Genomic DNA, 57671 nt, shown 5'->3' on the forward strand with positions numbered 1-57671 from the left:
GCAGATGCATGTGATACAAGCAACTTTTGTCATCCATTTCACAAGTAGTCCCTCCAGTCTAGTAAGTTGTTATAACTATCTTAACGAAAAGAAAAATATGAAGAAAGGGCATGAAGGCGGTAGTTTGTGACGGTTTTGCAACGATGCGACCTCCACTTGATTGTTCGGCATTTGAGAAATATATAATTCTGAATATTTAGTAAAAAATCAAAAGAATAGGAGCGGTTTGTGATGAAAATTAATGATGAAATGCTTGATCGATTAGGAACATACTTTGTTTATCATGCTGTTTATGATAATTATGGAATTACGTTTGAAAACTTTGTGGAGCGTTGGCTACGAGGCATACTTGACATATAGCGAGCTGAACTTTGAAAAACTCCTGGAAACAGGAGTTTTTATCTATAAAAAAGACATATTTCCTCTTGATTTAGATACTTTACTCATGGTTACTGATGCTATAATTAGCTTAATTGGTTAGATATCTATTACTTTCTATCTAAAGGGGATGATGCATATGAATTTATTGGGGAAAATTCTCGCAACTGTCATTGGGACAGTATTTGTCGTATTCGCAGTTATAACAGTTGTGAATATTTATCAAACAAAAAATTTAACAATAGAAACAGCTCAAAAAATGGCACAAGCAGAAACATCGGATCACGCCAACCAGATTCAAATTCAGCTTGATTATGCTATGGATACAGCACGTACGCTTGCAGCTAATTTAACTACAATGGTGGAAGAACAAAAGGCTGATCGTGCTTTAACAGATGCTATGTTCCAACGTATTTTGAAAAATAATGAGCAATTTATGGGTGTTTGGTCTGTATGGGAACCTAATGCCTTCGACGCGCAAGATGAAAAATACATAAACACAGAAAGACATGATGCATCAGGACGCTATGTTCCATTTTGGACGCGCGATGGTGATCGTATCGTTCCTTCTCCTATTGTTGATTATGATACGTCTGATTTTTATCTATTACCGAAACAAAAAGGACAGGAAATGATTTTGGAACCATTTGTTTATCCTATTGCGGGTAAGGATGTGTTATTAACGTCCATCATTGTGCCTGTTACGATTGACAATGAATTTAAAGGCATCGTGGCCGTGGATATGAGTTTAGAAACATTCGCTCAACTAAGCCAACAAGTAAAATTATTTGAGAGTGGCTTTGGTTCGATTATCTCGAATAATGGCATGTTTGTGACACATCCAAATAATGATTATGTGACAAAGCCATTTGCTGAGCAAGAACAGTATACATATAGAAACGAGATTCAAACAGCCATTCAGCAGGGCAAGGCTTCCGTTATTCAAGATTTTTCAAGCTATTTACAAGAGGATAGCTATATTGTCACTGCTCCCATTCATATTGGAAAAACGGAAACTCCGTGGTCATTGCTTGTCACAGTACCGACTAAAGAAGTGTTAGCACAAACAACAAAACTCACATGGACGATGGTCATCATAGGCGTTGCTGGCCTTATTTATCTTATAATCGTGCTAACATGGCTTATTCGTCGAATTGTTCGACCTATCGTAATGACAGTGGAGCAGGTGCAAGCGATTGCAGATGGAAATTTAGCAGTGGAGCCATTAGCGGAGGATAGCAAGGACGAGCTTGGTCATTTAGCAAAGGCTGTCAATATCATGACAAGTAATACACGAACATTGATTCAGGAAGCAACGCAAATTTCAAATCAGGCAAGTACCTTTAGTGATCGACTCATGTCTTCCACAAATAATATGAGTGTGAGTATCGATCAAGTGCTAACGACAACAGGTGAGTTAGCGACAGGAGCAACCCTACAAGCTGAGCACGCAGCCCTAACGCTAGGTGTAACGCAAGAGGTAGAGCAGAAATTGCAAGCTATTCAAGCGGCAATCAAGGAAATGACTCATCGCTCTCAGGAGACTACGCAGGCATCTAAGCAAGGTTTGGTTCATGCGGAACAATCGATTCAAGGCATGGAGGCGATGTCGGAGCAAGTCACATTAACAGCATCTGTTGTCCAGCAGCTGAGTGACCAATCGACTGAAATTAATCGTATTTTACAAGTCATAAATGCTATTGCAGGTCAAACGGATTTACTTGCACTTAATGCTGCGATAGAGGCTGCTCGTGCAGGAGAGCATGGAAAAGGCTTCTCAGTCGTAGCAGAGGAAGTACGCAAACTTGCAGAGGAGTCCGCCAAATCGACGAGTCAAATAGCAGCTATTATTGATACGGTTGTGAAGGAGACTGTCAAAGCAGGCGATGCCATGCAAAATGTTGTGGCTGCTGTGCAAACCAACACACAGTATCTTGATGCCAATAAACAAGCACTTGATGCCATCTTACAGCATATCGTTGATACTGTAGCGCAAATCGACGAAGTGACAACTGCCTCTCATTTAATTCAAACGGAAACAGTAGAGGTAGTCCGGGCAGTGGAAAATATGACAGCTGTCAGCCAGCAGTCCTCAGCAGGAACAGAGGAGCTATTAGCAACGATGGAGCAGCAAAATACCGCGGTTCATGAGCTGAAAAATATGGCAGAAAGCTTATCTGGTATGACGAACTCCTTACAACAAACACTAGCAAAATTCCATTTTTAGTAGAGAACTAAGGCTGCGTGTCATCTTATGTACAACGGGATGACATGCAGCTATATTGTAAGTTAAATTCTATAAGAATTATTTTTCTGAATATTTAGTTATTTATTGACGTATAAATGCTATTATTTATTTAGTTGCTATAGGCGGGAGCTGGTACATATGAAATTACTACATAAAATATTACTGACAACGTTATCTACAATGATGATTGTGTTCATCATTATTTTAAGTGTCAATATTGTAAAAACTAATTCATTAGCAGTGGAGGATGCACGACAGCTCGCTCAATCGCGGGCGTCCGAAAGTGCATATCAAATGCAAATGGAACTTGATTATGCGATGGATACAGCAAGGACAGTAGCCTCTAATCTTCAAACAATGGTAGCCAATCATAAGGGAGATCGTGATTTAGCAAACGAGATGCTCAAACAATTACTCGAACAAAATGATACCTTCCTAGGGGTTTGGACGATTTGGGAGCCAAATGCCTTTGATGGACAAGATGCTCATTTTGCCAATTCGAAAGGGCATGATGCATCAGGTCGTTTCCTTCCCTATTGGGCACGCAGCAACAATGGTGTGACGCTTGCTCCTCTAGAAGACTATGAAACTAGTGATTATTATGTATTACCTAAAACGTTGAAACAAGAGGTTATTTTAGAGCCGCTAATTTACCCAATTGATGGTCAAGATGTATTGATGACTTCCACAGCTATACCTATTCAAATAGATGGAAAAGTCGTTGGTCTTGTTGGAATTGATATAAGCTTAGAAACATTGGTAGCCATTAATAATGAAAATGTACTCTATGATACAGGGTATAGTGCCATAGTATCTCATAAGGGGACATTTGTTGCCCATCCATCTCCTGATTATGTCAATAGACCAGTGACTGAAATGGAAAAATATAAAAGTGCGGATAAAGTTTTGTCTGCTGTTGAACAGGGCAAATCCTATCTAGTAGAGGATTATTCATCCTATTTACAAGAAGCTTCCTTTATTGCTGTCTCACCTATCCAAATTGGTCAAACGTCGACACCGTGGGCATTGCAGGTAATTATTCCATCTGATGAGGTAATGGCAGCCGCAAGTGAGGCAATGTGGTTATCAATATTACTAGCTATTATTGGTATTATTGTATTAGTTGGTGCCATTACTTGGATAGCTCAGCGGATCGTCAAACCAGTGGTTCAGACAGTGGAACAGGTCAAAACCATTGCTGGTGGAAATTTAGCAGTGGAGCCGTTACAGGTTCGTTCGAAGGATGAAATTGGCGAGCTTGCACATGCAATGAATCATATGACAGACAATATGCGCGAGCTGTTACAAGCGGCTACACATATTTCCAATCAGGTGAATCTATACAGCGGAGAATTACGTGCTTCTACCAATGATATGAGCATCAGTATCGAACAGGTGTTAACAACAACAAGTGAGTTGGCGACAGGTGCTACCGTACAAGCCGAACAGGCGTCTACCACATTAGGCGTTACACATGAGGTTGAGCAGAAATTGCAAGCAATTCAAATGGCAATTGAAGAAATGCTTCAGGATTCTCAGCTTACAACAGCGTCTTCTAAACAAGGTTTAATTCATGCAGAGCAGTCTATTCAAGGGATGGAAGTGATGTCGGAAAAAGTGTCACTGACAGCTATGGTCGTCCAACAGCTCAGCGACCAATCAACAGAAATTAATCGTATTTTACAAGTCATTAATGCAATTGCAGGTCAAACAAATTTATTAGCATTAAATGCGGCGATAGAAGCTGCTCGTGCAGGTGAGCATGGCAAGGGCTTTTCAATTGTGGCAGAGGAAGTACGGAAGCTTGCTGAAGAATCAGCCAAATCAACAAGCCAAATCGCCTCCATTATTGATATGGTTGTTAGAGAAGCAGCAAAGGCTAGTGATGCTATGCAAAGTGTTGTCTTAGCTGTGGAAAACAATACGCAATATATTGATGCCAATAAGCAGGCACTTGATGCGATTTTACGCCATATTGTCGATACAGTAGCGCAAATCGATAATGTGACAGCTGCCTCCAGTGTCATTCAAAGGGAGACGCAGGAGGTTGTACGTGCAGTGGAAAATATGACGGCTGTTAGCCAACAATCCTCAGCAGGAACAGAGGAACTATTGGCAACGATGGAACAGCAAAATTTAGCGGTTCATGACATCAATAGCAAAGCCCAACAATTAACAGCTATGACGGACTCCTTACAGGCAGCACTAGCTAAATTTCAATATTAAATTAAAAGAGCTGTAGGCAAGGTGAAATTTTCATCCAACTTTGCGTACAGCTCTTATACTTATTTGAAGAAGTGTGTAATAAATTGATTCGCTTCCTGCCAGTTATAAACCCTTACAACATTATTAGGAACGGCAAGACGATTATAAGGTGTATCAAATAACACAACAGGTATTTTTAACTCCTCTGCCAGCATCACCGCATTATCATGCTTATCCTCAAAGAAAGCTTCTACATTATGTTTTTTTGCAGCGGCTAGTTTATCATGGCTGCCGAGAAGCTCGATATGGTCGTAAGGTATAGCTTGCGATTTAAACCAATCGACCGTGATGTCTGCTACATTTTCACCTCGTGCAGAAATATAATACAGCTCAAAATTATTTTTCCAAGCGCTTAGAATATTTTTTGCATCTTTTGCCACCTCAGAGACTTCATACATGTAAGGTTCATTTTCCTTAAACCAAGTATTAAAGGCACTTCGGTCAATAGGGTGTGGGAAGGCAGATAAAAAATCATATTCACAAACATCATCCAGCGTAATATTTACATTGTACTGTTTATTAATATGTGGAATGAGTGTACTTGGACATGTCACAGTCCCATCAATATCAATACCAAAGCGGGGCTTCTTCATGCTAGCACCTCCTTAGGCATTCGCTTTTTGAGCTTCTTCCGCTGCGCGTTTTTCTTCCATTTCTGCTGCTAATTTATCAATTTCTTTCTTCAGTTCTTCCACCATTGTTTCTTCTGGCACTTTACGGACTGTTTTCCCCTTCATGAATAATAAGCCTTCACCACGGGCACCAGCAATACCGATATCTGCCTCACGCGCTTCTCCAGGACCGTTTACCGCACAGCCTAATACTGCTACTTTTAAAGGTACCTTCAATTTAGAAATATATTCTTCTACTTCATTCGCAATGGAAATTAAATCAATCTCAATGCGTCCACATGTTGGACAAGAGATCAATGTTGCCATATTAGAAGCTAGACCAAAGGATTTTAATAGTTCACGTGCTACTTTTATTTCCTCAACAGGGTCTGCTGAAAGTGAAATACGTAATGTGTTACCAATTCCTTTTGATAGGATGGCTCCAAGTCCAGCCGCTGATTTTACAGTACCAGCAAACAGTGTACCTGATTCTGTAATTCCTAAATGTAGCGGATAATTAAAAGCCTTAGACGCCTTTTCATAGGCTTCAATGGCAAGATTAACGTCAGATGCCTTCATCGATACAATAATGTCGTGGAAGTCCAAGTCTTCTAAAATTTTAATATGGTGAAGAGCAGACTCAACCATACCATCAGCCGTTGGATAGCCGTATTTTTCTAAAATATGACGCTCTAATGAACCGGCATTTACACCAATACGAATTGGAATACCCTTTGCTTTAGCCGCATTCACGACAGCCTCCACTTTTTCTTTACGACCAATATTACCTGGGTTAATACGTACTTTATCGATACCATTTTCAATGGCTTTTAATGCTAATCTATAGTCAAAATGAATATCAGCTACTAAAGGAATATGGATACGTTTTTTGATTTCGGCAATTGCATCTGCAGCACGCTCATCTGGAACTGCAACTCGAACTATTTGACAGCCTGCTTCTTCAAGTCGAAGAATCTCTGCCACTGTTGCATCTACATCATGTGTTTTGGTTGTACACATACTTTGAATGAATAATTCATTACTACCACCAATTGTTAAGTTACCGACACGTACAGGACGTGTATTTGTACGGTGACAAATTTCACTCATTAACTTTCTCTCCTTTTCGGGCCACTATTTTCAGCCGTCACTGTCATTTATTTTAGCAGTGTAAGAAAATAAGGACAAGGAAGAAACGCTAACTTTTCATTTTCCGCATTTGTTTTCAAGCTCAAATGAGAGAGGAAGCTTGATATTTTCACCTGGAACTAGTGCTTGTAATTGTAAGTGTGGGTTTAAGTTGTAAAAAAGTTGTAAGCGTTCTGGAAAGGTCATGGGAACTTTAGCAGGGTGTAGAGCAAATAAACTATGGATGGTATCTCCTTCAATCGTTTGTACAGTAATATAATTTGGCTCACGCTGTTGTTCACAAAGTCCATTTTCTGAGGTCTTTGTGGATAAAGCCGCAAGTGGGATGGACCCTTCTGTTAAATCTACTTTGACGACAAAGGCAATTACGATAATGATAGTTGTTAAGATGAATGCTCGCAAAAAATCCCCTCCTTTTCTACACTATATTGAGAAGAGAGGGGATTCATGCACATTATTTTAAATTTGGTTGTTTTGGATATTTTGTAAAGGCCACAATTAATAGAGAAATGGTTAAAAATAAAGATAGTACAGTGATAACAGTACTACTAACGGGCAGATAGTCTGCTAACATCGAAAGTAACGTAGCCCAAGTGATCGCAAAGGTAGTTGTTCTCCAGATATGGCGATACTCACCCCGACGCTTCATCGCTTTCAAGATAAATAAACCTGCTAAAGCATAAAGGGCAATTTGTGCAAAAATAAGCATTGTTGTCACGACGAAAAGCATTAGGAAGGTGAATGGATATAAGAGCCATTTAATGCCCTCTATGTAATCTGTTAAACCAGTTAAACTGTCCATATCGAATGTATCAACGGACATACCTGCTGCAAAACGACCTAAAGAGAATACGGAAACAATGGTAATCAGTAGAAAAGTATATTGAATAACCTTTCCAATAGGTAATAAACGATAGGCTGCTAGTTTTTTAGGATGTATAAGACTATCAATAAAAAGCTGTGAGTGTTTCATGCTATATCTCCTCCAATCGATATTTTAACATGTTCAAAGAGGACAAGATATGAAAGAAGTATAAATGAGGAGGGTCTTGATGTTAAAATGTTAACATTATGTAAAGAAGTTAAAGGATTTCTTTACTTTTTGTTTGGAATCATTTAATGATTAGAACGAGGGTAGTAGAGATGTAGGAATTGGAGCGAAAACAATTGACAATAGATTGGCAAAGCATTCTCTTTCAGTTTTTAGGTGGGCTAGGGGTCTTTTTATTTTCCATTAAATTCATGGGGGATGGGCTACAAAAATCAGCGGATGATCGGTTACGTGAATGGTTAAATCGCTTTACCACAAACCCTATTATGGGTGTCCTAGTTGGTATATTTGTAACGATTTGCATACAATCAAGTTCTGCCACAACAGTCATCACTGTAGGGTTAGTGAGTGCTGGTTTTTTAACATTGCGTCAAGCAATCGGCGTCATTATGGGGGCAAATATTGGTACAACGATTACAGCATTTATTATTGGTATTAATATTGGACTCTATTTTTACCCTTTATTGGCAATTGGGGCTGCCTGTTTATTTTTCTTAAAGAAAGCAACGTATCAACATATTGGTCAGATTCTATTTGGCTTTGGCGGTTTATTTTTAGGGCTAGAGTTGATGAGTGCTAGTATGCAGGCGTTACACCAGCTTGCAGATTTTGCATCGTTAACGCTTCATTTAAGTAACCAACCGATATTAGGCATATTTTTAGGAACCATTTTCACCTTACTGGTGCAAAGCTCTACCGCAACGGTGGGGGTATTGCAAGGTTTATATGCAGAACAATTAATTGGTTTAAATAGTGCTTTACCGATTTTGTTTGGAGAAAATATTGGCACGACCATTACAGCAGTTTTAGCTTCTCTTGGTGCTTCTATTTATGCTAAGCGTGCAGCAGCGGCTCATGTGTTATTTAATGTGATTGGGACGATTATTTTTATGTTATTGTTCACACCGTTTATGCAATATGTACAGTGGATTAGTGGCGTATTTCATTTAGAGCCTCGCATGCAAATTGCCATTGCTCATGGCTCATTCAATGTATTTAATATGATGATCCAACTACCATTTATCGCTGGACTCGCAGCATTAGTTACAAAGCTACTGCCGGGACATGATGGCAATATCAATGTAACAACTAAGCATTTAGATCCATCATTCATTGATTCCTCACCCGCTATTGCGCTGGGTCAAGCTAAAGAAGAGGTATTGCGAATGGGTGAACATGCATTGCGTGGGTTGGAAGAAACGTTTCTATACATGAAATCTGGAGAGGTAGAGCATATTCCAACGGTGCTACAGCTAGAAGTCGGGCTTAATCATCTAGACAATGAAATTACTGATTATTTAGTAATGGTGTCTAAGCAGCCTCTTTCCCGTGCAGACTCAGTAAGACATCATACTTTATTGACAAATGTAAGGGATTTTGAACGAATTGGGGATCACTTTGAAAATATTTTAGAGCTTTTACAGTACAAGGATCACCACGAGGTAAGCTTAAGTAAATCAGCGCGACAGGACTTAATAGGTATGTTTAGTTTAGCCATAGAGGCAGTACGCAAAAGTATAGAAGCATTAGATACCGCTAGCCTGAGCTTAGCTCAAGAAGTAACAGAGCTAGAAAGCCTGATTGATGATATGGAAGATAAACTACGTCAAAAGCATATTGCCCGATTAAACACGAATGAGTGTAGCGGGGCTGCAGGAATTGTTTATATGGATATCGTTAGCAACTTAGAGCGTATAGGAGACCATGCAGTAAATATTGCAGATTCTATTTTAGGCATTCGTCATTAATGAAACTTTTCACTTTGTTATTTCGTATGAAAGGCAATGCACGTTAAAAGGAGAGAATCTTTATGGAAGTTGTTGGCTGGATCTTAGTGATTGCCTGCTTTATTATTTCATTTATTGGTTTAGTGTATCCAATTATTCCCGGAGTACTGTTTTTAGTCGGTGGATTTTTGCTCTATGGCTTATTTTTCTCATTCGCAGAGCTAAGCTGGTGGTTTTGGGTCATTGAAATACTATTTGTCGTGTTGTTATTTGGGGCGGATACTGTGGCAAATGCGTTTGGTATCAAAAAGTTTGGTGGTTCCAATGCTGGCATGTGGGGGAGCACCATCGGGTTATTAATTGGTCCATTTGTGATCCCTGTGGCAGGGATTTTAATTGGACCATTTTTAGGGGCTGTGATTGCGGAACTAATCGTTGAGAAACGTACATTTAGTGAGGCAGTGAAAAGTGGTGTCGGTTCTTTAATTGGCTTTTTAACATCTACTGTTGTCAAGGCTGTTATTCAAATTGTTATGATTATTGTATTTTTTATCGCCATTTAATGCCTCACTTTTAAGGTTTAGTGAGTGTGAGTAAAGGGTAAGATAGTAAACATATCGGTATTTCGGTCAAAAGGCTGAAATCTTCAAATTGAAGTATTTTTCGTTGAATGGTTTGACCAATTTTGATAATCTAAGGATGTACTAATTATTTCTTATTTTAGGGAGGAACTTAACAATGGCTTACGAATTACCACAATTAACTTACGCTTATGACGCATTAGAACCACATATCGATGCAAAAACAATGGAAATTCACCATTCTAAACACCACAATACTTATGTAACAAACTTAAACGCAGCAGTAGAAGGTACTGAATTTGCAGAAAAAGACATTAACGACTTAATCGCAAACCTAGATGCTCTTCCAGCTGACAAACAAACTGCTGTACGCAACAACGGTGGCGGACATGCTAACCATACATTATTCTGGGAAGTAATCGCTCCAGGCGGTTCAAATACACCAGTTGGTGAAGTAGCAAAAGCAATCGATGCTAAATTCGGTTCTTTTGATGCTTTCAAAGAAGAATTTGCTAAAGCTGCTACAACTCGCTTTGGTTCAGGTTGGGCTTGGTTAATCGTTGATGGTGACTCAGTTGCTGTTACGTCTACTCCAAACCAAGACTCTCCAGTAATGGAAGGGAAAACTCCAGTTTTAGGCTTAGATGTATGGGAACATGCATACTACCTAAACTACCAAAACCGTCGTCCAGATTACATCGGTGCTTTCTGGAACGTAGTAAACTGGGATGTAGTAGAAGCTAAATTCCAAGCTGCAAAATAATAACGAATAATTGGCTGTGCCTAAAGTGAGCATTCACGGGGCATAGCCTTTTTTTGTTGGATAAAACAGCAAATTAAGAGTTAGAATTTAAAAATATCAGGATAATGAAGCTGAAATAAAAGGATAGCATGGAATAGGGCAACCTTTCTCCATAAAGTACCGTCAAATAAATGATGTTTTACATAAGAAATCGAAAGTGCGTGCTTTTCTGTCATACCTTCGAATGGTATACTAGGTATCGTGTATTGAAATGATCAGAAGATGAGGAGGGGAATACATATGCGCAAAGCACCAGGAAAAAATCGCGCGGCGAGTGTTAAAGCAAAACATCATTCTAACTTAACATTTCGTATGAATATCCTTTTCTTTGCAATATTTATCGTATTTTCAATGTTAATTTTTAGACTTGGCTATATGCAAATCGTCAAAGGGGAAGATTATGTACGTATTTTAGAGCGTACAGAAGAGGTTCCTGTCAACACAAGTGTACCAAGGGGACGCATGTATGATCGTTATGGTCGTATTTTAGTAGATAATCACCCAGAAAATGCCATAACGTATACGAAAATGCAAACGACCACAACAGAGGAGATGCTTGATATCGCGAAAAAGCTGGCACAATTGATTGAACAGCCAACAAAGCGTGTCACATTGCGTGATAAACAGGATTTCTGGATACTACAAAATCATGATGCTGCCTATGAAAAAGTTACAGAGGCAGAAAAAGCAAAGATTAATGCACAAGAAAATATTACAACAAGTCAAATTAATGCAGAGATTGATAAACTGGTACGGGAACGTATCACAAACGAAGAACTTTTACAATTAACAGAGGCAGATTTAGAGGTATTAGCGATTTATCGTGAAATGGTATCTGGCTATAATCTATCTCCTCAAATTATTAAAAGTGAAAATGTATCAGCAGATGAATTTGCTCGTGTATCTGAGCGTTTAACTGAACTACCAGGTGTTAATACAACAACAGACTGGAAACGTGTCAAATTATCATCTTTATCTATTCTTGGACGTACAACGGTCCCAACAAAAGGGATACCGAAAGAGAAGCTCAATTACTATTTAGCACGTGACTACTCACGTAATGACCGTGTGGGAGAAAGTTACATTGAAGCACAATATGAAGAATTACTACAAGGTCAAAAAACAGTTGTGAAAAATATTACCAATAAAAAAGGTCAGGTAGTCGATACAGTTACAACCTATGAAGGGGAGCCAGGTAAAGACTTAATCCTTTCATTGGATAGTGAGCTGCAGGCTGAAACGGATAAGATTGTAGAAGAAGAACTGCTTAACTTAAAAGCACTTCCAGGCTCCTATCTATTAGATCGCGCCTTCCTAATTATGATGGATCCAAATACAGGCGACATTTTATCGATGGTAGGTAAGAAAATAGAAAAAAATCCCGAGACAGGGCAAAATGAAGTCGTTGACTATGCATATGGATCGTTTACCACGGCTTATGAGGCAGGTTCATCTGTTAAAGCAGCAACAGTTCTCACTGGCTACAATCAGGGCGTTATTTCGATGGGTACTTCAATGGGAGACGAGCCGATTAAATTAGCTAGCACGGATCCGAAAACATCTATTTTTAACAGGGCTGGATATATTCCGATGAATGACTTGTTGGCATTAGAACGTTCTTCCAACTCCTATATGTTTAAAATTGCGTTGCTGCTTAATGGAACACCTTATAGTTATGGTATGCCATTACGCTTAAAGGACGATACGTTCTCAAAAATGCGTAATAATTATGCGCAATTTGGTTTAGGTGTGAAAACAGGCATTGATTTACCAAATGAATTTAGCGGAGTGAGTGGTCCATCAGGTCCTACAATGGGTGGTAAAACACTCGACTTGGCTATTGGTCAGTATGATACGTATACACCGCTTCAACTTGCGCAATATATTTCGACAGTTGCCAATGGTGGCTATCGTATTCAGCCACATGTTGTGAAAGAGGTTCGTGACCCATCTCAGGATGGAAAGCAATTAGGACAATTAGTAACCGAAGTAGGTCCAACTATTTTGAATCAAATTGATAATCCTAAAGAAGAGATCGATTATGTAAAGCAAGGGCTACGTCGTGTATATACTGGTTCACATGGTACAGCACGAGCACAATTTGCCGATGCTCCATATACAGCAGCAGGGAAAACAGGGACTGCAGAGGTAGTGTATTATGGTCCATTACGTGAGCATTACGGCACAAATACGATTAATTTAACGCATGTTGGCTTTGCCCCATATGAAAATCCTGAAATTGCCTATGCAGTTGTGATCCCATGGGTTAATACAAATTTAGCTCCACACTACTATCAAAATAATGTCATTGCTAGACGTTCTTTAGATAAGTATTTTGAATTAAAAGCTAAATATCAAGCTGAAAAAGTAACAGATAGTAATGTGAAACAGCCAATTTTACCAGCGATTACGGAAGAAAAAATTGGAGAGAATGAGCAGGAATAAAGGGTATTGGATACGCGCTAATACAAAACGGATTTGGAAAAATTATTTCCCAAATCCGTTTTATTTTTACTTTTTTTAAGACTAGTCATGAGTAATGGAAAGGGGCGTTTGCATAGCAAAACGCCCCTTTCAGATATTTAGTGCCTTTATGCGGATAATTGCTGAATGGCTAATTCAAATTGCTCTCTTGGTTTTACCCCATAAAGCTCTATATTGTTATAGAAATAAGAAGCTAGCATAAAATCAACCGCCTCTTGAAGTGTGTAGTCCCGATGTTCCATTACTAATGATAAATATGTTTTAAAATAATCGACATTTTGTACTTTTGCATGTTTCATGACAAAGGTCAAACGCTCCTTATCATTAAAATAAATATTTCCTAACACAATTGCTTATTATAACACCTTTCCTATAGGAAGCAAGTTTCCCCTATTGTAAATTCATCTTTACAAACGTTTACAAAGCATTACATTCCTTTACATCTCTTTTACGAACCGTTTATACGACTTCAACAATCAGTCATTATAGTAAAGATTGTAAGACAAATAACTATAAAACAGTTCATGACGGAGGCAAATGAGATGAAAAAGTGGAAGTACTTAACGATGACAGCGGTAATGGGTTCTGCATTAATGCTAGGTGCATGTGGTAGCGATTCTGCACAAAACGGAAACAATACAGAAACGAACGCACCAGCAAGCTCAGGACAAGAAGCTGCTGATGAAAAGCTACAAGGGTCTGTAGCTGGAGATGGCTCATCAACAGTAGCACCAATCATTGAGGCAGTTGTTGAAGAGTATGCAGGTACACAACCAGATGTCAAAGTATCAGTGGGGGTTTCTGGTACTGGTGGTGGTTTTGAAAAATTCATCGCAGGTGAAACAGACTTTTCAAATGCATCTCGTAATATAAAAGATGAAGAGAAAGCGAAATTAGAAGAAGCGGGCATTGATTTTACAGAGCTAGCTTTAGCATATGACGGTTTATCAGTAGTCGTGAACCCAGAAAATGATTGGGTGAAGGACTTAACGGTCGAACAACTACAAAAAATTTGGATTGAAGATGGGACTGAGAAAAAATGGTCTGATATTGATCCATCTTGGCCAGATGAAAAAATCGTTTACTATTCACCAGGTACTGATTCAGGCACATACGACTACTTTGATGAAGTGATTTTAGATGGTGCAGATCTAGTAAGCTCAGCAACATTATCAGAGGATGATAATATGCTAGTGCAAGGTGTTTCTGGTGATAAAAATGCGATCGGCTTCTTCGGTTATGCTTACTACCTTGAAAATAAAGATAAATTAAACATTGTCAAAGTAAATGGCGTAGAGCCAACAAATGAAACAATTGAAGGTGGCGAATATACACCACTTTCACGTCCATTATTCACATACGTAAAAAATAGTGCGATGAAGGACAATGAAGCAGCTTACGACTTCATTAAATTTACACTTGAAAACGCAGGCGATATGGCTGAAGCAGTGGGCTATGTTCGTTTACCTGAAGAAAAATATACTGAAGGCTTAAAAACTTTAGAAGGCTTAAAATAAGAAGACATGCATAGAGGGAAAGAGATGTATGCTCTTTCCCTCACTTATTTGAAAGGAGCTCCCAATGGTTTCTCAAAAGGAAGATAAGACATCATCTGTGCAGCAATTAATTGCAAATTCGCGCAACCAAAAAACAAAGAAAATAGTGGAAAAAGCCATGCCAGCTCTATTATTTTCTGCAGCTATTATTTCGATATTAACAACATTTGGCATTGTTTTCACCCTTATTTTTGAAACGTTTGAATTCTTTAAACGCGTGTCGATTACGGATTTCCTTTTCGGTACTAAATGGTTACCGTTTTCAGGTAACGAACCGTTATTTGGGATACTGCCATTAATCGCTGGTACATTAAAAGTGACACTTATTGCAGTTGTAGTAGCTGTACCATTTGGAATTGCTTCAGCTATCTATTTAAGTGAATATGCAAGTGAGAAAACACGACGTACAGTGAAACCTATTTTAGAGGTATTAGCAGGTGTGCCAACAATTGTTTATGGCTTCTTCGCTTTAACATTTGTCACACCAGTTTTACAAGAAATTGTACCTGGACTCAAACTATTTAATGCATTAAGTCCTGGTATTGTTGTAGGGATTATGATTTTACCAATGATTACGTCTCTTTCAGAAGATGCCATGTCATCTGTACCAAATAGTATGCGTGAGGGAGCCTTAGCTCTAGGTGCGACGAAATTTGAAGTAGCAATCAAAGTGGTATTACCCGCTGCGCTTTCAGGGATTATCGCTTCAGTTGTGTTAGCTATTTCCCGGGCAATTGGAGAAACAATGATTGTATCACTTGCAGGTGGTTCAACACCGAAATTTGACCTCAATGTGACAGACTCTATTCAAACAATGACTGCATACATTGTACAGGTTTCAACTGGTGATGCGGGTTACGGTACAACCATTTATTACTCAATTTATTCAGTAGGATTCACACTATTTATCTTTACGCTAGTAATGAATTTACTTGCTCACTATATTTCGAAACGCTTCAGGGAGGTTTACTAGCATGCGCTATATGGATGACACAGTCGTCATGAAACGAATGACAAAGCGTATTACAGCAAATAAAGTTTGGAAAACTCTATTTTTCTTAGCTACAACGTTTGCACTTGTTACTTTAGCTGTTTTACTGTACCGCATTGTGACACAGGGGATTGATTACTTAAACATCGATTTCTTGACGAATTTTGCATCACGATTTGCGGATAAGGCAGGTATCAAAGCTGCTTTAATCGGTTCGCTTTGGTTAATGGCAGTTGTAGCACCAGTATCGATTATTTTAGGAGTTGGTACTGCGATTTATTTAGAGGAGTATGCCAAGAAAAATAAAATCAATGACTTTATTCGCATGAATATATCGAATCTAGCAGGTGTTCCTTCCATTGTTTTTGGATTACTTGGATTAACTATTTTTGTACGTATGATGGATCTAGGAAAAAGTATTTTAGCTGCTGGCTTTACAATGAGTTTGTTAATTTTACCGGTTATCATTGTAGCGGCTCAAGAGGCTATTCGTGCAGTGCCAAACGAACAACGTGAAGCTTCATATGGCATGGGTGCAACGAAATGGCAAACGATTTTGCGTGTTGTATTGCCAGCTGCCATTCCAGGTATTTTAACAGGAAGTATTTTAGCCTTGTCTCGTGCCATTGGAGAAACAGCTCCACTAGTTGTAATTGGAATTCCAGTTATCCTGCAGTTTTTACCGAATGGTTTACTGAGTCAATTTACAGCATTACCAATGCAAATCTATGATTGGGCAAAAAGACCACAAGAAGCCTTTCAGTATGTAGCGGCAGCAGGTATTTTAGTGCTTATGACAGTGCTGTTATTAATGAATTCGATCGCCATCTATATCCGAAATAAATTCCAAAAACGTTATTAATGAGGTGACCTTATGGTATTAGATTTTAAAGAGGAAAAAACAATTGTCAAACGGAATCAGGCAACGACTAAGTCTGTAGCAGATGTGGCGAAAAATATTGTCTATGATACACGCAATTTAAACTTATGGTATGGTGACCATCATGGTTTAAAAGATGTTAATTTAAGCATCTATGAAAATGAAGTAACGGCTATTATTGGACCATCTGGCTGTGGGAAATCTACGTATCTAAAAACATTAAACCGCATGGTTGAACTTGTACCAATCGTACGTACATCAGGAGAGATTTTATATCGTGAGCGAAATATTTTAGATAAAAACTATACGGTAGAAGAATTAAGAACACGTGTAGGGATGGTATTCCAAAAGCCAAACCCGTTTCCAAAATCTATTTATGATAACATTGCCTATGGACCAAGAATTCATGGCATTAAAAATAAAAAAATTCTGGATGAAATTGTGGAGAAGTCATTAAGAGGGGCAGCCATTTGGGACGAGGTAAAAGACCGTTTGAATCAAAATGCCTACGGATTATCAGGTGGTCAGCAACAACGTATTTGTATTGCACGTTGCTTAGCGATTGAGCCTGATGTCATCTTAATGGATGAGCCAACATCTGCCTTAGACCCGATTTCTACATTGAAAGTGGAAGAGTTGGTCCAAGAACTGAAAAAGGACTATTCCATTGTCATCGTGACACATAATATGCAGCAAGCGGCACGTATTTCTGATCGTACAGCATTTTTCCTAAGTGGAGAGGTTGTCGAATACGATAAAACGGATGTTATTTTCCAAACACCAGCAGATCAACGTACAGAAGACTATATTTCGGGACGTTTCGGCTAAGGAGGAGCAATGAATGATCGTACGTGAACGTTTTGAACAAGAGTTAAAAGAGGTACAGGGGCAATTTCTTGCAATTGCCAATAGCAGTATCCTTGCATTAAAAACAGCTTTTGAAGCATTGGTAGAGCAGGATTTAGAAAAGGCTTTAAAAATTTTGGAAGACGATTTAATCATTAATCGCCTTGAAGAAGAAATTAATGACCATGTGATCCTAATGATTGCCAAGCAGCAGCCAGTAGCAACAGATTTACGCCGTCTCATGGTTCTTGTAAAGGCAGCTTCAGATATGGAAAGAGTAGGGGACTATGCGGTTAATATAGCTAAAGAAGCAATTCGAATCGGTAAGGAGCCAATGATTTTCCCAATAACAAATCTCCAAACCATGTGTAATAAAACAGTAGAAATGCTAGAGAGCATCATGAAGGCCTTTACTGAGGAAGATACGGTACGCGCTAAAGAGATTGCAGAGTTAGATGATTACGTGGACGATTTATACGGAGCGACGATCACCCTTTTACTTCGTGCTGGGGTAGAAAATCCCTCCCATATTTCACAGATTACACACCTAACATTTATTTGCCGCTATTTAGAACGTTCTGCTGATCATGCTACAAATATTGCTGAACATCTATTTTACTTAGTAAAGGGCAAACATTATGAATTAAATAATTAAGAGAGAAGAGCTGCGTTTTAGCTCTTTTTTTCATTTGCAGAAAAAAATCTCCTGAAGCAGCAACATTGTCTTTGGCTGTAGCGTCTTTATAGCGAGCGTTTTTGTATTGTCAAAAAAATTTTTTGGTTATACTATAGACATTATCCAAAAAATGTGGTGCTTAGGAGGTGCTGCTATATGAAAGATGCTATTGAATCCCTCATCAAGCAATTTGACAAGCAGTTGACAATAGAACAACTTGACTATTTACGTTTTCTCTATGAAAACCTACATATAGAGGAGTTAAGTGAAGGGGAACAACATTATTTTATCGATTATTTTTTCAAGAGTGAACCATTACGAAATATGGCAGCATTTGCTCTGGAATTGACGGATATTATGCATGAAATCCAAGAGAATATTCCTGCTATTGAGAAGGCAGAACGCTTAGCAAACGGCAAAGAGCAACGCCAGTATTATGAACGAAAATGGTCAGAGCTTAGACGTCAAAAGCTTAAGCAACAGACAACGAAAAGCGGAAATATTTACTATGTACCTTTTCATGATTATCAACAAGACCCTGGCCCGATGATTATTTGTTTAGAACAAACGACAGGAATGGCCGCTTATTCTGAGATTTGTAAAAGTATGATTTTAGCGTTATTTATGAGTGCGCATCGGGAAGGCCGTGATTTATACATTGTACCGTATGATCGGCAAATTCATGTCCACTATCGCTTTGAAAATGGGCATTTAAATTTAGCTGATTTTAAGAGTTTTATCGAATATAAGGCAAAGGGAGAGGCAGCCATTTTACCTGTTTTACAATTTGTGAAAGCATTGCTACAGGAAAATCAATTAGGTACAGAAGCAGATGTCATTATTTTTACAGAAGGAGCACCTATTGATGGGCAGCATCTCGTTGGCAAGCAAGCCAAAACGATGCTAAAGGAAATGAAGCAAAAATATCATGCTGAATTTTCAGTGATTGCCATGCATGAACATAATTTTAATAAACAGCAATTTTGGTTTGCTAGTAAGGCTTTTTTTGCAGATGATGCCATACAATAACAAGAAGGGGCTAACCATTTCTGAAGGTCGGCTCCTTTTTGCTGGCGATACATAGGTAGTTATAAAGGAGATATACATGGATTCATTACATTGGTTATTACCTAAATTTACAGTCCCAACTTGGCTAGATGGCTTAATTGCCGTCATTATTTGTTTAGTCGGTTGGCTTATTCAACGATTCATCATCAAAAAAATTATTCATCGTGTCGTGCTATTTTTAAAAGATCGTCAGCGCAATTTCCAAGCAAATGTACTGGCTCAATTTAGTAAAGCAATTGGCTATGCCTTTATGACGACGGTCATAGTGCTCAGCTTATCTTATTTAATAAAGGTTCCTTTATTTACGCATCCATCAACAAAGAATTTTGTATTGTCTATTATGGTGTTTCTTGCTTTTAAAGGGATTTATGATGTTTTGAATTTCTATACGAAACAACCATTTGAATTAACAAGCGAAGAGGATCAGAATGTTTTATTACCGTTTTTCCTACGAATAGGTAAAGTGCTTATCATGATTTTTGCTATGTTTACGATTGCTTCCTTTTGGGATTTTAATCTGAATGGCTTTTTAACTGGAATTGGCTTAACGGGTGTGGCGATTGCCTTTGGGATTCGCGATACACTAGCGCATGTATTTGGTGGCATGTCCGTAGCTTTAGATAATCCATTCCAAATAGGAGATTGGATAGCGACAGAGGATCAAAAAATTGAAGGAACGATTGAGGATATCAATTTAAGAAGTACGTTAATTCAAACAGGAGACAAAGGACTTGTATATGTGCCGAACTCCTATTTAGTGAACCGTCCACTTTATAATTTATCTAAGCGAGAAAAACGGAAATGTGAGCAGTTTTTATATATCGCTGCTGATAATGATGAGGAAGACATACGTAGCGCTTTAACGGCCATTCATAAGGAAATTTATTTACATGCTAAAACAGAGAAAGACATGATTCATGTATTTATAGATGAGTTTCATTATGATTCGTATCGCGTGCTTGTTCGATTCTTTGTTGCCACAAATGATACTGCTGTTATGCTGGAAGTACGACAGGATATTTTATTTGCCATTCGTCAAATAATGGAGGAGCTATCGATTACATTAGCTAGCCATCCTGAAGATGAAAGTCTACGAAATAAAAAATAAATTGAATTGTAAGATAGTTTGCTTTACAATATTACCAAGAAATCAGCTTTGATGAAGAGTAGTAGCTAGTACAATTTGTTATAGAGAGCTAGTGGTTGGTGAAAACTAGTACAAATGTTTAGTGAATGGACTTCGGAGCTCTAATCCTGAAAACAGTATGGATTAGCGGATGCCTACGTTATAAGGCTTAAAGAGGGTTTTCTTATCAGGAGACCAATGAAGGTGGCACCACGGCTTTTCCGTCCTTTTGTGATGGAAAGGCCTTTTTATATTTTTTTCTTTAGACAGCATATATTTTAGCTGAATGAAGAGAAAGCCTTTAGCAGATTTCTGCTGCTAAAGATAGATGAGGTGTAGATGAGCAGAGCTTAGAGAAGGAGAGAAGAGAGTATGGCAGTTGAGCTTAGAAAGTATGCTATGAAAGTATTACAGGGGGATATGATGACCCCGATCTCTGTGTATCAATCACTGAAAGGGCAGCATAAAATGTTGTTCGAATCCTCAGCGAAACATGAGGAAAGTGGGCGATATTCCTTTATCGCTATCAATCCAGTGGCTGAACTAAAAGGAAACAATGAAGAATTCGTGTTTTCAAAAGGATCAAAAAATGACAAGGCTAGGGGCAATGTGCTTGATCGATTAAAAGAACTAATACCCTTTCATGAAGAAAGCTATCCTTTTGCTTTCTTTGGAGGAGCTATAGGTTTCTTTGGCTATGAAACAGCATTTTACACAGAACAAATAGGTGACTATTTACAGGATGATTTAGCTATGCCTGATGTTCATGTTTTTTTCTATGATACATTTATTGTTTTTGATCATCTAACACAGGAAATTACACTAGCTTCGATTGATCTATTTCAGGATGGACGTTCATTACAGGAGATGGAAGCTGCTATTACAACGATGGAGCAACAGCTTTGTGCAGGCACAACCTTTGAGGCATTAAAGGTGGATGAGTTACAGTTTAAGCCAATGATTTCAAAGGAACGATTTATTGCTTTGGTGGAACGTGCTAAACAGCATATTTTGAGAGGTGATATTTTCCAAATTGTGTTATCGCAACGTTTTTCTGCACCATTTACAGGTTCGCCATTCTCGCTCTATCGTCAATTGCGCACGTCTAACCCGTCACCCTATATGTTTTATATGGATTATGGGGACTATGTTATTTTAGGAACATCTCCTGAAAGTCTTGTAAAGGTAAAAAATCGAAAAGTGACAACCAACCCAATAGCGGGTACAAAGCCGCGTGGCACGACAATAGAACAGGATGAAGCAATCGCAAATGCGCTATTAGAGGATAGCAAGGAAATAGCTGAACACCGTATGTTAGTGGATTTAGGTCGCAATGATCTTGGTCGTATTGCAAAAGTCGGTTCCGTCAAGCTAACCAAATACATGAAAATAGAGCGCTATAAATATGTGATGCATATGGTATCTGAGGTGATTGCTGAATTGCGAGATGACCTTCATGTTCTGGATGTACTTCGTGCTTGTTTACCTGCTGGTACAGTGTCAGGGGCACCAAAAATTCGTGCCATGCAATTGATTAATGAATTAGAACCAGTAAAGCGTGGGGTATATGCGGGAGCGGTAGGCTATATTTCGACAACTGGTGATATGGACTTGGCCCTCGCAATTCGTACGATGCTCATTAAGGACCAAAAGGCACATGTACAGGCAGGAGCAGGTATTGTTTATGATTCGATTCCATTGTCAGAATATGAAGAAACACTGAATAAGGCACGTGCCCTATTGGAGGTAAAAAAATGATTTTAATAATAGATAACTATGATTCTTTTACCTATAATTTATTTCAACAAATCAGTATGCTTGGAAAAAGCGTCAAGGTCATACGAAATGATGCCATTACTATAGAAGAAATTCAAAAACTATCGCCAGAAGCCATCATTTTATCACCAGGGCCAGGAACGCCAAATGAAGCAGGTATAACAATAGAGGTCATCAAGGTGCTCTATCAAAAAATCCCTATTTTAGGTATCTGTCTTGGGCACCAATCTATAGGGCAGGCTTTTGGCGCAAATATTGTGCAGGCCAAAAACATTATGCATGGAAAGCTGTCCCCATTACAATACGAGCAAACAGGTTTATTTGCCCAATTAGATGGAGATATCGAGGTTATGCGATATCATTCACTTATTATTGAAGAACAAACTTTACACAAGGATTTTAAGATACTCGCCACAGCGGGAGATGACGGAGAGATTATGGCCATTCAACATAAAGAATATCCTCTTTATGGGCTGCAGTTTCATCCTGAATCAATCGGCACAAAAGAAGGCAGTATGATGATGCAAGCCTTTCTGGAAAGTATAGCTTAATAAAAAAGCTGTCGCCTCATCTGAATGGGCGACAGCTTTTTAAGTTATTGTTTCTTGCCTGTAATTAAATTAGCTATTTCTTCTAAGGTCATGGAAGAATTGACCTCATAGGAGCCGATTTGTAAGCTTCTAGCATATTTAGGGTTAGCGAGTAGTAACTCCATTTCAACACTATTGGTAATAATGCCACCGTCTTCAAGTTTTTGTGCCACACTATACGGTGTGATGCCACTATAGATTTGCAGAGACATCGTTGTTACATCCGTAGCCGTTTCTTCATCAGCTTGTTCAGATGCATCTGTTGTAGAAGTTTTTTCAGTCGTATGTACTTGCTTTAATTGATCCTTTAACGAGGCAATTTCTTGATTGGCCTTACTTAATTTGTTTTGTAGTTCTTCTACCTGTTGTTGATTGGAAAATTCCTTGGTAGGAAGACCAATAGTTACATCGAAGCGGTTTGCGAGTGCGAGCAATGCCCCAACAAGAAAAACGGCTATACCAAATGCACGAATGGCAGACTTATTCATTAATTAACGCCCCCCGTTTGCAATCACTTGCCGAACTTGCTCTTCTGTTAAATTTGAGCGAATACTAATATCTGCTACAGAAAGTCCCTGTTTATTTAATTCAAGTACCTGACTAATAATAATTTGATGAATCGGTTTTGCTGCTGCTGTGGTTTGTCCAACTTTTGAAGCCTGTGCAGCCTGTTGAACGGCCTGCATGACTTGGTGCACTTTAGGATCTTGACCTTTTGGAGGGATACTTGATTTTGATTTCACTTGGAACTCAGGCTCTAGTAAAAGTTCTTCCTCCACAATCTTAAGGCGACGCTTTAAATTATTCGTTTCTTGGAAGATGGAGATAGATAATTCTTCGACATCTTGTTCGATTTTTTTCGTGCTATTTTTGAAAAAGAACGAAACAATGATCAGAAAAATTCCGATACTCATTAATACGATGGATAAATCCAATAGTTTCACCTCAATGTAGTATGTAATTATAAGATATTTTACCATATGCAAACTTAATATGAAATGAAGGTAGATTTTTTTTCAGTTTATGTTATAATAGGTTAGTCGTATAAATCATGCTCAAATTTAAATTCTTGATATAGAGTGGGAGGGTTAATGATGCGCGTAAATATTACTTTAGCTTGCACAGATTGCGGCGAACGTAACTACATTTCTAAAAAGAACAAGCGTAACAATCCAGAGCGTCTTGAACTTAAAAAATATTGCTCTCGCGAGAAGAAATACACTCTTCACCGTGAAACTAAGTAATCGCTCATTAAGCCAAAACCACAAGTGGTTTTGGCTTTCTACATTTTATCAAATCATTCAATGTAACACTTCCAGGAGGATATGACGTTTTACGATATAGGAGGTAGCCTAGATGGATAAAACAACTTTACGAAACACGGTACGCAAAGACCTTGCAACCTTGACGGATGAAGATTATTATCGTCAATCATTAGCTGTGTTAAAAAAGGTGCTACAGGAACCATATATAATAGAAGCAAATACAATTGGTATGACCATTTCAAATAAGCCAGAAGTCGACACAATTCTTCTAATTGAGGAATTATGGAAACTAGGGAAAAAGGTCGCAGTTCCTAAATGTCACCCGAAAACAAGAGAAATGTCATTTTATGCAATTGATTCATTTGCACAGCTTGAGACTGTATATATGCATTTGCGTGAGCCCATTCCAGCAAAAAGTGAGTTTGTTGACGCAAATGAGATGGATATCATTATTGTACCAGGCGTTGTTTTTGATCCATACGGTTATCGAATCGGCTATGGCGGTGGTTATTATGACCGCTATGTATTAAACTATAACAAGGGTAAGCTGATGTCGTTGCTCTTTGATGAGCAAATCATTGATTGTGTTCCTACTGAAGCACATGATTGCCCAGTAGATATCATTGTGACGCCTACAAAACGTATTGACTGTGTTGCACAACGAGGAGCGAACGAAAATGGATAAAATGCTAGATATTTATGAACTCTTGAAAACATATGGTACCTATATTTATACACGTGATCCTATTGGCGATTTGATGCTGATGGAGGATGAAATACGTGAGCTCTATAAAGCGAATGTACTAGATATAAAAGATTATCAAATGGCCCTCCTGCTTATTCGACAAGAAACAACAAGACTTCGTATGGAAGAGCATAAAAAGTAATGTTTGAAATATAATGTAATTGGGTATTGTAAAATTAATGTAACATGTATGTAATATTCTTAAAAACAGTGGGTTTCCGCTGTTTTTATGTTTTTACGAAACTTTTTACAATGCAAAACGTATATATAGATATCTGGTGCATAGAAAGAGCAAAGAGAAAAAATTTTCCATGAGATATGTGTTGATTATCTGTTAAAAAAGGATTAAGATATATTTTGTTTCCGTAACAAAATGTAAAAAATTATTATTTTTTTGTAAGGAAGTAGGGAGGATGTTAGGAATGAAATCAATAAAGTGGCCTAAACATTCATTTATGATACTAGCAATTATAGCAACTTGGATCAAAACGGTCATTGTTTACCACACAAGCTTTGAAATGAAAATTGAAAATGCAATGCAACAGTTTATTTTATTTATTAATCCATTAAGCTTCTTGCTATTTACGTATGGTTTATCACTATTCTTTAAATCAGCAAAAGCTAGAAATCGTTATTTGATTACGGTCAGCGTTATTTTGTCCATTGTTTTATACGGAAATGTAGCGTTCTATCGATTCTACAATGATTTTATTACGCTACCAGTATTATTCCAAACAAGTAACTTTGGTGACTTAGGAACATCAGTAGCAGCCATTGTTGAGCCTTGGGATGTATTATATTTCGTTGATGTCGTTATCTTAATCTTAGCGAATAAATTTTTACCAAAAATGAAAGATGCATTTAAAGTGAATATTGAATTCCGTCGTGCATTTTTTGTGCTTGCAATAGCAATGACATTCTTAAATTTAGGATTAGCAGAAACGGAGCGTCCACAATTACTAACACGTAGTTTTGACCGCGAATTATTAGTAAAAAACATTGGTACGTACAATTACCACTTGTATGACATTTATATTCAATCTAAATCATCTGCACAACGTGCGTTAGCCGATGGTAGTGAACTAGTAGAAGTGAACAACTATATACGCTCTAATCAGGCTGCTGTAAATCCAGAGATGTTTGGGAAATATAAAGGTCGTAACCTGATTGTGGTGTCGATGGAGTCATTACAAAACTTTGTCATTAATAATGACATGAATGGTCATGAAATTACGCCATTTTTAAACTCTTTAACAAAAGATAAAGATACGTATTATTTCAGTAACTTCTATCACCAAACAGGTTTAGGAAAAACATCTGACTCCGAGTTTATTGTTGAAAACTCATTGTTTGGTTTAGGTCGAGGTGCTGTATTCTTCACGCATGGTGGAAATACGTATAATTCAATGGCTGAACGCCTTGGAGAAAATGGATACTTTACAAATGTCATGCACCCTAATAATAAATCATTCTGGAATCGTGACATGATGTATCAATCGTTAAAAATTAATAAATTCTACGATATAGATTCATATACTGTGGAAGAGGGGCAAGCTGTAAACTGGGGAATGAAAGATGTTCCATTCTTAGAGCAATCAGCTGCTTTAATGAAAGATATGCCTCAGCCATTCTACTCTAGACTTATTACTTTAACGAACCATTATCCATTTACATTGGATCCAGAAGATATTATGATTCCTGAATATGATTCAAATTCAGGTACATTAAATCGTTACTTCCAAACAGTACGTTACATGGATGAGGCATTAAAAGACTTCTTCCAACAGTTAAAAGATCAAGGTGTCTATGATAATTCTATTATTGTGATGTATGGGGATCACTATGGTATTTCTGAGAACCATAATAAAGCAATGGCACAATATTTAGGAAAAGATCAAATTACACCAATGGATAATGCAATGCTTCAAGAAGTACCTTTATTCATTCACATCCCAGGAGCGGGCGATGGAAAAGAAATGACTGAGATTTCAGGACAAATGGATTTACGTCCAACGATCTTACACCTTCTTGGCGTTGAAACGTCAAAAGATATGCAAATGGGTGCGGATTTATTCTCTCCAGAGCATGAGGACTTTGTAGTCTTCCGTGATGGACGCTTTATTACAGATAAATACGTCTATGCTGGTGAAGCTTGCTATGACAAAGCAACTGGCGAAGAAATAGATGGTGAGCCATGTCAGTCTTATGCTGATCGTGCCACAATGGAGCTAGAAAATTCCGATGCCATCATTAATGGCGACTTACTTCGCTTCTATGACGAAAAAACAGGTAATTTAAAGCAGGATTCAGTTAAGTAATCAAAGAGAGATCTCGTATAGGGATCTCTCTTTTTATATTGCTGATATAAAGGAATTGGTCACAATCAACCATTCATAATATTTTTTTGTGAATCTTATGCTAAAGAAAACACCTTTCGCAATGTTTTACAACATGATGCAACGTGAATACACTTTATTGGGCATTTCTTTTTATTGACAAATAGAAAGATACGATTATAATAAGTGTAAATATCTGCATAACGAAGATTTGTTTTTCGCATTTCGGAGTATAAGAGTGAAAGGCATCGAAAAGAACGAGTAACTTTAATGGAACTAACAGAGAGTAGCCGGTTGTTGAGAGGCGCAAGGGGATATTAAAGTGAATACATCTTGGAGCTGCGTACCGAAACTTTAGTAGGCTACGACGGGGTTGCATCCGTAATCATTGCAAAAGTATCGCTATGGCTGTACTTGTTAAGGAGGGCTATGTGAATAGCTCTCGAAAAAAGGTGGTAACACGTTTATCTACGTCCTTTAGGAATTTCCTAAAGGCGTTTTTTTTATGCCTTCTAAGCAAAAGCGGTACCTCACATTTACTCTTATAGAACTTGCAATATTAATATTTAATATTACAAGGAGATGTTTCGTATGTTTTTAACACCAAAGGAGCAAATGGCGATTATCAAGAAAGGTGCTAACAAGATCGTTGACGAACAGGATTTACTTGAAAAATTAGAGCGATCATATAAAGAACAGCGACCTTTAACGATTAAGCTAGGACTAGATCCGTCCGCACCAGATATTCATTTAGGCCATGCGGTTGTTCTACGAAAAATCAAGCAAATGCAAGATTTAGGCCATCATGCAGTTATTGTTATCGGTGATTTTACAGGACGAATTGGCGATCCTACAGGTAAAGCCAAGGGGCGAACAGCCTTAAATGACGATACAGTGAAGAAAAACGCCCAAACATATTGTGAGCAAATTTTTAAAGTACTAGATCCGAACAAGACAACGGTTCGTTTTAATAGTGAATGGTTAGCGAAGCTGTCCTTTGAAGAGGTCATCAAGCTAGCAGCCACAACATCTGTTGCTCGACTTTTAGAGCGTGAGGATTTTCAGAAACGCTACCAGCAGCACATCCCAATTGGTATACATGAGTTTTTCTACCCACTCATGCAAGCATATGATTCAGTAGAGCTTGTGGCAGATATAGAGTTAGGTGGAACGGATCAGACTTTCAATATTTTAATGGGACGCACCTTACAAAAGCATCGGGGATTAGAAAAACAAATTGCTATTTTTATGCCCTTGCTAGAGGGATTAGATGGCATAGAAAAAATGAGTAAGAGTTTAGGTAATTATATTGGCATCAACGAAGCACCTGAGATTATGTTTAAAAAGGTGATGGAAGTCCCAGATACTTTAATTATCAAATATTTCGAATTAGCAACAGATGAGCATCCACTACATGTGCAGGCTATTCAAGATAGACTACAAAAGGGAGAGAATCCCCGCGATTTGAAATTCCTATTAGCAGAAATTATAACGGCTTTATACCATGGATCTACAGCAATGGAGGAAGCAAGAGCTTATTTTGAAGCAGCATTTCAAAAAAGGGAAATACCAAAAAACATTCCTATACTGCTCTTGGAAATTGATAAGGAAAGAATCGTGGATATCATTCCACAACTAGTGGTAATGGGTTTTATTCAAAGTAAGAGTGAGTTTTTGCGGTTAATCAAGCAAAAAGGAGTATCCTTGAATGGAGAAAAAATGGCGATGGATGACTTATCACAAGTATTAATGAATAATGATGTCCTACAAATTGGCAAGAAGCGATTTCTTCAATTCAATAAGTAATAACAGACAAAAAAAGAGCAATCTCCGAGGAGACTGCTCTTTTTTTGTCTAAATTTTAGTGTAATTTTGGTGGGTAACCGCTGTGAACAATCGTCATGATGACGAACCATCCGAATACAGCAGCACTTAATAAGTTGAAAACAACGCTTAAAAGGTTCTTTTCTTTAATTGCTTGGAATGTACCAAATACAGCTAAAATCGCTACTAGACCAAAAATAACCATTAATAAGTTCATTAAAAATAGACACTCCTTTCGACATCAGAAAATGAATGTCGCAAACAATATTCCTCCTTAATTGTAAACGTTCTACTTGTTTTTGTCGAGGACTAAAATACTGTAAACTATGAACATTTATCGTCAAATTGTGGCAAAGCCTGTATAATAGGAAATTGAGGTGATAACTATGATGAACGTACGAAGTTATTCTCTTGGTCCCGTCCAAACGAATTGCTATATCGTATCGAATAAAGAAAAAGAATGTATCGTATTTGATCCAGGTGAAGAAGCGGAGCGTCTAATTAAAACAATCCGTAGCAACGGCTTAAAACCTCTTGCTATCTTTTTAACACATGCCCATTTTGATCATATAGGGGCAGTAGATGCAGTGCGTGAGGTATTTGACGTTCCTGTATGGATTCATGAAAAGGAAGTTAGTTGGCTAGCGGATCCAACGAAAAATGGCTCTAGTAAATATCCTGCATTACCAGATTATAGGGTAGCTGCACCAGCGCAAGATACAATTATCAAAAAAGAACAGCAAATTGAAATGAGTAATTTTGTGTTTCAAGCAGTTTTTACACCTGGGCATTCACCGGGGAGTATTTCCTATATCTTTGAAAATGACGGTTTTGCCATCGTGGGAGATACGTTATTTGAACAAGGTGTAGGACGTACAGATCTATTAGGTGGATCAACCAAAATTTTATTGGAATCGATCCATCATAAACTGTTGACATTACCTGAGGATACTATTATCTATCCTGGACACGGTAATTATACAACGGTAGGCGCAGAAATGGAGACAAATCCTTTTTTAAATGGATTTTAAAATATGGCTAATAAACTGTTTTAGCACATAAAAAAGCGTATCTCACCGAAAGTGAGATACGCGATTTTGTTTGTATTAATGACCGCCACCAGGTACGTGAATGAATGTTGTATAGTACGTGAAGCCAGCGAAGAATACAGTTAAATATGCTCCGAAAATGTACATGTACATACGTTCTGAAAGGTTTAAGAAGCCTAATAATAAGAATAAACCTGTATTACCTAAGAATAATAGCGATACCTCGTTCATACCTCCAAGGTAGAACATAACGGCAAAAATACCTGTCCAGAATGCCATAACTTTATACATATTATCCATGAAATTTCCCCTCCTTTTGCCCACGACACAATAATCTCTTACTCATTATAAATGATATGAAAGGTGTCTGTAAACTGGAACTTCTCCATGTTTGTGACAAACAAATGGATTTTTAATCTAGCTATCGATTTCTGTCACGTTTATTTCATATTTACATAAATCGCAATTATGTATCATACTTTCCATTTGCACAAATTCATTGTTCGTAAACAATGCATCTAATTGCCCTTTTAAATAGGATTCATGTAATGAACAAACAATTTCAGAATAGGCTGTCAGTTGCTCCTGGAATGGACAATTGAAGATGGAGAAGATAACTTTTTTTCCATGCTCAGTTTGTTGAATTTGTGGAATATAGCCAATTAAAGCGGCATTGTCCGTTAATAGCTGAAGTTTTTCATCGAAGGAAAGAGAATTACTTAATGTCAATTCAGCACTCATATAATTTTTCATTTGCTGGTAGCCGTCTTGGTAGCTAATTTCCTGGCACTTTGTTAATGCAGATGGACCAAAGTCTTCAATTAATTGTATCGTCCATTTTAATAAACGATCTTCCTCACGTCTTGGAAAAGTAAGAGATACGCCTTTTTCTGAAGCTTTATAAACACGTCCAGGTCTGCCACCTTTACCTGTTTTTACATAGTCAGCTGTAATAATATTTATTTCTGAAAGCTTCGTTAAATGAAGTCGAGCAACGTTAGGATGGATACCGAATTTATCAGCAATATGTTGTACAGTAACTGTTTTTTTCTCTTGCAATATGTACTCATAAATAGAGTATCTTGTTTCATCCGCTAGTGTACTAGTAATTTTTAATGGATGGATCATGAGCTTCACCTCTTTAATTTTTATAAAAATTTTGTTCGTTTACCAAGTGTTAGGAAAATAATCATGTTGATACTATTATATTGTATTATTGAAAAAGATACAGTTCATTTCGGCATAAATATTAATTTTTTCATGCATTTATATTCTTTTTTAGTGGAAAATTGCACTTTATCCACATTTTTATAGCAAAAAACATTATTGGCAGAAAATTAACTTGCAAATTTTTATTTTCTGAAAAGGGCTTTTCTCGTGGCGAGTTCCTCCTTATACTAGGAAATAACGAATAGAGCGGTCATATTCGAATGAACTAAAAGAGAGGTGCATATATGCAGAGTTTTGAAACAGTTGTCGAACAAAAATGTGAGCAACTTTTACTAAAGGCCTATCATTTTGGAGCATCCGATTTATTGTTAGTTCCAGGAAACATAAAGTATCGGATCTATTTTCGGAAATATGATAAACTTCTCCACGCTGGTGAGCTACCTCATGAACTTGCAGAAAGAATGATCTCTTACTATAAATTTCTTGCCGAATTAGATATTAGTGAGCGTCGTAAACCTCAAAGCGGTGCCTTTCAAAAAGCAATGGAGCAAAATTCTTATTCGTTTCGAGTATCCACACTGCCTTCTGTATTTTTAAAAGAAAGCTTAATTATTCGTTTACTTCTCCAAAATCATGCATTTCCACTAACTTCCCTAAGCTTTTCCAAAAGCGCAGCTCACCAACTCATGGAGCTGGTACAAAACCGACAAGGTCTTCTATTTTTTACGGGAGCAACAGGCTCTGGCAAGTCTACTTCACTTTATTCCCTAATCCATTACTGTTCCACAGAATTGAATCGACATGTGATTTCTTTAGAAGATCCTGTAGAAAACAGCCAAGCCAATTTACTTCAAATTCAAGTCAACGAGCGAGCAGGCGTTACATATGCTGCAGGATTAAAAGCCATTTTGCGCCATTCACCTGATGTCATTATGATTGGTGAAATTCGCGATAGAGAAACAGCAAATATTGCCATCCAAGCCTCTCTAACAGGGCACTTAGTTGTCTCCACTATTCATGCAAAAGACTCCATTAATTGTCTCTATCGTTTAATGGATTTAGGTGTGTCGATAGAGGAGCTTCGTCAAACGGTTATCGGTATAGTTGCCCAAATGCTTGTTCAGACCTCAGCTCTACATGGAGAACGTCGAGCTGTCTATGAAATATTACATGACGATCATCTATCAAGAGCCATCACCGCCATCAAGGATAAGGGAAATTACAAACTTCCTTATGAATTAACATTAATGGGGCAAAAGGAATTAGTGGAGAGCCTATATGCAGTTACAAACATACATCGATAAAATTGTTCTTTTTTATAATCGGGCTACGAAATGGCGGGTAAAGGAACAAGCTCAGCTTTTCAATCGTTTATGTGTACTAATGCAGGAAGGATATTTATTTCCCCAAGCTATTTCCATGCTACTACCTCATCATATCGAAGCCCATGAGGACATACAGCAGCAAATTGATGAAAAGCTCAGACAAGGAGTAGGGGTTGCAGGGATATTTGAAACATTACAGCTAGGGAATCATTATTTAATGGCAATTAAGGTGGCGGAAAACAATGGCCACATGATAGAAGCATTTAAAGGTGTGGCTAAACAGATAACAGTAAGTGAAAAGACTAAGAAAAAGCTAATCAAGCTGCTGATCTACCCTGTCACACTGATTATCTTTTTATTGTTGTTATTTTTTGTGTTTCGTACATTTTTTTTACCGAACATTGAAAGAATGGTCGTCAGTCGTACCTCTGAAACAGAAGAGACAAGTATTGCGTTGTCCAATCTGTTATTACATGTACCAGATGTAGTTATCTCGACCATGTTCATAGTAATAGGTAGCTTAATCATTTTTCGTTTCTATCTCAAACGACAAGCTGTTGCTCATCAACTAACAATTTTATTAAAAATCCCCTTTATACAGCGCTATTTTAGGCTGGCATTGACAAGGCAGTTTGCTGCTTATTTAGGCAGCTTACTACAAAGTGGATTTTCATTACAAGCAAGCCTTCAGCTATTAGAGGAACAGCAGCTACAACCATTTCTCCAAGTTCTTTCACAGCGTATAAAAGAAAGAGTCATCTTTGGAGAATCACTGACACAGGCGGTAACGATGATGGCCGTTTTTCAAAAAGATTTTCCAATGTTCGTAGAGCATGGCGAGCACAGCGGCTATTTAGGAAAAGAATTAGTATTGTATAGCGATTTATTAATGGAAAAGCAGGAACAGCTTTTACAAAAAATATTAGCTTTTGTGCAGCCTAGTTTCTTTATCCTTATAGCTGCTTGTATAATAGCGGCTTATATCAGTTTATTATTACCCATCTATCACATGATTGAATTAGTTTAGGAGGAAGATGATGAAACGACTCAAACAACAAGCTGGTTTTACTTTAATCGAGATGCTTATAGTTCTGTTAATTATATCCATTCTTATTTTAATTACAATCCCAAATGTTACAAAGCATTTCGCCACAATAGATAAGAAAGGCTGTACAGCTTATATAAGCATGGTACAAGGCCAAGTAGAGGCGTATCGTGTAGATTATATGGCTTATCCTACCTTAGATGATTTAGTGGCAAAAGGCTATTTAAAGGAAAATGAAACAACCTGCCCAAATAAAGAAGAAATAGTGATTACTAATGAGGGAGAGGTACGCCCAGCCAATGTCAACTTGGAAACAGGTACTGATAGCTAATGAATGTTCATAAAAACGGTGGTTTTACGATTCTTGAAATGCTGGTTGTCTTATTTCTTGTTATGAGTTTAACAGCGATTGTTAGTAAATTCTCATTGAAAATAGCAGAAACCAAGGAATTAGAACGATTTTTTACGCAATTACAACTGGATATTCAATATATTCAAACCTCTAGTATGAGCCAACGACAATATATAGCCCTGAAAATGGAAGGTTCAACAAATCGTTATACTATTCAAAAAGATATTTATACTCATTTATATGAACGCTCTTTTCCAAAGGGGGTTGAATTTTTGCCAGCTGAGAGTTCAATTCAAACACTTGTCTATAACTATAGCGGCAATGTGATGACAGCAGGCACCATGGCATTTAAAACACCACAGGGCAAGAGAAAAGTAATCATAACATTAGGACGAGGGAGAGCTAGGATTGAATGAGTCAGGCTATTCTTTTGTAGAAACTATTTTAGGTGTGGGTATTTTGATGTTACTTTGTACTTCGTTAATCCCCATTACTTATACGATGAAAACAAATCTTGCTAATAAAAAAATGGAGCTAATTGCAGCTGAAACAGCATACGAAGGTTTAAAACAGTACCATGCGATTCAAGTAACAGAGGGCTCTCGAATCATTGAACAGGTTGCTTATCATTGGAAAGTTGACGAACAACAAGTTTGTGTCCAATTTCAAAATTTACAGGGATCACGCCAAAAATGTATTAAAGTGACAGGTGAAGTTCATGAATGAGAAAGGCTATACATTAATAGAAGCTATGTTTCAATTAGTCGTTTTTGTGCTTATTTCTCATTTTTTTGTCCTTATAATACTTTGGTTTGCTGAAATGAAGTCCACTATGCTAACAGATGAACAAACAAAGTGGGAACTATTTGTTTCTGATTTGAACCTCTCTCTAAAAGATATTTCCACCTTTTCCATTCGTGAAGATCAAAAAAGAATAACTTTCCAAACAGCTAATACGCTCCATCATATTGATTGCTACTCGAATATTATCCGTGAGCAGGTAAAGGGTGGACATGTTCCTATACTAATAGGAATCAATAAATGTCAATTTAGCTATTCCGAAAATAAGCTGACGATAGCTGTTGAAATGGCTAGTGGTATTCTAAAGGAGCGAACCTTTTATGTGCCAATTATTGAAAAATGACAGAGGGGCTATTTTTTTGATCGCAATTGCATTATTATTTTTTGTAACTACTTTTGTTCTTGCGTATTATATGTCTTATGAAATGCAGTATCGAACATATGATGGGCTAGAAAAATTGAATGTTCGAGCTACGATAAATTTATTGGGACAAATTTTGTCAGACAGTGTAGAATCGTAGTTATAAGAAGGTGAATCGAATTGCGAAAAATATATTTAGTTGGTTTTATGGGTAGTGGAAAAAGTGCATTAGGAAGACGTTTAAGCTATTTATTGAAGATGCCATATTATGATATGGATCATGAGATTGTGCGTCAGCAGGGGATGACAATTCCACAGATTTTTGAAAAATACGGTGAGGCCCACTTTCGAGAAATAGAAACAGAATTTTTGAAAAATTTCAGGGACGAGGCTTGTATTATTTCGACTGGTGGTGGCGTTGCCATCAATGCTGAAAATCGAAAAATTATGAGACGCAGTGGACTGGTGTTTTTTTTAGATGCGTCGTTTGAGGATATTTATAAACGAGTTCAGCATGATCCAAATAGACCCATTGTACAGAGCTCTACAAAGGAGGAGCTAGAAAGTCTGTATCACTACAGAAGGAAGTTTTACCGTGATGCAGGTCATATTCAGGTACTGACAGAAGGTAGGACGATTCGCCAAATTCTAGAGTATTTAGTATTTCAAGTGAAAAGGTTGAAAAACGAACGATGAATTACTTTCTTTTATTTAATGTTCGTGTTTTATTATCTTTTAAAAAATGATTGCCTTTCCAATGCATTTAATGTTAGGATATAGACAAATAAGTAACTAAATGTTCATTGAATACTAAATAGTACCAAGATTTATCTTGGGCGGATGATTGTGCGGGGAGAGAGCGTGTAGACGCCACCGAAGGAGCAAGTAGCAATGGGCTATGAATCTCTCAGGTAAAAGGACTCGTACAAGACGCAACTCTGGAGAGAGCTGTAGTATAACAATAACAGCCACCAAAGGGGAAAGCCGACTGATTGGCAACGTAGAGCTTGCGAGCCAGTCTGGTGTAACTTTCAGGTGCAAGGACAGAGAATCCCGAAAAGGGGTTCGTCTGTCTTTTTTTATGTCTATAGCCTGATTTACGTAATTGACTGTAGGAATACAAAAAGCAGACGAACTACTACCAGTAAAAATGTAACTAACAATAAGGGGGCAAAAAAAGAATGGCGAATGAATTAAAACGTACACCTCTATTTGAAGAATACGCGAAATATGGTGCAAAAACAGTTGACTTCGGTGGATGGGAATTACCTGTTCAATTCTCTTCTATTAAAGAAGAACATGATGCAGTGCGTAATCGTGCAGGCTTATTTGATGTATCACATATGGGAGAGATTTTAGTAACTGGTCCCGATGCTTTAGGTTTTTTACAAAATCTTTTATCAAATGATGTATCAAAAATTGTTGACGGTCAAGCACAGTACACGGCAATGTGCTACGAAGATGGTGGCGTTGTTGATGATTTATTAACATATAAATTAGCTGACAATCACTATTTATTATGTGTCAATGCAGCTAACATTGAAAAAGACTATGATTGGATGATGGAAAATCAACATCAATATGATGTGACGATTGATAACCAATCGGATGCCTATGCACAAATAGCTCTTCAAGGTCCACTAGCAGAAGAGGTTCTTCAATCCCTTACTTCGACGGATGTAAGTGCCATTAAATTTTTCCGCTTCCAAGAGAATGTGGAGGTTGCAGGTCATAAAGTATTAGTTTCTCGCAGTGGCTACACAGGTGAAGATGGCTTTGAATTATATGGCGCTCCAGAAGACATCAAAGCGCTTTGGGGTAAAATTTTAGAGGCAGGTCAAGAAAAAGGGGTTGTTCCAGCTGGACTAGGATGTCGTGATACACTTCGTTTTGAAGCTGGGCTACCACTATATGGTCAAGAGCTATCAGCAACAATTTCTCCTCTAGAGGCTGGTATTGGCTTCGCTGTGAAATTAAATAAAGAAGGCTTCATTGGTCATGAAGCATTAGTAGCTCAAAAGGAAAATGGTCTACCACGCAAACTTGTAGGCATTGAAATGATTGATAAAGGCATTCCACGCCATGGCTACAAAGTGTTTAAGGATGGTCAAGAAATCGGTGAAGTGACAACGGGTACACAGCTTCCTTCATCTAAACGTAATGTTGGTCACGCATTAATTGACAGTCAATTCGCAACAATCGGAACTGAGCTAGAAATTGAAATTCGCGGTAAACACTTAAAGGTAATAACAGTAGAAACACCGTTTTACAAGCGTTCAAAATAATAGTTGAAAAGAGGGACCTACATTTATGAAACATCGTTATTTACCTATGACGGAGCAAGATCAAAAAGAAATGTTAGACGTAATCGGTGTATCCTCAGTCGATGAGTTATTTGAGGATATTCCTGAGAAAGTCCGTTTTAAAGGCCTTTATGATATTAAAGAAGCAAAATCAGAATCTGCTTTATTAAAAGAGTTAACGGCACTTGCTGCTAAAAATAAGGACACAAATGCCAACGTATCATTTTTAGGTGCAGGTGTTTATAACCACTATAAACCAGTGATTGTAGACCATGTTATTTCTCGTTCAGAATTCTATACAGCTTATACACCATATCAGCCAGAGATTTCACAAGGTGAGCTACAAGCCATCTTTGAATTCCAAACGATGATTGCTGAGCTAACGGGAATGGATCTTGCTAACTCTTCTATGTATGACGGTGGTACAGCATTGGCAGAAGCGGGTATGTTGGCAGCTGGTCATACGCGTCGCAAGAAGATTTTAGTGTCAGAAGCAGTGCACCCAGAATATCGCGATGTTGTTGCTACATATGCCTATGGTCAATCCATTGACATCGTGACTATTCCGCAAAAAGATGGTGTGACAGATGTGGATGCATTAAAAGAGTTAATCGATGACAACACAGCAGCTGTTATTACACAATATCCAAACTTCTTTGGCCAAGTGGAAGATATCCAAGTGATCGGGGATATTGCACATGCTGCAAAAAGCTTACTCGTTGTATCTTCTAACCCATTGGCATTAGGAATTTTAACGCCTCCTGGCAAGCTTGGTGCTGATATTTGTGTAGGTGATGCGCAAGTATTTGGTATTTCTGAAGCTTTCGGCGGCCCACACTGTGGCTTCTTTGCAGTGACAACAAAATTGATGCGTAAGGTACCAGGACGTCTTGTTGGTGAAACAGTGGATGGTGAAGGCCGTCGGGGATATGTTTTAACACTACAAGCACGTGAACAACATATCCGTCGTGATAAAGCAACTTCGAATATTTGCTCGAACCAAGCACTACTTGCACTTGCAGCTTCTGTAGCGATGACAGCTCTAGGAAAACAAGGAATTCGTGAAATGGCTACTCAAAACATCGCGAAAACACGTTATGCAAAAAATGCCTTTGAAGCAGCAGGCTTTACAGTAGCATTCCAAGGTGCACACTTCAATGAAATCGTTGTGAAAACGAATAAATGTGTGAAGGAAATCAATAAAGGTTTAATCGAAAAGGGTATTATCGGTGGCTATCCTTTAGGTCAAAATTATGACTCTCTTAAAAATCATGTGCTAATCGCAGTAACTGAATTACGCACGAAAGAAGAAATTGATGCACTTGTTGCAGAAATGGGGGCTCTTAATGCATAACGAAAATCAATCACTCATTTTTGAAATTTCAAAAGAAGGTCGCGTTGGCTATAGTTTAGAAGCACTAGATGTGCCTGAGGTAGACCTAGCAGATTTATTACCTGCAAACTTAGTACGTTCAGAGGCAGCAGAACTACCTGAAGTGTCTGAGCTTGATATTATGCGTCATTATACAGCACTTTCTCGTAGAAACCATGGAGTAGACTCTGGCTTCTATCCGCTTGGCTCTTGTACGATGAAATATAATCCGAAAATTAATGAAACAGTTGCACGTCTATCAGGCTTTGCAAATGTTCACCCATTACAGGATGAATCAACAGCACAAGGGGCAATGGAGCTTCTTTATGATCTTCAAACTTCTTTAGTAGAAATTACAGGGATGGATGAAGTTACATTACAACCAGCAGCAGGTGCTCATGGTGAATGGACAGCGTTAATGATGATTCGTGCATTCCATGAAGCAAATGGTGAAGGTCACCGTAACAAAGTAATCGTTCCTGATTCAGCTCACGGTACAAACCCAGCATCAGCGACAGTAGCGGGCTTTGAAACAATCACTGTTAAATCAGATGAAAATGGCTTGGTTGATATCGAAGACCTTCGTAAAGTAGTGGGTTCTGATACAGCAGCTCTAATGTTAACTAACCCGAATACACTAGGGTTATTTGAAGAAAACATTATCGAAATGGCAGAGCTAATTCACTCTGTAGGCGGTAAAGTGTACTATGATGGTGCGAACCTCAATGCTGTAATGAGTAAAGCACGTCCTGGCGATATGGGCTTTGACTGTGTGCATTTAAATCTACACAAAACATTTACAGGCCCACATGGTGGCGGTGGTCCAGGTTCTGGTCCAGTAGGTGTAAAAGCAGATTTAATTCCATTCCTACCAAAACCAGTATTAGTAAGAACTGAAGAAGGCACATACCACTTTGACTACGATCGTCCACAATCAATCGGTCGCGTAAAACCTTACTATGGTAACTTTGGTATCAATGTTCGTGCTTATACGTACATTCGCACAATGGGTCCAGATGGCTTAAAAGCTGTTACAGAATATGCTGTATTAAACGCCAACTACATGATGCGTCGCTTAGAGCCATTTTACGATCTACCATATAACCGTCACTGTAAACATGAATTTGTCTTATCAGGTCGTCGTCAGAAGAAACTAGGCGTTCGTACATTAGATATCGCAAAACGTCTGTTAGACTTTGGCTACCATCCACCAACAACATACTTCCCATTAAATGTGGAAGAGGCGTTGATGATTGAACCAACTGAAACAGAATCTAAAGAAACATTAGATGCATTCTGTGATGTAATGATTCAAATTGCGAAAGAAGCAGAAGAAAATCCATCAATCGTTCAAGAAGCACCTCATACAACAGTCGTATCTCGTCTAGACGAAACACGCGCTGCTCGTACACCAGTGCTTCGTTATCAAAAAGCATAGTCTACAAAACCGTTCACGTTCATGTGAGCGGTTTTTTTGCACCTTAAATTACAAGCTAAATAAATCTTCAATAGTGAAATGTATTACAGGATTATGTGATAGCTAATTTGCGTGTTGTGAGTACAAAAGGTAAACCAAAACATTTTGCTTTATTATAATGAATGAAAAGACATGTATTAGTTGATTATGATAAATCTGAGTATCTTACAAGAGAAGTGCCAAGTAATGCAAAATTAAAAGTTGATGGAAGTTTCGTTGGTAAGTATATAAGATGGGTGTTAAAAGACACTGATCTTGATTTATTTCCATCTTAAAGGATCCGATTTATGGACTTAGAGTTAGTGTCTAACTATCTACAATCGATAGTATAATTAATCAAAATCTTTTCACCTTGTTATGCACAAAAATATGATAGGGTTAGGATGGATCTATTAAGGGGGTTAAAGTGGTGGAAGAAGATATCAAGTTTGGTGATAGTCTATTATACTATAAATGTGATAATATTGAATTTTTAAAAGGTTATGGTCAATTATATACAGAATTTGATGATGGCGTTGCAACTAGGCAGATCAACATAATTAGCAACGATATGTATAGTTCTTCATCATTGCATGATTGGAACGAAGATATTGAATTTTTATTGTATGACGGACATATCGATAATTTAGATTTAAGCGATAGTATACCTATTACTCGATTAGACTTTGAGAATAAATGGCAGGAAGGAATTGTAGCTAACAAATCTCAAATCAACTACTTAAAGGGCGATGCTTCTCTTCCTTTAGAAGAACATACACTCATCATCCATGTTGTTAATATTTTAGGAATTTGGGGAGAAGGCTTTGTTTTATCTTTATCAAAGCAATTCCCTTTAGCCAAAAGGGAATATGTTAAATGGTCTAAGGATAAAGAAACTTTTGAGTTAGGAGAAGTTCAGTTTGTATGTGTAGACCAGCTGAAAGCTACTTTTGTTGCCAATATGCTTGCACAACATGGTGTGAGGAAAAATGACAAAGATCGTACAACCTATATGGATTATGATGTGCTTCGTTTATGTTTAAGAAAAGTTGCGAGATTTGCATTAAAAAATAGATTATCGATACAGATGCCTAAAATTGGTTCAGGTTTAGCTGGAGGAGATTGGAGAGAGATTGAAAAAATAATAAATGAGGAATTGATTTATTATAAAATTAAATGTACTGTTTTTGAATTGTGATAAATTTTAAAAAAGTTAGGGGTGGTATCTATGGTAGATACAAAATTGAGGGAGCGGGTGTTTGTCACTTTATACGGTGGGATTATTGGTGATCTAATGGGCGTACCTGTTGAGTTTAAACAAAGAGGGACTTTCCATGTGCAAGATGTGATGGGATACGGTACTTACAATCAGCCACCTGGCACTTGGTCTGACGATACTTCTCTAACACTCTGCCTAGTCGAGAACATTATTGAAAATGGGGATACCAAAACATTAATGAACAAATTTGTACAATACATGGAGCAGGGCTATCTCACACCATTTGGCGAAATGTTTGATATTGGAATTACTACAGCGGATGCCGTTTCGAACTATAAAAAAGGTGTTCCACCAGCACAATGTGGTAAAACGGGCGAGTTTGATAATGGCAATGGTACGTTAATGAGGATAGCTCCTTTAGTATTCATGGTCATACATGAGTTAGATTTTACTAAAAGAAAAGAATTAGTTCATCAGTATACAGAGATTACTCATGGTCACCCGCGTTCCATAGTAGGGTCCATCATTTACATTGAACTATTATTAAGCTTATACCGAAATAATTCACTAGAAGTGGCCTTAAAAGAGGTCTTTGACTTACTGCAAAATAATTTACAGAATGAAATGAAAGCAGAGCTAAATGCTTACGTAAGGATTTTTCATGAAAACTTTTTAAATACGCCTGAAGATGAGATTCAATCAAGCGGCTATATTGTTCATTCACTAGAAGCAGCCATTTGGTGTGTAGGTAATTCTACAACGTTTAAAGACGCGATTCTAAAAGCAGTTAATTTAGGAGAAGATACGGACACCGTTGGGGCGATTACAGGATCAATCGCGGGTATGTATAAACAGTTGGACAAAATTCCAGAAGAATGGTTAGGTAAAATTGTCAGTAAAGAAAAGGTAGATGACTTAATCTTGGCGTTTTATGAATTTTGTGTAGCACAGACGTAAAAAAAGTTTGTTGGAAAGGACGGTGACGACATGTTACCTATACATAATAGATATACTGCAAATCCACCAGCAACAGATCACCAAATTGTACACATAGAAAATAGGCTGAATTGCCAACTTCCTCGTGCGTATACACTTGTATTAAAGGAAAGTAACGGTTCATCGTTTACAAACGGCGTGTTCATTTATGGTACAGAAGAAGTTTTAGAAAGAAACGAGACTTGGGAAGTGGAGGAATATGCAAAAGGCTATATTGCAATTGGTGATGATAGCGGAGGAATTGTCTTTTTAATGGACATAAAGGCAGAGGATTCTCGTGTTTTAGCAGTAGATAGTGGTGATATGAATCCAAAGCATGCAACATTGATTACTTATGATTTATGCAAATGGCTACAAGCAGGGTGTCAGTATTAGCAAGAGAGACAAATGAAAAGCTTCTTCCTACTAGAAGGAAGGAGCTTTTTCATTTGTTTTCTATGTCTATTTTTGGAGAAAAATAATTGAAAATAAAGCAAAATTATTACGTAATCTATTATTTTTTGAATTTTTTAGAAAATTATGTTGAATTATTGGAGAGAGGTAGTATAATAAAAATATAGTTACATAAATGGTTAATAATTCCTTATAAAGAGGAATTATTGGCAAAAAATAGTGACTATAAACTTAAAAAATGAAGAAATGAGGCGATTTTAATGATTAACATGATTCAATATTTAGAGCAAAATCCGACGTTAGTGACATTGTTAAAAGAAAAAAAAGCTTCTCTCATTGGTGTAACAGCATTAGAACAAAAGGCAATTTTGGATTCGTTTGATGAAGAACTGAACCTTGAAAATCGTTTGTGGAATTAAAAACAAATAACAATAAAAGGTTTTGGTTTACTATAAGTGTATATTTAATAATAGGTCTCTATTTATTATTTATCATTTATAGTAAACCTTTTATTAATATAGAGGTTAAAGAGGAAAATGGTGTTTGGAAAATAACGAATCCTTATTATAAAGATTGGGCTTTAAAGCAGCAAATAGAGATTGGAGATAATATTTTAAGCGTAAATGGGAATAATATAGATAAAATAACTAATCTTAAATATGATTTAGTAATTAGATCGGCAAATGAAATAACAATAATGAAACCGAACGGGGAACTAAAAGAGATAAAAATAAAGCCGTTTGACATCACTCAACAATTCTATTCTGTTCTCCTTGTGCCAACTAGTTACTATTTATTATCTCTATTAATTTCAATTTATTTGTATCTGAAACCTAAAAATACAATCTTAATAAACTTATTAATTTTGTTTATTTTATCTGTTTCTTTAGCTTATCTAAGCATAGGTGCTTCAGGTATATTAAACCCTTTCGGAATTATAGTAAACCGTGGTAGCATGCTTCTCTGTCTAGTTCTTTTATTAAAGTTTTTGAAAGAGTATTTTGGCTTCCTAAATATAAGATGGCCGTTTATAAAAAATATTAATTCGTTATATATACTTCCCATAGCTGTAATTATTTTAAGTATCTTCGGAATAGTTTATGACGGAATTCATTCTATAGTTTCAAGTATTATTTTAGGTCTATTTTTTTTATTACTAGTAGCTATTCTTAGTATAATGATTTTTAGTTACGTTAAATATAGAATTCCAGAACTTAAAATCCTATTAAGTAGTATAATAATTCCTTTTATACCATTCCTTTTTCTATATGCGTTACCAGAAATTTTTTTCCACAATCAAATTCTTTCGGCAGATATAAGTTCAATATTTCTTTTACTAATTCCATTCAGCTTCATTTTTACACAACTCACTGAACGTATTTTTGATATGGAGTATTTCATTTCTAGATTACGTTATTATTTTAATTTCTCATTTGGCTTTACGATATGGCTGTTAATCGGTTTATATTTATTTGCAGATTTATCAGTTTCGCACATGACGGAGATTTTCTTTTTTGCCTTTCTATCGTTAATGGCGTTGTTCTACATTAAAGAGCGGATTGATTATCGTAAGCGGAAAATTTTATTTTCTACAAAAGGCGACTACATCCACCGCTTGTATACGACCGTTGAGAGTATTGGTAGAGTGGTGAAGATTGAGGACTTATTAGAGAAATTTGTACAAGAGGTTGTGGTTCAGCTTGAAATGGAAAGTGTGTATGTGCTCACATATGATTTTCAAACGCATCAAGTTACCTTAACAAATAAATCCAAAGAATACACGCAGCATCAAATAGATGAGGTACTAGTTGAACGATTAGGCTTGGGAGATATTAAAAAGACAGATCATTTCTATATTGCCTTTATTCATCAAGATGTGAACTATAAACGAATCCTTGTTGTGGATCATAATAAAACGATTTATCTCAAGGACGAGGAACTGCTATGGCTAGAATTATTGCTGCTCTATTTAAATAATTTTATCGAAAACACAAAAATGGTTGAGGAGCTTTTAAATCAGTTAAAGCATATGAAAGAAGCCGATAATCGACAGCTACCATGGCTCAATAAATTACTCTGGCTAAGGTTCGAGGAAGAAAAATATCAGTTGGCACAGGAACTTCATGATACGATTTTACAAGAACAATTGCACATTGCAAGGGAAATGGATGTCCTCATGCATACAAAAGAAAAAGAGGAGATCCCATCTAAACTTATAAAGCTTCATGAACATATGATTATCTCTCTGAATGATTTGAGGGGCTACTGCGAAAACTTAAAGCCACCTCTATTAGATACATTAGGCTTAAATGCAGCCCTTGAAAAATTAATACAAAAAATTCATAAACGGGCTAATTTTGTTTTGATATATACGATTGACCGCCTCTATTTAGAGGATGAGCGTTTAAATTTAATGATTTATCGACTGTTCCAAGAACTATTAAACAATGCGTTAAAACATTCCTATGCTAATACAGTTGAAATACATTTATTGGGCACCGAAGAAGGGTTCCAAATTTTGTATAGTGATGATGGTGTTGGTTGTAATATAGATGATATTCTACTTGCCGATTCTATGGGCATACAAGGAATGCAGGAGCGAGTTCAAGCTTTTAATGGGAAATTCGCATTAGATAGCAAAGTAGGAGAAGGGATGACGATTCGTATTCAAGTAAGTGAAACCCAACATACGAATCCCTATACCTATAAGACCCTGACCCGACCAACTTATATGATACGAGGATAACCAGATGAAGCGGAAGCATACGTGCATATATTTTTTTAACACCTTTTAATCTCTTCGTAGAGGCTACGAATGTGGGTTAGAAGGCTTTTGTTTGAAAATATATTTATTTATTTAAGTTAATAAATCAAAAATGATAAAATGTTATCAAAAAAATATCATTTGGTGAATAGTAAATCAGGAAAAAATGCACTTTTTGGAGTATTTACCTAATATTCAAGGAAATTATGGCCAGATGACCGATATAATCAGGAGAAGGATTGAGGAGGTCAATAGATTTGAATAAAAAATTATTTTTAACAGCAGCAGCAATTCCTGTAGCACTTATTGTTCCAACTGTAGCAGGTGCAGCTGAAACAGTTTCAGTCACTGGAGATAATATTGTCAACGCAACATTAAAAGTAGAAAAATTACCAAATGATAGTATCGTCAATGCCTATCAATGGTATTATCTAGAGGAAATTACTGGGGAAGAGGGTTCAACAAATAAGCCCATTTCTGGAGCAACATCTATTTCCTTAAAAGTGCCTGTTGAAGCAGCTGGAAAAAGCATTTTTGTGGAAGCAACTACGACAGACGGTAAAAAATTTAAAAGTGCACCGCGCACTATTCAGCCATTAGAGCTCGATATCACCATTCCGACGTTAGAAGGTCAATCCGCTGGTTTTGTAGCACCTGGAGAAACAGTGAAAGTAGCTGGTATTACTGTAACTGATAAGAATGGTGCAAAATTGCAAAGTGATCAAATTACATATAGTTATCAATGGTTTTATAAATTAGGTGATAACTCCTTTACTATCATAGAGGGTGCTTCAGGTAGTACATATACGATTCCGAAGGATGCCATTGAAAAGGATATTAAAAATATTGCTGTCACTGTCAAAGCAAACGTGGGTCTTTCCTTTGCGGAATCTAAACTATCTGATACCATCACTGTCTCTAAACAACCCACTGATACTTTAACGAAAGAGATTAAAGCTTTACTGGTCAATGATAATAAATACAATGTATCAAGCTTAGCAGAATTTGGTGCTAAAGTTACGGAACTAGAAAAAAACTATCAATCCTTATCAGCAGCAGCTAAAGGTAATGTGTCTAATTATGATGTCTTAAAGCGAGCACTTACTGATGTTGAATTAATAACTAAGTTAAATGAAAAATGGAGCAAAATAGAGACTAGTAATGAAAAAGAAATAAAGGAACTAGAAGATGCTTATAATAAGCTAGATCTGTTACAGCGTAGCTTAGATGTAGATGAGACCCTATATACGGGCATTAAAAATCTATTAAACGAGCCAAATGATCTTGAAGAGATAAAAGAAGTGAGAAAACTCAATCAAGCTATTATTAATTTATTATCTTATGAGAATTCACTTGTGAAGTATGTAGCTTCTGATGTTGATTCCTTACAAGCAAGCGTGAAGACAATCGAAGCAGATATTGAGAAATTATCACAAAGCTACCGAGCTGCTGTCCAAAACCAAGCAATTTTGTCTGAGGCTAAATCGGATATTAAAAAGGTCGAGCAATTCATTAAATCATTTGATAAATTAGCTACAAATAGTACGCCTAATAAACAAGTGACGACTGCTAAATCAATCCGTACAGCCTATGAAAAATTAACATATAAACAATTAAAATTAGTGCCAGATGTGTATGTCCAGCGTTTGACTACAGCAGAACGTGCAGAAGAAAGCCAAATTATAAATTTAAATAATATTATAGATAGCTATATTAGCGATGATGTTTATCCGTTCAATCCGTCTGCTGGTTCATGGCAAAGTCATGTCAATAATGTTAATCAAATGATCAAGGAGTATAAGAGCTTAACGAAAGCCTCGGCAGCACAAATTATTGGCTACGATAGTCTTGTTGGCTTACAGAAAGATTTAAAAGCAGCTGAAAAAGTAATTAAAGATATGGATGCCTATCAAAAGTTATCTGCAACAACTGGTGTAACGGAAAGTAAACTTAATTCAAGCTATACAAGTACTTTAAAAGCTTATAATAATCTTACAAATTTACAGCAATCACTTGTATATAATGCTGAAGAATTTTTACTAAACACGCCAAAGATTTCAGTTGATGGCAATGGTAAAGTGCCTACTGATAAAGCAGCAGCAGAGGCGTTAAAGACGGATATTGCCAAATTTGCGGATGTTACGAAATATTCATTCAATCAATTAGAAACCGCTGTTAATACAGCTTCTGAATCCTATAAAAAATTGTCTTCTGCTGCAAGGAAATACGTGACAAATTATTATTTATTAACAGCAGCAAATAAGGATATTACAGGTGTAAAATCCTTCTATAAAAAAATACAGACTGCTAGAGAAGAAACAGATGCTGCGAAAAAGGCTAAAAAAATTGAAACAGTGCAAAAAGCTTATGCGAAATTACCTGCGAATCAGCAGCATTTAGCAAAAGAACAATATGAAGCTTTATTAAAAAATCAAAATATAGATGAAAATGCATCGAAAATTACACAGCTAAATAATGATATTGCCACAATTGTTTCCAATAATCTCTATGTCGTAACGATTGAACGTATTAAAAATCTTTCTACACAATATAGTAGCCTTAGTTCAAGTGAGAAAAAACTGATTACGAACTATGATATCTTAAAAACTGCGCTTGCAGACGTGAAAAAAGTGGAAAGCTTTATGAAGACCTATGAGAAATCCTTTGCTTCAAATCCAAGCACTGTGATCAAGGCATATGAAAAGCTTACATCTAAACAAGTGAGCCTGATTGATGCAGGAACTAGACAATTGATTATTGATAAGCAAAAAGGACAACAGCAAACGAATGAAAATGCATTGTCATTAATTGAATCCATCAATTCACTTCTTGTAAAAAGTGAATATATCAATGGTTTACAGGAGAAAGTAAGTGAAATCCGTAAAGCCTATGATGCTCTGAGTGATGCTGATAAGAAGGTTGTTAAAAATTATTCGAAGCTCACACAAGCAGAGGGTGATTTGAAGAAGGTTGAAGAGGTGCATGCTATATACGAACCAGCAGGGAGCAGTAATGATGCTGCACGTAAAGCGTGGCAAACAGCCTATGGAAAGCTCTCTAAAAGATTAGAGTTACTCTATACAAACATGTATCCAACGGAGCAATAATTGTTACTTTCAGATGGCCTCGAACAGTTTTCGAGGCTTTTCTTTATACATAAGATTTGTCTAGTAATTTGATTGTCCGCTATACTATGTACAACAAGGGAAGAAATTTTTTACATAAAGATTGTAGTTTCACAAAGAAGGTAGGAACAAAAGATGTATAAAATAGGTGTTGTTGGTCCCATTCAATCCGTTGAAAGAATTATTGCCTTAGCACGAGAAATCGAACAGGATATGGAATTTATTCCGTATATATATGAAGTGGCGACGGAAACAAAGCATCTTGTGGAGACACACAATCAGGCTGTCGATTTCTGGTTGTTTTCAGGTTACATCCCTTATAAGCTTGCCAGTCAAACGAATGTATCCAAAGATAAATTGACCCATATTATTTTTTCCGAAGCGGCTATTTATCGGGGTTTTTTAGAGCAATCCTATCAGCAAAAAAAGTTTATAGAAAATGTTAGTATCGATATTATTCCTTCGCCTTCTCAAATGGCTTCAGAAAGTCTTGCAGAGATTCAGCATAATGTCCATCATATGTATCTAAAGGAATTTGATGTCGCTATTGATCCACAAGAGCTATTTGATTTCCACTATAGTCTTTGGCAGGCGGGCAAAATTGATTTTGCGATTACTTGTTATCCCTCTGTAGATGAAGAGCTAAAGGAACGAGGAGTTCCATCTTATTGGGTTTCCCCGACAAAAACAGAAATTTATCATACAGTTCAACTTTTTACAGAGAAGATCAAAACGTCCTATTACAAAGAGACACAAATTGGTGCAGTCATGCTTGAAATTAAGGACTTCGATTCATTAAAAGAGCGCATGAAGCAAGGCTATCGTATTCAATATTTAGAATTGCGTACGAAGGAAAATCTACTACAGCTCTGTGAACAGATTGATGGTTCTCTTATTGAAGAGGGGAATGGCAAATATACGATCTTTAGTACAAGGGGTGCGATTGAAGGGCAAATACGATTCTTACAGGAAAAAATGTATCAGTTGTCGATTGAAATGGAGACAAAGGTGACAGCAGGCATTGGCTTTGCTCAAACAGTGTTCAATGCTGAGTTACATGCTCACCGAGGACTAAGACAGACGAAGAAAAATGAGGCTATTGACATCGTGATGATACAGGATGATGGCACCATTATTGAATCAGTAGGGAATGTAGAAGAGCTATCATATTCCTACCGAGCAGAAGACCCTTATATTTTAGAAAAACTAAAAAAAGGGAATATTAGTATTAAAACCTATATGAAAATCCATGCACTTGTACAAAAAATGCATTGGAAGCATTTTACGACAAAGGATTTAGCGACACAACTGCAAATGAGCGAGAGAAATGCCCAACGAATCGTAGCAGATTTATGTAATGTAGATTTGGCGAGAATTTGTGGGGAAGAATTGCAGCATACTCGAGGCAGACCTATTAAAATGTATCAACTTGTCTGAAAAATTACAGAAATGTTCCAAACCAATAAATGGTGTGGGACATTTTTTTATGCTTTTTGCAGCCTCAAATACTGATAAATCACTAAATTCAGCGGTTATTTAGGTAAATAATATGGATTTACGAAGACGATTATCTATTAGAAATTTTCAAAAAAATCTTGTCTTTTTATTGAACTTTGATTATTATACGAATATATAACGAAAATGTCGGTATATAAAAGGGGATTTACGGACAAGGGGGCAAGCATATTCAAGAGTAGTCGTGGCAATAAAGAGAGGATTTCTATATATGGGAGGGATATAAATGACAACAAATGAAATAACGAAGAAATCTAGAAATGTCATCCTTGCACTTTTATTTTTAGGCTGGTCTTTAGGGAATTTAGATCGCTATATTATGAACTATGCAGTGGTTTCGATTACAGGGGATTTGCAACTGGATGCATCTTCTACGGGTATTATTTTAAGCGCTTTCTTTTTAGGCTATGCCATTATGCAAATACCGGGTGGCTGGCTGGCCGATAAATTTGGCGCAAAACGAGTTTTATTGATGGCTGTTATTATGTGGTCTATTTTTACGGGTCTAACAGCTATTGCGTGGTCCTTAACAGCGATGATTGTGATTCGTTTTTTATTTGGCATTGGTGAGGGTGGTTTTCAGCCATCAAGCTCTAAAATTATTGCTACGATTTTTCCAAAAGAGGAAAGAGGTAGAGCGATGTCCATTATGCTTACTTCTGGTGGCATTGTTTCACTCATCGTCCCTTTACTAGCTGCTTATTTATTAGGAACAATTGGCTGGCGCATGATGTTTATCATTATTGGGGCAATTGGAGCAATAATTGCCTTTTTATATTGGAAATACATTAAACTCCCACAAGATGAGGCAGCTATAGCTGGAACAGAAAATACTACGAACAAAGTGAATTTTAAAGAATTATTGAAAACACCCCTAATGTGGAATTTAATCATTGCTTATTTTTGTATTTATGCAGTGAACTGGGGATTAGTTTCTTGGATTCCAACATATCTTCAAAAAAATCGAGGCTTGGATTTAATGTCTATTGGTTGGGCACAAACAATACCTGCCATTACAACGATAATTGGTGTATATGGTAGTGGCTATATCATTGATAAGTTACCAAAAGGTATGGAGAAAGTGTTAGGCTCCATCTCCTGCGCAGTCATTGGTCTTTTATTGTATTTAATGTTTACTGCCAAAACAGTGACGTTATTTATTGGTTACCAAACAGTCGTGTCGATATTTATTGCGTTTGTCATTACATTACTACCTGTTATTGTACTCAAGAAATTACCTTCTTCTATCACAGGTTCTGCAATGGGGATTGCCAATACAGGTGGACAATTAGCAGGATTTGTTACACCAATGGCAATTGGATTTATGGTTGATGCCTTTAATGGCTCCTTTGATGCAGCCTTTTGGATGTTAATTGGCTTTGCACTTATCTGTATTGTGTCGCTTGTCACACTAAACGACCAAAAAGGAACATTGTTAAAAGCATAATGAAATTGGAGGGACAAATATGAGTTATCATGAAAAAATTTCAACGTTAATTGAAGCAAAACAGCAAGCTACAGTAGCATTAAGCGATGCGATTTGGGCTGTGCCCGAGCTTCATTTTCAAGAAAAGAAATCGATGGAATATATGAAACAGGCACTAGAAAAAGAGGGTTTTAAAACAAAAGTCGGTGTTGCTGGTCTTGAAACAGCGCTTGTTGGAACTTATGGTTCTGGCAAGCCAGTTATTGCCTTTTTAGGTGAATATGATGCGCTTCCAGGCTTGAGTCAAAAAGGTGGGGCAACACAACATGAGCCTCTTGTGGATGGTGGAAGCGGACATGGCTGTGGTCATAACTTATTAGGTACTGGCGCATTCGCAGCTGCTGTTGCTGTAAAAGATTATTTAGAGCAAAATCATCAGTCAGCAACAATCCGCTTTTACGGTTGTCCTGCAGAGGAGAATGGATCTGGTAAAGCTTATATGGCAAAGGCTGGCCTTTTTGATGATGTTGATATCGCGATCTCTTGGCATCCAGGTACGTTTTCGACTGTGATGACATGTAGTTCTCTAGCAAACTATGCAGCAACGTTTAAGTTTACGGGCAAAAGTGCTCATGCCGCAGCTGCACCACATCTTGGACGAAGTGCTTTAGATGCTGTTGAGCTTATGAATGTTGGGGTAAACTACTTACGAGAACACATCATTCCAGAAGCTCGTGTGCATTATGCCATTACTAATTCAGGCGGGACTTCGCCAAATGTAGTTCAACCGTATGCAGAGGTAACGTATCTAGTTAGGGCACCTAAAAAGCAGCAAGTGCAGGAAATTTATCAGCGCGTTGAGAACATTGCAAAGGGTGCCACAATGATGACAGGGACGTCAGTGGACATTGAGTTTGAAGGTGCTGCTTCGAATCTTATTACAAATAAAACACTTTATGATGTGATGTATCAACAAATACTTGAAATCGGTATGCCAGACTATACAATAGAGGATGAACAGTATGCGCAGGCTATTTTCAATACGTTTACACCAGAAGTACAAGCAGCTTCATTAGTGGGCTTGCGTAAAGAAGATGCCAAGCTATTACAAGGAAAAGTGATTGCTAATCATGTTCCAGGCATGCTACCTGAATTTATTATGGGTGGCTCTACAGATGTTGGAGATGTTAGCTGGAACGTACCAACCGTGCAGTGTACAACTGTATGCATGGCATTAGGGACACCATTACATACATGGCAGGTAGTGTCTCAAGGAGTTACCCCAATAGCGCATAAAGGAATGCTACAGGCTGCTAAAATTATGGCTTGTACAGCCTTAGCGTTGCTGGATAATCCTCTATATATTGAAAAAGCGAAAAAGGAATGGCAAGAACGTCTTGATGGTGAAACATATCAATCTTTAATTCCAGATGGAACACAGCCACCTAAGCGCTAACAGGATAGAGTCTTCATAGGAGAACTATGGAGGCTCTGTTTTTGCCTCATTTTGAAAGGAGAACGCAACATGTCAACACAACCGAATCATCAGCATCAACTTTTAGCACAGTGGGTATCACAGTATCGTGCTACTGCCAAAGAAGGGCAATGCGCTAGTTATATCCCTGCTTTAGCCCAAAAAGATCCCAACCAATTAGCTGTGGCGATTGTTGGGACTGAAGGCCATGAAATCAAAGCGGGAGATACCGAAGAACTATTTACCCTTCAAAGCGTTTCCAAGGTCATTACCTTTATTTTAGCCTGTATGGATCGAGGCTTACCATATGTTTTAGAAAGAGTAGATGTTGAACCAACAGGAGATACCTTTAACTCAATTATTCGCTTAGAAAGTCATCAGCCAGGTAAACCCTTTAACCCGATGATTAATGCTGGAGCTATTACGGTATCCTCCATGTTGGCTGGTCATTCTCCACAAGAGAAGGTCACTAAGATTCTACAATTTTTAGAACAAATCATTGGAAAGCAATTAAGTATCAATGAAGAAGTATTCCAGTCAGAGTGGCAAACGGCTAATCGTAATCGAGCATTAGCCTACTACTTAATGGATTCTGGATTCTTAGATTGTCCAGTAGAAGCGGCGCTTGAGGTTTATTTGAAGCAATGTGCAATTGAAGTCAATGTATCAGATTTAGCCATGATTGGCCTAGTTATTGCCAATGATGGCTATCACCCACTGTTAAAGAAACAGCTATTCCCTAAACAAGTGGCAAAATTAGCAAAGGCTTTGATGGTGACATGTGGTATGTACAATGCCTCAGGGAAGTTTGCGGCATTCATCGGCCTTCCTGCCAAAAGTGGTGTATCAGGCGCGATTCTTGCGGCTGTTCCAGGGCATGCAGGCCTGCACTCGCCGTTTCCTACTGGCTGTGGTATTGGAATTTACGGACCAGCGATTGATCCAATAGGAAACAGTGTGGCAGGTGTAAAGTTGCTAAAACAGCTAGCAACAGAATGGGATATGACGATTTTTTAATGAGTAAAGATGATTTCAGCGCTTAGTCTGAAGTCATCTTTTTTTCATTTTATAAATAATAAATAAAGCGATAAACCAAATTGGTGTTAACAGCAGTGCTGTACGCGTAGCCTCAGAAATAAACATCACAATTAATAAAAAGGCAAAAAATGCAAGCACAACGTAGTTGATAAAAGGTGTCAGTGGTGCTTTGAAGATGGAAGCTTCATGTAAATCACGTTTTTTTCGTTTGTAGATGATGTGCGAAATGATGATAATGCTCCACACCCATATAAAACAAATTGCACTGATTGTCGTCACAACACTAAAGGCGTTCTCTGGCATCAACTTACTTAACAGAGCACCAATTGATACAACAATAGCGGAAATAACGAGTGCATTACTTGGCACACTGTTTCTGTTGAGTTTTGCGAATGCTGGAGATGCCTGTTTATTGTTACCAAGATTATAGAGCATCCGACTTGTGGAGAATAACCCACTGTTACCTGCTGAAGCCGCTGAAGTAAGCACAACAAAATTGATAATACCAGCAGCAATCGGGATACCTGCTAATGTAAAGACTTGGACAAAGGGGCTGCTTGAAGCAGACATCTCATACCATGGGTTAATGCATAAAATGACAAATAATGCCCCTACATAGAAAAGTAAAATGCGAAATGGAATTTTATTAATGGCAGAAGGAATATTTTTTTGAGGATCTGCTGTTTCAGCTGCTGAAACCCCCACTAATTCCACCCCAACAAATGCAAAGACAACCATTTGGAAGGCCATTAAAAAGCCGTATATACCATTTGGGAACATGCCTCCATGTGCCCACAGATTTTCAACTGATACTGTTCCTGAACTAGTTTGAAAGCCAGTTACTAACATAAAAAGACCAATAATAATAAGCGCTACAATCGTAATAACTTTAATAATAGCGAACCAAAATTCTAGCTCACCAAAAAGCTTAACAGTTAATAGATTTAGTAGTAGTAACAATACGAGGCAACCAATGGCTGGCACCCATTGTGGGATATCAAACCAATATTGTGTATAAACCCCCACCGCAATAATGTCTGCCATCGCCGTCATAATCCAACAGAACCAGTATGTCCAACCTGTTACATAACCTGCCCAAGGCCCTATGTATTCGGATGCAAAATCCGTAAATGAAGTGTAGCCTGCATTGGATAGTAATAATTCACCTAAGGCACGCATCACAAAAAATAGCGCTGTCCCTACAATTAAGTAAGCTAGGATGATCGAAGGCCCTGCTAAGGCAATGGCTTTCCCAGAGCCTAAAAATAAACCAGTTCCAATTGTTCCACCAATGGCAATAAGCTGCACATGGCGATTTTTTAAATCTCGTTTTAATTGTTGCTGTTCCACGTTAATCCCCCTCAAAGATGCATAAAAAACTATGGCTGGAAAAATAAAAAGAGACTAGTTGTGACACTAGTCTCGGAAAAACGTCAGAATAACAAATACCATTTACTCGCAGATGTCTACATGAAATAGGTTAAATATTTTATGTAGCATCGCTTATAAAAGCTGTATTACTCCTCTGTCCTTTTGCCTGAGATAGTGAACCCTTCGGCGACGCAATGTGCGCTCTCTCCAGAACTGCTCCTGCTATAGTTTGATCCATAGCATTCATAGCTTATTAACTTTATAATCAATTATTATTGTAAGATATTATACATCCTAACAGTGCTTCTAAAATTATTCAACAATAAATTTTAGCTATTTTCAGAAAAATAGAAGAATAGGGTTCATAACTGGCATATCTCTAACGAAAAATAGTATTTTTGGTTATACAAAGTGTTTCGTGAAGGGTTTTTAAATATGAGGTGGATTATTGGAAGCTTGCTCGGTTATAGCTATCGAAGCGTTCAAACATATGAGAAACTCGCTCCAAAAAGGTGTCAAAGCGCTCAGACGGAAGTGAAAGCCGTTCCAAAAGAGTATTAAAGCGCTCATTTTTATGAGGACCCGACTCAAGTAGTGAAAACTCGTTTAAAGAAGACTTGGTATCAAAAAGGGGACTATATTGCGTTTTGTAGCATTACTTTTTTTATTTTAATGCATGATCAAGGACTTCGTATACAAGAAGCTCGTACAGCATCATTCGAAATAGATATAATATAGTAGAAACTCTGAATTTTTTAAAAAAGAAGTCGTCTCATAGTACTTTGAGACGACTTTTTTTGATGAGAGCATTAATATTTTTTTGCTTTTATTTTACCTGTCCAAGTTTTGAAACCACCTTGAAGTTGGTAAATTTGGTTGTACCCACGTTTTTTAAGAAATAGTGCAGCACGTGAGCTACGGCCTGTATTTTGACAGTATAGATATACTGGTAAATCTGGGCGGATTTCTTTATAACGTTGACGAAGTGTTGTCGAAGGAACATTTCGTGCACCAAGAATGTGACCAGCATCAAATTCTTTTTGCTCACGAACATCGATCAGCTGCGCTTTACGATAGCCTTCAATAAATTGCTCTTGTGTTAGGTTGGTTACGGCTTTTTTGAGTCGTAGTGCATTAATTCCGATATATGCAATTGTGACTACTAAAACGACACCGATTGTGATAAGTATGTCCAAGATTTTCTTACCCCTTTCTATCTTCTCTATTATTATAAAAGATGCGCTAGCGATAGTCCAATGAGTTTGATAAAATTAACTAGGTTGTAGCGAATTCGCCTTTTTCGTTACACAAGCAATTGTTCGCAATTTGAATTGTAGCATAATATTCGTTCAAGTTGACCCACAGGTGGGGCCTGATGGATCATTATATTTGTAGGAGATGAACATATGACAACTTGGTATTTTTTAAATTCAGGGAAATGTAGTCCTTCTTTTAATATGGCACTAGATGAAGCATTACTTGATTGGCATAGTGAGGGGTTAATTCCACCAGTAATTCGTTTCTACGAGTGGGAGCCTGCGACATTATCTATTGGGTATTTTCAACAAGCAAAGAGAGATATTAATTTAGATGCTGTGCGTGAACAAGGCTTAGGTTTTGTACGTCGTCCAACCGGTGGACGAGCTGTCCTACATGAACATGAGCTAACTTATAGTGTCATTGTGACAGAAAGCTATCCGAATATGCCAGAATCTGTAACAGAGGCATATCGTGTGTTAAGTGAGGGAATCTTGCAAGGTTTCCATAACCTGGGTATGGATGCCTATTTTAGTGTACCTGATACAGAGGAGAAAAGAGCGGACCTGAAGAGTCCAAAAAGTGCTGTTTGCTTTGACGCACCAAGTTGGTATGAACTTGTCGTAGAAGGGAAAAAAATAGCTGGAAGTGCTCAAACACGTCAAAAGGGTGTCATTTTACAGCATGGCGCCATTTTATTAGATTTAGATCAAGAGAAATTATTATCCGTATTTAATTTCTCCAGTGAAGAAGCGAAAAATCGTATGCGTAGAAAGCTACCAGAAAAGGCTGTTGCCATCAACAGTCTTGTAAAAGAGCCAGTGACAGTTGAGCAATGTGTGACAGCATTTAGAGATGGCTTTGCAAAATCGTTGCAAATTGAA

At 37.4% G+C, this 57671-nt stretch carries 57 protein-coding genes, 2 riboswitches and 2 other annotated features (2 of these 61 running past the window's edge); of the genes, 44 read left to right on the plus strand and 13 right to left on the minus strand.

The genetic code is table 11. The annotated features are described in order from the left end of the window. A protein-coding gene (locus tag HCH28_RS05200) for a hypothetical protein (protein WP_255600882.1) crosses the window boundary here: on the minus strand, positions 1–33 show its 5' portion. It extends 453 nt beyond the left edge of the window; only the first 33 of its 486 coding nucleotides appear in the window; the start codon lies at positions 31–33; its stop codon lies beyond the left edge, outside the window. Positions 34–231: 198 nt separating this feature from the next. On the opposite strand from HCH28_RS05200, the gene HCH28_RS24925 reads away from it, so the two are divergent. The 3 genes from HCH28_RS24925 to HCH28_RS05210 all read left to right on the plus strand — a co-directional run bounded on the left by HCH28_RS24925 (position 232) and on the right by HCH28_RS05210 (position 4852). Continuing rightward, positions 232–360 carry a hypothetical protein gene (locus tag HCH28_RS24925; protein ID WP_004227289.1) on the plus strand — a complete coding sequence of 43 codons (129 nt, stop codon included), beginning with the start codon at positions 232–234 and terminating at the stop codon, positions 358–360. A 157-nt stretch (positions 361–517) separates the two neighbouring features. Continuing rightward, positions 518–2605, plus strand: coding sequence for a methyl-accepting chemotaxis protein (locus HCH28_RS05205; protein WP_221680113.1), 2088 nt, complete (start codon positions 518–520; stop codon positions 2603–2605). Positions 2606–2764: 159 nt separating this feature from the next. Further along, positions 2765–4852, plus strand: coding sequence for a methyl-accepting chemotaxis protein (locus HCH28_RS05210; RefSeq protein WP_221680114.1), 2088 nt, complete (start codon positions 2765–2767; stop codon positions 4850–4852). A 59-nt stretch (positions 4853–4911) separates the two neighbouring features. Here the strand turns inward: HCH28_RS05210 and HCH28_RS05215 are convergent, their stop codons facing one another. The 4 genes from HCH28_RS05215 to HCH28_RS05230 form a co-directional block, all read right to left on the minus strand. Further along, positions 4912–5484, minus strand: coding sequence for a 5' nucleotidase, NT5C type (locus HCH28_RS05215; protein ID WP_221680115.1), 573 nt, complete (start codon positions 5482–5484; stop codon positions 4912–4914). A gap of 12 nt (positions 5485–5496) precedes the next feature. Beyond that, positions 5497–6612: a flavodoxin-dependent (E)-4-hydroxy-3-methylbut-2-enyl-diphosphate synthase gene (gene ispG, locus HCH28_RS05220; protein ID WP_221680116.1), complete on the minus strand. Its 1116-nt coding sequence runs from the start codon at positions 6610–6612 to the stop codon at positions 5497–5499. Positions 6613–6708: 96 nt separating this feature from the next. Beyond that, entirely contained in the window at positions 6709–7053 is a 345-nt protein-coding gene (locus HCH28_RS05225) for a hypothetical protein (RefSeq protein WP_221680117.1), read from the minus strand. A 52-nt stretch (positions 7054–7105) separates the two neighbouring features. Further along, the gene (locus HCH28_RS05230; RefSeq protein WP_221680118.1) at positions 7106–7624 is read right to left on the minus strand and encodes a DUF1189 family protein; all 519 of its coding nucleotides are present in this window, start codon (positions 7622–7624) and stop codon (positions 7106–7108) included. A gap of 194 nt (positions 7625–7818) precedes the next feature. On the opposite strand from HCH28_RS05230, the gene HCH28_RS05235 reads away from it, so the two are divergent. From HCH28_RS05235 to HCH28_RS05250, 4 genes are all read left to right on the plus strand, one after another. Further along, on the plus strand, positions 7819–9450 hold the full coding sequence (locus HCH28_RS05235) for a Na/Pi cotransporter family protein (RefSeq protein WP_221680119.1): 1632 nt from the start codon (positions 7819–7821) through the stop codon (positions 9448–9450). 62 nt (positions 9451–9512) lie between these two features. After that, positions 9513–9992 carry a DUF456 domain-containing protein gene (locus tag HCH28_RS05240; RefSeq protein WP_004230999.1) on the plus strand — a complete coding sequence of 160 codons (480 nt, stop codon included), beginning with the start codon at positions 9513–9515 and terminating at the stop codon, positions 9990–9992. A 175-nt stretch (positions 9993–10167) separates the two neighbouring features. Next, on the plus strand, positions 10168–10773 hold the full coding sequence (locus HCH28_RS05245; RefSeq protein ID WP_016995356.1) for a superoxide dismutase: 606 nt from the start codon (positions 10168–10170) through the stop codon (positions 10771–10773). A gap of 279 nt (positions 10774–11052) precedes the next feature. Then, the gene (locus HCH28_RS05250) at positions 11053–13257 is read left to right on the plus strand and encodes a peptidoglycan D,D-transpeptidase FtsI family protein (RefSeq protein WP_221680120.1); all 2205 of its coding nucleotides are present in this window, start codon (positions 11053–11055) and stop codon (positions 13255–13257) included. A gap of 146 nt (positions 13258–13403) precedes the next feature. On the opposite strand, the gene HCH28_RS05255 is transcribed toward HCH28_RS05250, so the two are convergent. Then, positions 13404–13595, minus strand: coding sequence for a hypothetical protein (locus HCH28_RS05255; protein WP_221680121.1), 192 nt, complete (start codon positions 13593–13595; stop codon positions 13404–13406). Positions 13596–13838: 243 nt separating this feature from the next. On the opposite strand from HCH28_RS05255, the gene HCH28_RS05260 reads away from it, so the two are divergent. The 9 genes from HCH28_RS05260 (at position 13839) to HCH28_RS05300 (ending at position 22766) form a co-directional block, all read left to right on the plus strand. Continuing rightward, complete coding sequence (locus tag HCH28_RS05260) at positions 13839–14813, plus strand: PstS family phosphate ABC transporter substrate-binding protein (RefSeq protein WP_221680122.1); 975 nt, start codon at positions 13839–13841, stop codon at positions 14811–14813. A 64-nt stretch (positions 14814–14877) separates the two neighbouring features. After that, positions 14878–15825 carry a phosphate ABC transporter permease subunit PstC gene (pstC, locus tag HCH28_RS05265; RefSeq protein ID WP_004231004.1) on the plus strand — a complete coding sequence of 316 codons (948 nt, stop codon included), beginning with the start codon at positions 14878–14880 and terminating at the stop codon, positions 15823–15825. Position 15826: 1 nt separating this feature from the next. Then, positions 15827–16705 carry a phosphate ABC transporter permease PstA gene (gene pstA / locus HCH28_RS05270; protein WP_221680123.1) on the plus strand — a complete coding sequence of 293 codons (879 nt, stop codon included), beginning with the start codon at positions 15827–15829 and terminating at the stop codon, positions 16703–16705. A 12-nt stretch (positions 16706–16717) separates the two neighbouring features. Further along, positions 16718–17551 carry a phosphate ABC transporter ATP-binding protein PstB gene (pstB, locus tag HCH28_RS05275; protein WP_004231006.1) on the plus strand — a complete coding sequence of 278 codons (834 nt, stop codon included), beginning with the start codon at positions 16718–16720 and terminating at the stop codon, positions 17549–17551. 13 nt (positions 17552–17564) lie between these two features. Next, positions 17565–18224 carry a phosphate signaling complex protein PhoU gene (gene phoU, locus HCH28_RS05280; protein WP_004231007.1) on the plus strand — a complete coding sequence of 220 codons (660 nt, stop codon included), beginning with the start codon at positions 17565–17567 and terminating at the stop codon, positions 18222–18224. Positions 18225–18401: 177 nt separating this feature from the next. Further along, positions 18402–19274 (plus strand): vWA domain-containing protein, encoded by an 873-nt coding sequence (locus HCH28_RS05285; RefSeq protein WP_221680124.1) that lies wholly within the window; start codon positions 18402–18404, stop codon positions 19272–19274. Between the two features lie 76 nt (positions 19275–19350). After that, a complete protein-coding gene (locus HCH28_RS05290; RefSeq protein WP_221680125.1) occupies positions 19351–20421 on the plus strand; it encodes a mechanosensitive ion channel family protein in 1071 nt (356 codons plus the stop codon). Positions 20422–20460: 39 nt separating this feature from the next. Next, positions 20461–20671: a binding site (T-box leader), on the plus strand. Between the two features lie 140 nt (positions 20672–20811). Continuing rightward, the gene (gene trpE, locus HCH28_RS05295) at positions 20812–22197 is read left to right on the plus strand and encodes an anthranilate synthase component I (RefSeq protein WP_221680126.1); all 1386 of its coding nucleotides are present in this window, start codon (positions 20812–20814) and stop codon (positions 22195–22197) included. Then, on the plus strand, positions 22194–22766 hold the full coding sequence (locus HCH28_RS05300) for an anthranilate synthase component II (RefSeq protein WP_221680127.1): 573 nt from the start codon (positions 22194–22196) through the stop codon (positions 22764–22766). Before trpE ends, HCH28_RS05300 begins: the two co-directional genes overlap by 4 nt. Before the next feature lie 44 nt (positions 22767–22810). Here the strand turns inward: HCH28_RS05300 and HCH28_RS05305 are convergent, their stop codons facing one another. After that, positions 22811–23293, minus strand: a complete 483-nt coding sequence (locus tag HCH28_RS05305) for a hypothetical protein (RefSeq protein ID WP_221680128.1) — start codon at positions 23291–23293, stop codon at positions 22811–22813. Positions 23294–23296: 3 nt separating this feature from the next. Then, entirely contained in the window at positions 23297–23749 is a 453-nt protein-coding gene (locus HCH28_RS05310) for a hypothetical protein (RefSeq protein ID WP_263082506.1), read from the minus strand. Positions 23750–23899: 150 nt separating this feature from the next. On the opposite strand from HCH28_RS05310, the gene rpmG reads away from it, so the two are divergent. From rpmG to tyrS, 5 genes are all read left to right on the plus strand, one after another. Beyond that, the gene (gene rpmG, locus HCH28_RS05315) at positions 23900–24049 is read left to right on the plus strand and encodes a 50S ribosomal protein L33 (protein ID WP_008408521.1); all 150 of its coding nucleotides are present in this window, start codon (positions 23900–23902) and stop codon (positions 24047–24049) included. A 112-nt stretch (positions 24050–24161) separates the two neighbouring features. Further along, positions 24162–24755, plus strand: a complete 594-nt coding sequence (locus HCH28_RS05320) for a 5-formyltetrahydrofolate cyclo-ligase (protein ID WP_221680130.1) — start codon at positions 24162–24164, stop codon at positions 24753–24755. After that, a complete protein-coding gene (locus HCH28_RS05325) occupies positions 24748–24957 on the plus strand; it encodes a YqgQ family protein (RefSeq protein WP_004231021.1) in 210 nt (69 codons plus the stop codon). Before HCH28_RS05320 ends, HCH28_RS05325 begins: the two co-directional genes overlap by 8 nt. A 280-nt stretch (positions 24958–25237) precedes the next feature. After that, complete coding sequence (locus HCH28_RS05330; RefSeq protein ID WP_004231024.1) at positions 25238–27133, plus strand: LTA synthase family protein; 1896 nt, start codon at positions 25238–25240, stop codon at positions 27131–27133. Positions 27134–27390: 257 nt separating this feature from the next. Beyond that, positions 27391–27632: a binding site (T-box leader), on the plus strand. Between the two features lie 110 nt (positions 27633–27742). Beyond that, positions 27743–28957: a tyrosine--tRNA ligase gene (tyrS, locus tag HCH28_RS05335; protein WP_221680131.1), complete on the plus strand. Its 1215-nt coding sequence runs from the start codon at positions 27743–27745 to the stop codon at positions 28955–28957. 55 nt (positions 28958–29012) lie between these two features. Here tyrS and HCH28_RS05340 read toward each other — a convergent pair whose 3' ends face one another. After that, positions 29013–29192, minus strand: a complete 180-nt coding sequence (locus tag HCH28_RS05340) for a DUF2759 domain-containing protein (RefSeq protein WP_004231029.1) — start codon at positions 29190–29192, stop codon at positions 29013–29015. Positions 29193–29361: 169 nt separating this feature from the next. Here HCH28_RS05340 and HCH28_RS05345 point away from each other — a divergent pair, with 169 nt between their 5' ends. Continuing rightward, complete coding sequence (locus HCH28_RS05345) at positions 29362–30006, plus strand: MBL fold metallo-hydrolase (protein ID WP_009370182.1); 645 nt, start codon at positions 29362–29364, stop codon at positions 30004–30006. A gap of 75 nt (positions 30007–30081) precedes the next feature. Here the strand turns inward: HCH28_RS05345 and HCH28_RS05350 are convergent, their stop codons facing one another. Continuing rightward, a complete protein-coding gene (locus HCH28_RS05350; RefSeq protein ID WP_004231035.1) occupies positions 30082–30324 on the minus strand; it encodes a DUF2626 family protein in 243 nt (80 codons plus the stop codon). 117 nt (positions 30325–30441) lie between these two features. Beyond that, positions 30442–31152, minus strand: a complete 711-nt coding sequence (locus tag HCH28_RS05355; protein ID WP_221680132.1) for a helix-turn-helix transcriptional regulator — start codon at positions 31150–31152, stop codon at positions 30442–30444. Between the two features lie 326 nt (positions 31153–31478). Between HCH28_RS05355 and comGA the strand changes: the two genes are divergently transcribed. From comGA to HCH28_RS05460, 21 genes are all read left to right on the plus strand, one after another. Beyond that, positions 31479–32498: a competence type IV pilus ATPase ComGA gene (comGA, locus tag HCH28_RS05360; protein WP_221680133.1), complete on the plus strand. Its 1020-nt coding sequence runs from the start codon at positions 31479–31481 to the stop codon at positions 32496–32498. After that, positions 32473–33546, plus strand: coding sequence for a competence type IV pilus assembly protein ComGB (comGB, locus tag HCH28_RS05365; RefSeq protein ID WP_221680134.1), 1074 nt, complete (start codon positions 32473–32475; stop codon positions 33544–33546). Before comGA ends, comGB begins: the two co-directional genes overlap by 26 nt. A gap of 10 nt (positions 33547–33556) precedes the next feature. After that, on the plus strand, positions 33557–33895 hold the full coding sequence (comGC, locus tag HCH28_RS05370; RefSeq protein WP_004231042.1) for a competence type IV pilus major pilin ComGC: 339 nt from the start codon (positions 33557–33559) through the stop codon (positions 33893–33895). Then, positions 33895–34332: a competence type IV pilus minor pilin ComGD gene (gene comGD / locus HCH28_RS05375; protein WP_221680135.1), complete on the plus strand. Its 438-nt coding sequence runs from the start codon at positions 33895–33897 to the stop codon at positions 34330–34332. The genes comGC and comGD overlap by 1 nt, the downstream gene beginning before the upstream one ends. Beyond that, complete coding sequence (locus HCH28_RS05380) at positions 34325–34642, plus strand: hypothetical protein (RefSeq protein ID WP_221680136.1); 318 nt, start codon at positions 34325–34327, stop codon at positions 34640–34642. Before comGD ends, HCH28_RS05380 begins: the two co-directional genes overlap by 8 nt. Further along, positions 34635–35060, plus strand: a complete 426-nt coding sequence (gene comGF / locus HCH28_RS05385; RefSeq protein WP_221680137.1) for a competence type IV pilus minor pilin ComGF — start codon at positions 34635–34637, stop codon at positions 35058–35060. Before HCH28_RS05380 ends, comGF begins: the two co-directional genes overlap by 8 nt. A 16-nt stretch (positions 35061–35076) precedes the next feature. After that, positions 35077–35238 carry a hypothetical protein gene (locus HCH28_RS05390; protein WP_225340350.1) on the plus strand — a complete coding sequence of 54 codons (162 nt, stop codon included), beginning with the start codon at positions 35077–35079 and terminating at the stop codon, positions 35236–35238. Between the two features lie 20 nt (positions 35239–35258). Further along, on the plus strand, positions 35259–35774 hold the full coding sequence (locus tag HCH28_RS05395) for a shikimate kinase (RefSeq protein ID WP_004231053.1): 516 nt from the start codon (positions 35259–35261) through the stop codon (positions 35772–35774). 144 nt (positions 35775–35918) lie between these two features. Beyond that, positions 35919–36011: riboswitch (glycine riboswitch) on the plus strand. A gap of 248 nt (positions 36012–36259) precedes the next feature. Further along, positions 36260–37363, plus strand: coding sequence for a glycine cleavage system aminomethyltransferase GcvT (gene gcvT / locus HCH28_RS05400; protein ID WP_131520616.1), 1104 nt, complete (start codon positions 36260–36262; stop codon positions 37361–37363). A 25-nt stretch (positions 37364–37388) separates the two neighbouring features. Further along, the gene (gene gcvPA, locus HCH28_RS05405) at positions 37389–38735 is read left to right on the plus strand and encodes an aminomethyl-transferring glycine dehydrogenase subunit GcvPA (RefSeq protein WP_221680138.1); all 1347 of its coding nucleotides are present in this window, start codon (positions 37389–37391) and stop codon (positions 38733–38735) included. Further along, positions 38728–40191 (plus strand): aminomethyl-transferring glycine dehydrogenase subunit GcvPB, encoded by a 1464-nt coding sequence (gcvPB, locus tag HCH28_RS05410; RefSeq protein ID WP_048392265.1) that lies wholly within the window; start codon positions 38728–38730, stop codon positions 40189–40191. Before gcvPA ends, gcvPB begins: the two co-directional genes overlap by 8 nt. Positions 40192–40639: 448 nt before the next feature. Beyond that, positions 40640–41407, plus strand: coding sequence for a macro domain-containing protein (locus HCH28_RS05415; RefSeq protein WP_221680139.1), 768 nt, complete (start codon positions 40640–40642; stop codon positions 41405–41407). A gap of 30 nt (positions 41408–41437) precedes the next feature. After that, positions 41438–42385 (plus strand): ADP-ribosylglycohydrolase family protein, encoded by a 948-nt coding sequence (locus HCH28_RS05420; RefSeq protein ID WP_221680140.1) that lies wholly within the window; start codon positions 41438–41440, stop codon positions 42383–42385. A 30-nt stretch (positions 42386–42415) separates the two neighbouring features. Further along, positions 42416–42799 carry an SMI1/KNR4 family protein gene (locus tag HCH28_RS05425; RefSeq protein ID WP_221680141.1) on the plus strand — a complete coding sequence of 128 codons (384 nt, stop codon included), beginning with the start codon at positions 42416–42418 and terminating at the stop codon, positions 42797–42799. Positions 42800–43077: 278 nt separating this feature from the next. Then, complete coding sequence (gene comX, locus HCH28_RS05430) at positions 43078–43236, plus strand: competence pheromone ComX (RefSeq protein ID WP_004231062.1); 159 nt, start codon at positions 43078–43080, stop codon at positions 43234–43236. Next, the gene (locus HCH28_RS05435; RefSeq protein ID WP_221680142.1) at positions 43227–45563 is read left to right on the plus strand and encodes a sensor histidine kinase; all 2337 of its coding nucleotides are present in this window, start codon (positions 43227–43229) and stop codon (positions 45561–45563) included. The genes comX and HCH28_RS05435 overlap by 10 nt, the downstream gene beginning before the upstream one ends. Before the next feature lie 275 nt (positions 45564–45838). Further along, entirely contained in the window at positions 45839–48688 is a 2850-nt protein-coding gene (locus HCH28_RS05440; RefSeq protein WP_221680143.1) for a hypothetical protein, read from the plus strand. A 153-nt stretch (positions 48689–48841) separates the two neighbouring features. Further along, positions 48842–50143, plus strand: coding sequence for a hypothetical protein (locus HCH28_RS05445; protein ID WP_221680144.1), 1302 nt, complete (start codon positions 48842–48844; stop codon positions 50141–50143). A 304-nt stretch (positions 50144–50447) separates the two neighbouring features. Continuing rightward, complete coding sequence (locus tag HCH28_RS05450; RefSeq protein ID WP_221680145.1) at positions 50448–51668, plus strand: MFS transporter; 1221 nt, start codon at positions 50448–50450, stop codon at positions 51666–51668. Positions 51669–51687: 19 nt separating this feature from the next. Beyond that, positions 51688–53103 (plus strand): M20 family metallopeptidase, encoded by a 1416-nt coding sequence (locus tag HCH28_RS05455; protein ID WP_221680146.1) that lies wholly within the window; start codon positions 51688–51690, stop codon positions 53101–53103. Positions 53104–53172: 69 nt separating this feature from the next. Further along, on the plus strand, positions 53173–54138 hold the full coding sequence (locus tag HCH28_RS05460) for a glutaminase (RefSeq protein ID WP_009370192.1): 966 nt from the start codon (positions 53173–53175) through the stop codon (positions 54136–54138). Positions 54139–54171: 33 nt separating this feature from the next. Here HCH28_RS05460 and HCH28_RS05465 read toward each other — a convergent pair whose 3' ends face one another. Together HCH28_RS05465 and HCH28_RS05470 are read right to left on the minus strand one after the other, a co-directional pair. Then, positions 54172–55509: an amino acid permease gene (locus HCH28_RS05465; protein ID WP_221680147.1), complete on the minus strand. Its 1338-nt coding sequence runs from the start codon at positions 55507–55509 to the stop codon at positions 54172–54174. A gap of 165 nt (positions 55510–55674) precedes the next feature. Then, a riboswitch (glycine riboswitch) is annotated at positions 55675–55751 on the minus strand. Between the two features lie 588 nt (positions 55752–56339). Further along, the gene (locus HCH28_RS05470) at positions 56340–56726 is read right to left on the minus strand and encodes a rhodanese-like domain-containing protein (RefSeq protein ID WP_004231073.1); all 387 of its coding nucleotides are present in this window, start codon (positions 56724–56726) and stop codon (positions 56340–56342) included. A gap of 210 nt (positions 56727–56936) precedes the next feature. Here HCH28_RS05470 and HCH28_RS05475 point away from each other — a divergent pair, with 210 nt between their 5' ends. After that, positions 56937–57671: the 5' portion of a lipoate--protein ligase family protein gene (locus HCH28_RS05475; RefSeq protein ID WP_009370193.1), read on the plus strand. It continues 96 nt past the right edge of the window; the window shows 735 of its 831 coding nt (coding positions 1–735); the start codon lies at positions 56937–56939; its stop codon lies beyond the right edge, outside the window.

Source organism: Lysinibacillus sp. K60 (genome assembly GCF_019731275.1).
Lineage (GTDB): Bacteria > Bacillota > Bacilli > Bacillales_A > Planococcaceae > Lysinibacillus > Lysinibacillus capsici.

Bases quoted from the DNA above. Each gene is read 5' to 3' on its own strand.
- HCH28_RS24925 (WP_004227289.1), top strand. From the start codon at position 232: ATGAAAATTAATGATGAAATGCTTGATCGATTAGGAACATACTTTGTT.
- HCH28_RS05445 (WP_221680144.1), top strand. From the start codon at position 48,842: ATGTATAAAATAGGTGTTGTTGGTCCCATTCAATCCGTTGAAAGAATT.
- HCH28_RS05345 (WP_009370182.1), top strand. From the start codon at position 29,362: ATGATGAACGTACGAAGTTATTCTCTTGGTCCCGTCCAAACGAATTGC.
- HCH28_RS05325 (WP_004231021.1), top strand. From the start codon at position 24,748: ATGGATAAAATGCTAGATATTTATGAACTCTTGAAAACATATGGTACC.
- rpmG (WP_008408521.1), top strand. From the start codon at position 23,900: ATGCGCGTAAATATTACTTTAGCTTGCACAGATTGCGGCGAACGTAAC.
- pstB (WP_004231006.1), top strand. From the start codon at position 16,718: ATGGTATTAGATTTTAAAGAGGAAAAAACAATTGTCAAACGGAATCAG.
- gcvPA (WP_221680138.1), top strand. From the start codon at position 37,389: ATGAAACATCGTTATTTACCTATGACGGAGCAAGATCAAAAAGAAATG.
- ispG (WP_221680116.1), bottom strand. From the start codon at position 6,612: ATGAGTGAAATTTGTCACCGTACAAATACACGTCCTGTACGTGTCGGT.
- HCH28_RS05215 (WP_221680115.1), bottom strand. From the start codon at position 5,484: ATGAAGAAGCCCCGCTTTGGTATTGATATTGATGGGACTGTGACATGT.
- HCH28_RS05230 (WP_221680118.1), bottom strand. From the start codon at position 7,624: ATGAAACACTCACAGCTTTTTATTGATAGTCTTATACATCCTAAAAAA.
- pstA (WP_221680123.1), top strand. From the start codon at position 15,827: ATGCGCTATATGGATGACACAGTCGTCATGAAACGAATGACAAAGCGT.
- HCH28_RS05305 (WP_221680128.1), bottom strand. From the start codon at position 23,293: ATGAATAAGTCTGCCATTCGTGCATTTGGTATAGCCGTTTTTCTTGTT.
- HCH28_RS05450 (WP_221680145.1), top strand. From the start codon at position 50,448: ATGACAACAAATGAAATAACGAAGAAATCTAGAAATGTCATCCTTGCA.
- HCH28_RS05300 (WP_221680127.1), top strand. From the start codon at position 22,194: ATGATTTTAATAATAGATAACTATGATTCTTTTACCTATAATTTATTT.
- HCH28_RS05290 (WP_221680125.1), top strand. From the start codon at position 19,351: ATGGATTCATTACATTGGTTATTACCTAAATTTACAGTCCCAACTTGG.
- comGA (WP_221680133.1), top strand. From the start codon at position 31,479: ATGCAGAGTTTTGAAACAGTTGTCGAACAAAAATGTGAGCAACTTTTA.
- comGC (WP_004231042.1), top strand. From the start codon at position 33,557: ATGAAACGACTCAAACAACAAGCTGGTTTTACTTTAATCGAGATGCTT.
- HCH28_RS05425 (WP_221680141.1), top strand. From the start codon at position 42,416: ATGTTACCTATACATAATAGATATACTGCAAATCCACCAGCAACAGAT.
- HCH28_RS05240 (WP_004230999.1), top strand. From the start codon at position 9,513: ATGGAAGTTGTTGGCTGGATCTTAGTGATTGCCTGCTTTATTATTTCA.
- HCH28_RS05285 (WP_221680124.1), top strand. From the start codon at position 18,402: ATGAAAGATGCTATTGAATCCCTCATCAAGCAATTTGACAAGCAGTTG.
- HCH28_RS05210 (WP_221680114.1), top strand. From the start codon at position 2,765: ATGAAATTACTACATAAAATATTACTGACAACGTTATCTACAATGATG.
- comGB (WP_221680134.1), top strand. From the start codon at position 32,473: ATGCAGTTACAAACATACATCGATAAAATTGTTCTTTTTTATAATCGG.
- comX (WP_004231062.1), top strand. From the start codon at position 43,078: ATGATTAACATGATTCAATATTTAGAGCAAAATCCGACGTTAGTGACA.
- HCH28_RS05255 (WP_221680121.1), bottom strand. From the start codon at position 13,595: ATGAAACATGCAAAAGTACAAAATGTCGATTATTTTAAAACATATTTA.
- pstC (WP_004231004.1), top strand. From the start codon at position 14,878: ATGGTTTCTCAAAAGGAAGATAAGACATCATCTGTGCAGCAATTAATT.
- gcvT (WP_131520616.1), top strand. From the start codon at position 36,260: ATGGCGAATGAATTAAAACGTACACCTCTATTTGAAGAATACGCGAAA.
- HCH28_RS05250 (WP_221680120.1), top strand. From the start codon at position 11,053: ATGCGCAAAGCACCAGGAAAAAATCGCGCGGCGAGTGTTAAAGCAAAA.
- HCH28_RS05320 (WP_221680130.1), top strand. From the start codon at position 24,162: ATGGATAAAACAACTTTACGAAACACGGTACGCAAAGACCTTGCAACC.
- HCH28_RS05420 (WP_221680140.1), top strand. From the start codon at position 41,438: ATGGTAGATACAAAATTGAGGGAGCGGGTGTTTGTCACTTTATACGGT.
- HCH28_RS05260 (WP_221680122.1), top strand. From the start codon at position 13,839: ATGAAAAAGTGGAAGTACTTAACGATGACAGCGGTAATGGGTTCTGCA.
- HCH28_RS05245 (WP_016995356.1), top strand. From the start codon at position 10,168: ATGGCTTACGAATTACCACAATTAACTTACGCTTATGACGCATTAGAA.
- tyrS (WP_221680131.1), top strand. From the start codon at position 27,743: ATGTTTTTAACACCAAAGGAGCAAATGGCGATTATCAAGAAAGGTGCT.
- trpE (WP_221680126.1), top strand. From the start codon at position 20,812: ATGGCAGTTGAGCTTAGAAAGTATGCTATGAAAGTATTACAGGGGGAT.
- comGD (WP_221680135.1), top strand. From the start codon at position 33,895: ATGAATGTTCATAAAAACGGTGGTTTTACGATTCTTGAAATGCTGGTT.
- HCH28_RS05455 (WP_221680146.1), top strand. From the start codon at position 51,688: ATGAGTTATCATGAAAAAATTTCAACGTTAATTGAAGCAAAACAGCAA.
- HCH28_RS05460 (WP_009370192.1), top strand. From the start codon at position 53,173: ATGTCAACACAACCGAATCATCAGCATCAACTTTTAGCACAGTGGGTA.
- HCH28_RS05350 (WP_004231035.1), bottom strand. From the start codon at position 30,324: ATGGATAATATGTATAAAGTTATGGCATTCTGGACAGGTATTTTTGCC.
- HCH28_RS05330 (WP_004231024.1), top strand. From the start codon at position 25,238: ATGAAATCAATAAAGTGGCCTAAACATTCATTTATGATACTAGCAATT.
- phoU (WP_004231007.1), top strand. From the start codon at position 17,565: ATGATCGTACGTGAACGTTTTGAACAAGAGTTAAAAGAGGTACAGGGG.
- HCH28_RS05340 (WP_004231029.1), bottom strand. From the start codon at position 29,192: ATGAACTTATTAATGGTTATTTTTGGTCTAGTAGCGATTTTAGCTGTA.
- HCH28_RS05205 (WP_221680113.1), top strand. From the start codon at position 518: ATGAATTTATTGGGGAAAATTCTCGCAACTGTCATTGGGACAGTATTT.
- comGF (WP_221680137.1), top strand. From the start codon at position 34,635: ATGAATGAGAAAGGCTATACATTAATAGAAGCTATGTTTCAATTAGTC.
- HCH28_RS05355 (WP_221680132.1), bottom strand. From the start codon at position 31,152: ATGATCCATCCATTAAAAATTACTAGTACACTAGCGGATGAAACAAGA.
- gcvPB (WP_048392265.1), top strand. From the start codon at position 38,728: ATGCATAACGAAAATCAATCACTCATTTTTGAAATTTCAAAAGAAGGT.